Here is a 42,705-nt window from a genome sequence, read left to right as displayed (position 1 = left end):
ACGCCCTCGACCGAGTAGATGCCGTAGTGCACGAATATGCCGAGCTTGGCTTCGGTGAACCAGGATTGCATGGTCATGATGGACCGTCCTCGCAAAATCTCGCCGTAGGGCCGACCCCGTGATTGTCGCCGCGGATCGGTCCCGGCCGGGCTCGACGGCCATCTCCTCGAAGACCTTGAGGCAGATCGGGCCGAGGGCGTCTTGCTGGGGCTGGGCAGCGCACCATGAGAATTCGGTGTTTCGCCTTCGACCTCGGCGCCTCCACCCCCGCCGGCAGCACATCCATGCCGGACAAGGCCGCCGTCTCCTGGTAGGTCAGCGGCCCCTGCCCAAGCCGGCACCGGTCCGCGAGAACCTCCAGGACGCGCCGGCAGTCCACCGACAGCACCGACCTGTCCAGCCCCTGGCGCCACACCGGCACCTGCGACTTCGCCTTCGCCGCATCCGGCACCTGCGCGCTCTTTGCGGTCCGCTCCTCGGCGGCCTGCGTGGCCCGGGCGTGGCCCTGCACGGGTTCGTCCGCCGGGGCCAGCCCCTCGCCGACCCGCGAGCGGGCGATGGCCCACTCCTGCCCGTCCCGCTCGGCCACGGCCGGCTCGGCCTGGATGCGGTCGGCCTCCTCCCGCAGCTCGTCCACGCGACGGCGAGCACCCGGCTCACGCTGTCCCCACAGCCCAGCCACCCGACGGCATCCACGACCTCCAGGGCAGCGACAGCACGATGGGCCACTACTCCCACGGGACCGCCGACCCCAAGCCCGACCAGCGCAAACGCAGTCCCAACTCCCGAAGGACAACAGCTTCTGAGGCAGGCACCTTCCCGAGGGGATGCGGTGCGGCTCATCGCGTGTGCATGGTGGAGTGGTCTGAGGCCGGGAGCGCGTTCGTGAGGGGCCGCATCCCACGCTTCGACGTGGGAGAGGGTGCCACCGAACTTCTCGACGGGACCGGCGATCGTCGGCATGGAGGACGGCTGATCGCGCCTGTCGTGCTTTCCCTGAGCTCAAGCGGGTGATCAATGTGAGGGACACAGTCAAGGATGTGATCATCATTGGCTCCGGCCCGGCCGGATACACCGCCGCGATCTACGCTGCCCGTGCCCTGCTGCGGCCGATGGTGTTCGAGGGGTCGGTCGCTGCGGGCGGCGCGCTGATGAAGACCACCGACGTGGAGAACTATCCCGGGTTTCCTGACGCGTTGCTCGGACCGGACCTCATGGCCAGGATGAGGACTCAGGCGGACCAGTTCGGTGCCGAGCTGATCGCCGACGACATCGTGGAGGCCCGTCTCGAGGACGGGGTCAAGGAGGTCGTCGACAGTGCCGGCGGCACCCACCGCTCCAGGGCGGCGATCCTCGCCATGGGTTCGCACTACCGCGAATTGGGCCTTGCGAACGAGAAGCGGCTGGCGGGGCGAGGTGTGAGCTGGTGCGCCACCTGTGACGGCTTCTTCTTCCGCGATCAGGACGTCGTCGTCGTGGGCGGCGGCGACTCCGCCATGGAGGAGGCCACGTTCCTGACCCGGTTCGCCCGCTCGGTCACCGTGGTGCACCGCCGCGATACCCTGCGCGCCTCGAAGATCATGCAGGAGCGGGCCGACCGCAACGAGAAGATCCTCTTCCTGTGGAACAGGGAGGTGGTCGACGTCCTGGGGGAGGAAAGGGTCGCGGGACTGCGGGTGCGTGACGTGAACAGCGGGGAGGAGTCCGACCTGCCGGCGAGCGGTGTGTTCGTCGCCATCGGACTGGATCCGCGGGTGGACCTGGTCAAGGGCCAAGTCTCCCTGGACCACGCGGGGTACCTCGCAGTCGAGGGCCACTCCAGCCGTACGAATCTGGACGGCGTGTTCGCCTGCGGAGATGTCGTCGACCACGAGTACCGGCAGGCCGTCACCGCCGCCGGTACCGGCTGTGCGGCGGCCCTGGACGCCGAGCGGTACCTGGCGGCCCTGGAGGACTGCTTCACCGGCGAGGAAGCCCGCTTGGAGGCCACCGTCGTGGCCGAACTGGTGCACTGATCCGGACGGCAGAGTGGTCCACGGCACCGTTCGGCCCGGCGCGGGGCCACTGGAGTCGCCATGGCGTACGACAATCTGTTCATTGTTCTGGCGGTGGCCGCGGGCGTTCCCTTCCTTCTCGCCCTGCTGCCGCGGGCCCGCCTTCCGGGCCCCGTCCTCGAGATCGTGGCCGGTGTCGTCCTGGGACCGGCGGTGCTGGATCTGGTTCAGCCGGACGCGACCGTCGAAGCGCTGTCGGTCATCGGACTGAGCTTCCTGCTGTTCCTCGCAGGGCTCGAGATCGACGTCAGACGATGGCAGGGACCGCTGGCGCGGTTCGTGGCCGCCGGTCTGGCGGGCACGGTGGCGCTCGCAGTGCTCGTCGGCTGGGTGCTCGACCTCGGAGGGCTGGCCGAGAGCCCTCTGCTCGTCGGCATCGCGCTGGTGGCGACGTCCTTGGGCCTGCTGGTGCCGATCCTGAAGGATGCCGACGCCGTCGACCGCCCGGTCGGCCAACTGATCATCGGTGGAGCCTCCGCGGGTGAGTTCACCGCCGTGGCCCTGCTGTCGCTGTTCTTCTCCGAGCATGCCTCCGGTCCGGCAGTCCGGCTGCTCCTCCTGCTCGGCCTCGTCTGTCTGACGGGGCTCGTCGTCGTGACGTCCATGCGGGCGGGGCGTTCCCTGTGGTTGTCCCGGACCGTTTTGAAGCTGGCCGACACGAGTGCCCAGATCCGGATCCGGCTGACCATGCTGCTGATCGTCGGCCTGTCGGCGCTCGCCATGCACCTCGGCTTCGAGGCCATTCTGGGCGCGTTCATCGCCGGGGCCGTCCTGCGCATGGTCGACCCGGACGCCGAGCAGACGCATCCGCGGTTCCACGTGAAGCTGGAGGGACTCGGCTACGGATTCCTGGTCCCGGTCTTCTTCGTGACCAGCGGCATCGAGTTCGATCTCGGGACGCTGTTCGCCGATGCCGGCACCGTGCTGCGGGTGCCCATGTTCCTCGCCGCGCTCCTTCTCGTGCGCGGGCTGCCGGTCCTGGCCTACCGCAGGGCGGGACTTTCGCGTGCGGAGCTGGTGGCCGCGGGACTCCTGCAGGCCACGTCACTCCCGTTGATCGTGGCCGCGACGACCATCGGGTTGAAACTCGACGCGATACGGCCGGAGAACGCGGCCGCGCTGGTGGCGGCGGGTCTGCTGTCCGTCGTCGTCTTCCCGTTGATTGCCCTGCCCTTGCTCAACCGCCCGCGCGGATCGGCCAGTGCGGGGTCGGACAGCAAGCAGGCATGACCGGACGACGAGCCGGGCCCCGGCGGCCGCCCCGCCGAGATGCTGAGCCGCGTCATCTCCTGAAAAATGGGAGGTGCCCGCTCTGGAGAATAGGGGCTCGACATGTCCATCGTTTCACGGGGGTTCCACGGCCGAGCGCGAGATACACAGCACAAACTGCCTCCGGGGCAGTACGAGACCACCGGATTTCCCGTTCTGTCCGCAGGGCCCACGCCGACGGTGCTACCCGATGAATGGGAATTCACCATTCGTACGGAGACCGGGGTCGGGCACAGCTGGAACTGGGAACAACTCCTGGCGCTGCCCTCCGAAACACCGACCGTCGACCTGCACTGTGTCACCAAGTGGTCGAAGTTCGACACGGAGTGGCAGGGAGTCCCGCTGGACGTCCTGCTGGAGGACGTGGAATCCAGCGCCGAGTACGCGCTCGTTCACTCCTACGGCGACTACACGACCAACATTCCGCTGGAAGACCTCCTCGATGGCAAGGCCTGGATCGCGTATCGCCACGACGGCGAGGAACTGCCCCCGGAGCACGGCGGGCCGGCGAGGCTGCTGGTTCCGCACCTGTACTTCTGGAAGTCCGCCAAGTGGGTGCGCGGAATTCTGCTGATGCATGAGGAGGAGCGGGGTTTCTGGGAGAGCGTCGGCTACCACAATTATGGGGACCCATGGCGCGAGCAGCGGTATCAAGGAGACTAGGCGAACGGCTGCGCTGGAGGGCGGCCCGCCTGACCGGGCGGCGAGACGAGTCCAGCACCGGACGCACACTCGTTTTCGACGTACCGGGCTGGCCGGGGCACCTGGCGGGACAGCACGTCGACGTGCGGCTCACGGCGGAGGACGGATACAGCACTCAGCGCAGTTACTCCGTGGCCTCCGCGCCCGACGGCGAGAGGGTCGAGCTGACGGTTCAACGGGTCGACGACGGCGAAGTGTCGCCGTATCTCACGGATGAACTCGCTGTGGGTGACCTGGTGGAACTCCGCGGACCGGTCGGCGGCTGGTTCGTGTGGCGGCCGGAGCAGAAGGAGCCGGTCTTCCTCGTGGCAGGGGGGTCGGGTCTCGTGCCGTTGATGGCGATGATCCGTATGCGCCGCGCGGTGGGCAGCCGTACGCCCTTCCGCTTGGTGTACTGCATCCGCAGCCCCGAAACGCAGTTGTTCACGTCCGAGTTGAGGTTGGGCGATCCGGGGCTCGACAAGACCTACGTCTACAGCCAGTCCACGCCGGCGGAATGGCCGCGGCCACCCGGCCGATGCACTGCCTCCGACCTGTCGGGCGGCGGGTGGCCGCCGGAGTTCGAACCCACCTGCTACGTCTGCGGCTCCACCGGTTTCGTCGAGACGGCGGCCGGCCTGTTGGTCGCCCTCGGTCACCACCCGGGCCGCGTACGGACCGAGCGTTTCGGATGACTCGGCAGGTGACACGGCGCGGTCCATGCAGCGTTTCCGCGGCGCCGCACGGCCCGCCGCCGGCGCGGAGGAGCCGGACCACGTGAGAGGAAAGGAAACGGGATCCCGATGACACCGACACCTGGTTTCCTTGACGGCAACGCCGCCGCCGGGGACCTTGAGCTGCTGTTCGGAACCGACATGACCATGGCTTCGGGACGGTGCCACGGCTGTGGGAAGCAGACGATGCTGGCCGAGACGCACGCGTATCTCGGCGGGCCGGGAACGGTGTTGCGCTGCCCCGGCTGCGAGGGCGTACTGCTGCGTCTGGTCCGCTCTCCCCACGACATGTGGCTCGACGCTGCCGGCATGGACTACCTGAGGCTGCCCGCACCCGCGTGACGCAGCGGCCGGCCGGACTCGCACCGTGGGACCGCCGCATCGTCAGCGGCCCGGCAGTCGCTGCATCACCTCTTGGATCACCCAGCCGTTGCCGTCAGGGTCGCTGAACGTGGCGAACGAGCCGTAGGAGGCCCGGTCGGGGTGGAGGCCGCTCAGCCGTTCCTGGCCCTCGCCGTCGTGCACGATGTCGCCGCCCTTGTGACCGTGGTAGAAGATCCCTCCGGCGTTGTGGAAGACCTCGCTCACCTCGATGCCGCGGCCGACGAGTTCCGCGCGGGCCTTCTCGATGTCGGACACGACGAGGTACAGGCCCTGGGCCGAGCCCGGTGCGGTGGAGGTCAGGCCCGTGCCGAAGATGATCGAACACTCCGACCCCGGAGGGGTGAAGTGCACCGCCCGCCATTGCTCACTGACGGCCTTGTCGAGGTCCAGGCGGAAACCCAAGGACTCGTAGAACGCCTTGGCCCGGTCGACGTCGGACACGGGCAGCACGATGAGTTCCAGCTTCACATCCATGATGGGGTCCTTCTTCCGGCTTGTTGCGGATGTCGTCCCCCCTCGCTGCTTGTGGATCATTGACCTTTCGACCGTGCGGGGGCGGCAGGAACGCGACCGGGCCGTGCACCGCTCATGCGACGTCGATGACGGTCTTCCCGGCCGTCCCCTTCTTCGCGCGGAACGCTTCCGGTGCCTGATCGAGCGGACGGACGCTCCCCACCAGGGGACGCAACGTGCCCTGCCGGTATGCGCGGACGACCCGCACGAGATGATCACGGTTGGGTTCGACGATGAAGTACATCGCCCGTCCGTCCTCGGGCCGCACGGTCGGCGGGCGGGCGATTGTCACCAGGGTGCCGCCAGGTCTGAGGACGGCGGCCGAGCGATCGAGCACCTCTCCGCCGATGGCGTCGAAGACCATGTCGACGCGGCCCACCGCTTCCTCCCATGCGGGCTGTTCGACGTCGACGAACTCCTCCGCGCCCAGCTCCAGCACCTCGTCCCTGCTTCTCCCGCGCCCCGACCCGATCACCCGGGCCCCGGCGTCACGGGCGAGCTGGGTGGCTGCCATTCCCACCCCCCCTCTCGCACCGTGCACCAGCACGTTCTGCCCCGCCTCGACCTTGCCGTGGACGAACAGGCCTTGCCAGGCGGTCAGGCCCGGCATCACCAGGGCGGCCGCGTGCGCATGGCCGATCCCCGACGGCAGCGGCGCCAGATTGCGCGCCTCCACTGCCACGTAGTCGGCGAGTGTGCCGTCCCGGTTCCAGTCGGTCAGCCCCAGGACCCGCTGCCCCACCGACAGCCCCGTGGTGCCGACAGCGAGCCGGGCCACTTCCCCCGCCACCTCGTGACCCGGAATGACCGGGGTACGGTCCCTGCCGCCCCGGTCGACCCACGAAGCCGGCCAGTCCAGCTCGTCGGGGGTGAAACAGGCCGCGCGCACCCTGACGATCACGTCGCCCTCGCCGGCGTAGGGATAGGGGCTCTCCTCGGCGACCAGGCCGCCCACGCCTGCCCCGCGAGCGTGAACCCGTACGGCTCTCATTGCGGCTCCCTCCGACCGCGCAAGACTCCTGCTTCCAGCATGACGGCGAGAGGCCCCGGGGGCGAACGGAGGAGCCCGCGCACGAAGCCGCCGCTACCCAGCGTGCTCGTGGGGGACCAGACAGCGCCCGCGACAGTCTGCCTCACGAACGTGACCCCGGCACCGGGGACGGCTCCTCACTCCAACGGCACAACCGCCCGTGGCCCCGCCCCCCGGGGGGGGCACTGCCGTCTCCCGGTATCCAGCAGGCAAGGAGCAGGTGCGGGGCAATGGATCAAAAAGCAGCCATATGCCAGAAATTGGGGTTAATGCTACGTTCTCGGCGCGAAAGGAGAAGCGCGTGAAAATCGCTTCAGCATGATCTAGCGCGGAACCCCGGGCGTTCACGCCCAGGAGGAAGTGCTTCTTAACACTGCTCTGACCCGCGCGGGAGCACGGGTCTGCATTACTGACCTCAGCTGGGACGTTTCTGATTCTCGATGGACTCCTTGATGACGGTGAGGGGTGCGCCGCCGGCGGAGGCGGCGAAGTAGGACGGCGACCAGAAGTGTTCGCCCCACAGGTACGTGCGGATGTGGTCGGGGAATTCCTGCCGCAGGCGGCGGGCGAAGACTCCCTTTGAGGGAGTCGACGAGTCGGGAGATGGCGACCTTGGGCGGGTAGTGCACGAGCAGGTGGACGTGATCGCGTTCGCCGTTGAACTCCCGCAGCTCGGTGCCGAAGTCGGTGCACACGACGCGCATGACCTCTTCACACCGCCGGAGGATCTCGTCGGTGCAGGGCCCGCGCCGGTATTTGGGGGTGAAGACCAAGTGTGCGTGGAGGGTGTAGACGACGCTACGACCCCTGCGAATGTCGGGAGTAGGCTCCCACCGTGGTGACATAGACCAATGCGATGGTCGCGTCTGTGAAGCTCGTGACGCAGGTCAAGCTCGTGCCGGAGGATGCCGCGCAGGCATCCGCGCTCGAGCGCACCCTGACCACGGTCAATGACGCCGCGAACTGGGTGTCGACGGTAGCGTTCGAGCGCGGTCTGCCGCGCGAGTACGAGCTGCGCACACCTACGCCGAACTCAAAGCACGAGGGCTGGGGGCGCAGGCCGCGCAACACGTCATCAAGAAGGTGCGCGACGCCTACACCACGCTCAAGGCCAACATCCGAGCCGGAAACCTCGGCAGGGAAGGCTCCGGGCGTCGCCGCAAGGCCGAGTCCAAGCCGGTCGCCTTTCGCCCCGACGCCGCCCAGCCCTATGACGACCGATGCCTGAGCTGGCAGTACGACCAGCAGACCGTGTCCATCTGGACCGTGGACGGCCGGGTCAGGAACGTCCCGTTCGTGTGCTCCGCCGACGCGCTCAAGCTGCTGAAGGCGCACCGGCAGGGCGAATCCGACCTGATCGCGCGCGCCGGCGTGTTCTATCTCGTCGCCACCTGTGACGTTCCGGCGGCCGAGAGGTACGAGCCGGACGGCTTCATCGGCGTGGACCTCGGCATCGCCAACATCGCCACCGCCTCCACCGGCTACCTCGCCGCCGGGCGCGGCCTCAACCGGTACCGCAAGCTACAGCTCGCCCTGCGGGCCAAGCTCCAGAAGAAGCGCACCAAGAGCGCCAAACGACGACTCAGGGCCCGCGCCCGCAAGGAAGCCCGGCACGCCGCCAACCAGAATCACATCATCTCCAAGACGATCGTGACCGAGGCTGAACGCACCGGGCGCGGCCTGGCCCTGGAAGAACTCAAGGGCATCCGCAACCGGGTACGGCTCCGCAAGCCCCAACGGGTCGTGCTCCACTCCTGGGCGTTCGCCCAGCTCGGAGGCTTCATCGTCTACAAGGCCGAGCGGGCCGGTGTGCCGCTGGTCTTCGTCGATCCCGCGTACACGTCACAGACGTGTGCCGAGTGCGGACACGTCGACAAACGCAACCGTGTCGACCAGGGGCTTTTCATCTGCCGGGGGTGCGGGGTCGTTGCCCACGCCGACCGGAACGCTTCCCACAACATCGCCACCCGTGGCGAGAGTGTGTGGAACGCGGGGCGTGAGTCACGCGTCCCTGCCACCCCATAACGGGGTGTCTGGACGGAGGGGTCCACCTCAGCAGCCAGCTGGGCACTACCTCCAAGCCCGGTCCTTTCAGGGCCGGGTCAAGTTGACCGGTGGGTACTTCTCCGCTCCGATGGCCTCCGCGGCGCGGGCCTCCTCGGCCTCGATCTGTCGCGCGGTGTCGAGGACTCGACTCAGGCTGTCCGCAGGGATGATCACGGCGCCGGACGGGTCTGCGAAGGCGTAATCACCGGGAGTGACGCACACGCCTGCGAACTCGACAGCCACGTCCACCGCGTAGGGCATCACCGTGTCGCCGCCCCACCGTGCCGCCTCCCCCCGGCACCAGGTGGCGAAGGGGTAGCCGCGCAACTGCCCGAAGTCCCGCAGCCGGCCGTCGGCCATGATGCCCGCCAGCCCGTGCCGTGCAGCCCTCAGGAGCTTGGTACCTCCACCGTGGGACGCCTCCGGGTGACCACCGCTCGACAGCACGAGCACCTTCTCCCGAGGGGAGCCGCCCAGAGCCCCGAAGAAGAAGTCCGCGAAGGTCTTCGACGACTCCTCCAGGTCGTCCCGCCAGGGCATGAACGCGATCGTGGCGACCCGCCCGAAGAGGGGCCTGCCCGGATCCGGACTCGTCAGCGGCAGAATGTGCGCACGGTGACCGTGCAGACGCCCCATCGCGTCCACGAGCGCGGCGCAGCCCAGGGCACTGAGTTCGTCCCCGAGAGATGAAAGGTCACTCACCACGCCTCCCGCAGTTCACGACGCGACGAAGCCGAAGCCGGGCGGCAGGCCGGAGCTGGATCGCGCACCCGCCTCGCAACGCCACTGCGCCACAAGGAACGCCGTTGCGGGCCGTCCGTCCGACAGCGGCATCCGAGCCGCGAGCAGGAAACCGCAACGTGATCCAATTGTCGCGCGCGTGAGCCCGGGGTCAAACGGGGCCGCGCCGGGCACGAGCCGCGCGTGCCGGCCCGGTCCGGGATCACCACGCACCACCGGACGACGCGCCTCCGATGCCCTGCCGATCGCTGGTGCGCGCCAGCGTGCGGCGGACCGCATCAGGGAACTCCCGCTCCACAGCCGCATCGAGCAGCGCCAGTTGCCCACGCACCGCGACCCGCCGTTCCTGCGGCACGTCGGCCAGCAGGCCGTCGAGCATGGCGCGTAGGCGCCTGCACACCTGCAGTGAGCCCACTCCGTACTCACGGATCTCGGTGACACCGAGATCCAGGTACTCCTCCCAGCTGCGCCCCGCTACGACGACCCGCGGTGCGCCCCGCTCATCACCGAGCACGTGCCGGCCGTGGAGTTCCGACCGTCCCACGGCGTGGAGGAACGCCTCGATGTGATTGAGGACCTGCACGGCGCTCGTCGGGTCGTTCACGGCCGCGGACAGGGCGCGGACGGCGATGTCGACGAGGATGCGGAGAGCGAACGCGGGGTCCTGCTCGATGGTCCGCTCGGCGCCCAGAGCCACCAAGCCCGCGAGCCGACGCGACTCCTGCGGTGCCCGAGGTGTCCCGTGCACCTCGAGCAGCACGGCACCGGGCGGAACGAAGTCCCCCACGCGGTGGGTCACGACCAGGACGCAGTCGCAACGCACGGCGGTCGTGATCAGTCCGGCCACGTCCAGCCCCTGCACGGCGCCACCGCCGGTGCACGGCACGGTCTGCGTCGGGACGCTGTCGGGCGGATGGGCATGCTCCTGGAGGAGTACGGCACGCCCCGCCCGCTTCAGGGACGTGGCGAGGACGTTCAGCCCTGTGCGGCGGACCTGGTCGGCGATGGCCACGGGGCGCAAGTCGTGGGTGAACCGGTTGAGGTAGACCAGCAGCATCACCAGACTCACGGCCACGGCCAGACCCGCCACGGTGACGCCCAGATCGGGCACCGTCTCGGCTTCGACCCTGCGGAGCAGGGTGAACGCGAACGAGAAGGTACCGGCGAAGGTGGCCAGGACGAGCTTCTGCAGCCGGTTGCGGTACCACAGGCGCATGTAGCGGGGGGACAGGGTGCCCGTGGCCTGCTGGACCACCAAGACACCGATCGTGACGACGAACCCCAGCAGGGCGACCATGGCTCCCACGATGGCGGTCAGGACGCCCGTCGCGGTCATCGCCGTGTACCGCCAGCCGGCCGGTACGCCGTCCACGGTGAGGGCTATCTCGCCCAGGAGCACTCCCACGGCGAGGCCGAGCACCGGCAGGATCCACAGACTGGTTCTGACGTACTGCCCCAGCCGGAAGCGGAAAGCCCAGGTCAGCATGGGTAACCTCCGCAGTGCCCGAGGCCGGGCCGTCGCACCTCACGCTACCGCCGGGGGAGGGGCACCGCAGGGCGGCGGCGCCGGCGCTCCCGGGTTGTCACAGGCGCCGGTCCCGAACGGCAGGAGTGGGCCACCGCCCGCTCACGGGTCGGCGAGGTGCCGGCCCCGGCCTACCGGTCGATGACCCTGCTCATGGCCCGCCGCCCTGCCCGCTCACCCCTGGGACGGACGCGAACCGGCCCGGCGCCGACTCGGCCGGCCGGCCACGTGCGACCAGGCGTCTCGCCTTCGACCTCGGCGCCTCCACCCGCGCCGGCAGCACATCCATGGGAGCAGCAGGCCGAGGGTGTCGACCACGACGTGCCACTTGCGGCCGTTGATGAGCTTGCCGCCGTTGACACCCCGGCTGCCCGTGCCGACAACGGCGCCCGCCTTGACCGTCTGCGAGTCGATCACGCCCGCCGTCGGCTCCGCATCCCGCCTCAGCTCCTCGCGCTGCAGCACCGGGACCTCCTGTCGCTCTATGGATTCGACACCCACGAGCTGTTCGACCGGGAACCCCCGCTCGAGTGCCACCGCTCAAGATCGAAAAGACGACAGCTGCTCATAGCAGCTCAGGCATCGGGATAGCTCGGCAGTAGGCTGCGCTCCAGCTGGGCCGGAGGGCACAAAGACGCACGCACACGCCCGTGGTCGGCGCGACGAGGGCAGGCAGGCGGCCGACCGCAGTGGGCACGCTCACCTCGGCCCTGACCGCGGGCGGACTCCCTTTCCGAGGAAGCAACCGCAGAGCCGCACCGTCAGGGACGTCACGCGTCCTTGCCGGTGCGGTCCCGGTAAGTCTCGAGGATGCGCAGCCACACCTCGCTGATCGTCGGGAAGGCGGGCACGGCGTGCCACAACCGGTCCACCGGCATCTCGCCGGTGATTGCGACGGTGGCCGAGTAAAGCAGCTCCGGGGTTCCCGGGCCGACGAAGGTGACACCGACGACGTTCTTGTGGTCGGCGTCGATCAGTACACGCGCCGTGCCGCGGTAGCCGTCGGCGTACTGAGCCGCACCGGCGACGTGTCCGATGTCGTAGTCAACGACGTCGACGCGGCGTCCGGTGCGCTGCGCCTCCTGCGTCGTCAGCCCGACGGTGGTCACCTCCGGGTCGGAGAAGACCACTTGGGGTACGGCGGCGCCGTCGGCCGTCGGAGCATGCGCTCCCCACCTGCCGTCGTCGAGCGGCTCGCCCTTGGCGCGCGCTCCGATCACGGCGCCCGCGATACGGGCCTGATACTTCCCCTGGTGGGTCATCAGCGCACGGTGGTTCACGTCACCCACGGCGTAGAGCCATCCGTCGGGGACGTCCGTCACCAGAAATGATTCGTCCACGTGCAGCCAGCTGCCGGGGGTCAGGCCGACGGTCTCCAGACCGATGTCCGCCGTATGAGGCGCGCGCCCGGTCGCGAAAAGGATCTCGTCGGCGACCAGTGAGTTCCCGTCGTCCAGGGTGATCCGTACAGGACTTTCAGGACCGTTCTCCCGGACGACCCCGGTCACGGATGTCCCGAAGCGCAGTTCCGCACCCGCTTCGCGCAGGGCGTCCGTCACCATCTCACCGGCGAACGGCTCCATGCGGTTGAGGAGCCCCTTGTTCCCGCGGACCAGCATGGTCACCCGGGACCCCAGCGCCTGATAGGCGGTCGCCATCTCGACGGCCACCACACCGCCTCCGACCACGGCGAGCCGATCCGGCACGTGCCGGGCGGAGGTCGCATCACGGTTCGTCCAGGGACGGATCGCTTCGAGCCCCTGAAGGTCCGGGAAGGCGGTGACGGTCCCCGTGGCGACGCAGACGGCGTGGCGGGCGGTAAGGCGTACGGTCTCGCCGTTCCCGGTCTCGACGACGACCTGTCGCGGGCCGTCCAGCCGGCCGTGGCCGCGCACCAGGTCCACGGAGACGGACTTCAGCCAGTCGACCTGGTCGTCGTCCTTCCAGTAGACAGCCATCTTGTCGCGCTGGGCGAAGACCGCAGGGACGTCCAGTGGCCCCTCGACGGCCCGCCGCAGTCCGGGGACCCTGCGGGCATCGGCGCGCGCCACCACCGGGCGTAGCAGTGCCTTACTGGGTTCACAGGCCCAGAACGAACATTCTCCGCCGAGCAGTTCGTTCTCCACGATCACCGAGGTGAGACCGGCGGCGCTCGTGCGGTCAGCCACGTTCTCTCCGGCGGGACCGGCACCGAGAACCACCACGTCGTAAACGCGTGAAATGTCGTTCATGCCTGCTCCTGTACGCATTCGACTTCAGTCGCTGCACGGCACGCAGAGTGGGAGGGCCGCTACGTGAGGATGCCTTTTTGCGACGTCGCGGCAGCGCTCTCCATCTTCCTCCTCCGGGGAAGCGAGCGCCTGGCGGGCGAGACACCGACTCGGTCCGGAGCCCGGAGCCCGGAGCCCGGAGACGGCCCCGGCGCCGCCGGCTGCGCGAGTGCCACTCCGATTCGCTCGACAGGGAAATTTTCATGTTCGGATTGCTCGCTGGGGCGGATCCGCCGGCCTGGCGGGGGTCGGAAGAAGGCCGTGGACCTTGATCCAGGATTGCGACCGGCTTTGCTTGCGCTGGTCGAGCCCGACGAACGCAGTGACCCGATGTCACCGCTGGGGTGGACGACGAAGTCGACGCGGAAACTGGCAGCGGAGGTGACCCGGCAAGGCCCCGGGTCTTCGCCGACACGGTTGCCGGCCTGCAGCGGGAGGAAGGCTTCAGTCTGCAGGCCAACGCCGAGACCATCGAGGGCGCTCAGCACCCCGACAGGGATGCCCAGTTCCGATACCTCAACCAGCAGGCTCGAGAGCATCGGGGACGCCGATGACCCGGTGAGCAGCGTGGACAGCAAGAAGAAGGAGCCGATCGGCGACTACAGGAGCGCCGGGCAGGAATGGCGGCCCGCAGCACAGCCCGTGAAGGGCAGAGCGCACGACTTCCCCGGCCAGGCCGAGAAGGCGATTCCGTACGGAATCTACGACATGGCCGCGAACGCCGGCTGGGTCAGCATCGGAAACGGTCACGACACCGCGGCGTTCGCCGTCGCCTCGATCCGGCCGCGAGGACCTCGCCGCTCACCAGGTTGAGGATCTGCCGTTGCTGGGACGCGGCGGCTTCCAACGTGGCGTGAGTCTTGGCGCCCTCGTCCCACCTGGCCCTGGTTGACGCCGCCCTCGGCGCGGCCGAATTAGCTGTCCTGAGGAACAGTGCGGGGTCTGCCGAAGCAGTTCTGGGTTCAAGTGTCGCGTTCCAGGAGGATCAGGGGAGTGCCACCTCTTGCTGTGCGGCGAAGGGTCGTGCCGGGCTGCAGTGCTTTCGCAGCGAGTTGGTAGCCGTCGGATCCGTCGTCGCAGGAAGTGAGCCCGTGGCGGGTGGCGAAGACGAGGGGTTCGTTTTGGGCTGCGATGGTATATCCGCGTCTGCGGTACCAGCGCATGATGGGGAAGGCCCCGATGCGGATCTTGGCGAGGGCCAGGTGAGTTCCGTTGGCGTGCGCGGTGTTTTCGGCCTCTTGGAGCAGGGCGGTCCCGACGCCCTGGGTGCGGTGGGGTTCTGCGACGGCGAGGAGTTCGATCTCGATGAGGAAGTGAATCAGGTCGTTGCGGTGGGGCGGCGGTTGTTGCTGAAGCCACCGGATCGGGGGCGTGGCATAGAGCATTCCTGAAACGGCCTCGCCGGTCCGGGCGACCCAGCACTGCCCCTGCCCGTACGGGAGTGGCACGCAGCCGCCGTGTTGGTCGATGGCTGCGGCCAGGGGAGAAAGGGGACCGTCCGCCGGCAGGGGGCTGTGCTGAACGGCGAGTGCGCCCAGGGATGCTGCCGCTTGCCCCTCTCCTCGGGCTGCGAGAGCAGTTGTGGCGCGGCAGGTGCGTGCCTGGTCGGTCATAGAGGCACCCTATGACGGGGCGTGGCGAGGCCGTGTGCCGACTGCTGGTTCATGCGAGTGCCGCCGGGACGAGAGCGGCGGCTCACTCCGGAGCGTCTCCTTCTGACCGTGGGCGCGCCCCGCCCCCCACCGCCTGTCGCCAACATCGGGGCGATGGCGGCCATCTGGCGTCACCGTGCGACCGATTCAAGAGTGACTGATTGCGTTCCTGCGGTCAGGCATACGCGGCACCTGAACATGCGCGCCCATCAACCCCGAGGCTGCGGTCCGAGCTGTGATACGACGTGTGCCGCGGCAACGACATCCGCCGGAGGATGGTCTGCCGAGGAGGGCGAACGCGTCGCCTGGCCACGGCAGGTGTAGGTGTTCTCTCACCAGCAGGCACGGGTGTCAGCCGGTTCCTTCGTCTTCTTGGCGCGTGGTATGCCAGGACCTTTGACCTCGATCCAGGTGCCGAGTTCGACGGCCAGAAGTCGGGGACGTAGAAGGTGCCAGAGTCCAGGGTGATCGTCTCGGGTTCGGACTCCCACACGATGTTGTTGCTGTCCAGGGTGGCGGCGGCCCAGTCGGCTTCACGCCGGGAGCGGAAGATGTTGTCGCCGTAGCGGGTCGGGACGGAGCCCAGGGGCGGGCCGGGGCTGTCGGAAGTGGGGATCAAACCGCACTCCTGCCCTGGAGTGGCGAGCGTGCCGGTTATGCCGGTCACCGGCCCAGCCCAGGTAGCGGGCCCATGCTGGGCGGGCTCTGGTCCCCCGGCAGCCACGGGAGTGAGCGCTGCCCGCTGAGGGCCTGCGGCTTGTTTCAGGGGCCGAGCTGGGCTGTTGCGGCGTCGATCTCTTTCATCGTGATGTTCTCGCTGCCGCTGCGGATCGCGATGACGGCGGTAGTGGAGATGACGTAGGCGAGGGCTTTGAAGTAGCCGCCGGGACGTTGGTGCAGTGTGGCGGCGTGTTCGGAGGGGACGCCACCGGCACCGGCGCGGTCCGGGTGAGCGGGTGCGTCGTGCTCCATTGCGCCCAGCGGAGCCGACGCCGTGACGAGCATCGGTGTCGTTGACCCGTATCTGGTGGACGCGGCGCGTGACCGCCCCGCGACGATCGGCCTGCACCCCATCGTGGAGGCCGTCGACGGGACTGGGCCACGAGGAGGGAGGCGACCTTGCTCCCGCCCGGCTGCATCCGCGGCCCGCGGCCGACCGCCTGGACCAGGGCGGGCATGGATCCGCGTACGTCCGCGACGTACACGGAGCCGCGGTTCTTCGAGGCGACGCCTTCGCCCAGCACCTTCACCGAGTTCAGGCAGCCCTTTCTCCACGACTGTGCCGTCCGCCGCTATCCCGGACGCGAACTCCCCGAGGATCCGGCGTCGGTAGCCCGGCTCGTGCTCGCCGCATAGCCAGTTGGCCCAGATCACGCGCGGGTACAGCTCGTGGGTCTCGGAGTGGAGCTTGGCTGCGGTGGCCCCTCCATCACGCTTTCGTCCGGCCTTGCCTCGGCACCGAGCTGCCACATCCACGTACGGAGAGCTCTTCCGGCGCGGGTCATACTGGTTCTCAACGCCCAGAGGCCCGTTGCGGAGCCGTCAAAACGGTAAATGAGGGTGGCTACAGGTGCCCTCGTAGCTCGCTAATCACGGCCTCCAAGTTGTCGGCAGGCCCAAGGCGAGCGGCGGCGCTCAGGGCGCCAGCCAGCAAGGCAACCAGCGCGTCGGCGAGGCGCTCGGTGGGAGACGTACGTGCGTCCTGGAGCCAGGTCAAAGTCAGTTCGTCGGCGGCTGCGGTGAAGGCGCGCAGGGATGACAAGACAGCGGGCTGCTCAGGGTCTACGTGCAGCAAGCGGCAGAGTTCCCGGATTCCATGCAGGCGGGCGGACTCGAAGGCGTTCCAAGCAGCCTCGGTGGCCCCTGCCCGCCGCAGGATCAGATGGACGGCCATCTGTTCGTTCCGAGCAAGGAACTCAATATGGGCGCGGAAGCGCCGTTGGAGGAGGGCGGATAGGGGGCCGACCGTATCGACGTCCAGGGCGGCTTGGAGCTGAGCGCCTGCCTCACGGATCACTTCGGCATACAACCCGTCCTTGCCGTTGAAATGGTGTGAGAGCAGGCCCTGCGCGACGCCTGCAGATCGGGCGATCTCGCTAACGGTCACTTCGGCGTAGGGGCGGTCGGCGAAGGCATCGAGAGCGGCTGCGAGCAGTTTTCTGCGCGTCTCCTCGGCGGCCAGCTGCCGCCGCGTGGGTGGCTTCCCGCCCGCTGGCTGCGTCACGGCTTCCTCCACATGTCGCGAGCAGATGCCGGCCAGCGTAGCGCAGCGGTGATCACGAACCACTCTCGTTGATCGACATTCATTGAATCTCACTCAATGAATGTTACTGTGTGACCGTATAGCGCTGCATCTGCGAGGGAGGAAAGTAGATGGTTGCCACGTTCACGGTCGGTGACGTAGTCATCACAAAGATCACTGAGCTTGAGTCGGTCGGTGACACTGAGCTGATGTTGCCGGAGGCGACGCCGCACGCCGTCCAGCAGGTCTCGTGGTTGCGACCCGACTACGCCACGGATGACGGCCTGCTCCGGACGAGCATTCATGCGTTCGCTTTAGCGACGCCAACCCGGCGGATCATCGCCGACACAGGTCTGGGCAATGACAAGCAGGGCCGCCCCGTCCCCGCCTGGAACGGCATGGGCGGGACCTTCCTGGAGGATCTTGCTGCCGCGGGATTCCCGCCTGAAACCATCGATACGGTGCTCTGCACCCACCTCCACGTGGATCACGCCGGCTGGGATACTCAGTTGGTGCAAGGGAAGTGGGTTCCAACCTTCCCCAACGCTCGCCATCTCTTCGTTCGGGCTGAGTTCGAGCATGCCGAAGGGGCTGCGGGCCATGGGGCGGCTGAACTCTTCGCCGACTCCGTGGCTCCGATCGTCGAGGCCGGGCTAGTGGATCTGGTGGCAGCCGATGAGCAGGTTTCGCCGGAAGTAAAATTGGTGCCTACGCCGGGTCATACGCCAGGCCACACCAGCATCCTGATCGAGTCACGAGGCGAACGTGCCCTCATTACGGGGGACTTCATCCATCACCCCGTACAGCTGGCACGGCCGGACTGGGTGTCCGGCGGAGACCACGACCCTGCCCGTGCGGTAGCCACCAGACGATCCATGCTCAGCGAGATTGCACGAACTCGAACACTGCTTGTTGGCACACACTTTGCAGGCCCCACCATCGGCCATGTCGTACCTGACGGTGATGGCTCCTACCGCTTGGAGGAGCCTGACGCCGGCACTGACCCCGTTCCCCAACCGGGGCCGTCTTGAGGCTTGACCTGTTGAGGCCAGGCCTGTTGGGAAGAGCGCCGCGGTCTCGGCCAACGTTGCCGTGAGAGGTGGCCCTGGTGGCCGGGCCACGACGACCAGGGCCCAGCAAGCGCTCCGTGGGGCGAAAACGCATGCTTACAGAGCTAACGACCTACCCATCTGCGAGACACGCCAGTACGTTGGCTCGCGCCCGCGGCACGTCATCGCATGTCGATGGATGCAGCAGACTGCGAACTGGCACCCGGATTGCCTGTGAAATGCTCAAAAACCGTAGGTCAGCCATGGGTTGAATGCAAAGAGCTGGCATCCCTGTGATCCTCTAACTGATCCTTTCAGTATGAGTTGAGTTGTAAGCCTCACACTCGGTGATCTTGAGAGCCGAGGGCTCCGGGAATCTACTGGTCTTGTTCCTGCTGGTCTGTTGGAGTAGGCACCCCGCCCCGGTCGCCCGCCCCCGAACAGCACCGACGGCAACCTGGGCGGTTGCGCTTTCCCGACCGGGTGGCTGTTCTCGCCCGGCCTGGCCTCATGTACCTGCTACGGCCCGGTGTCGCGCGACCCGCTGCCCCCAGGGAAACGATGGGCCGTTCTGGGGTGCCGGCCTGGCGTCCGAGGCTGGCATCTGGTCGCGGCTGCACCTGCCACCCCGCTGATCAAAATGCGCCGCGGGCTTTTGTGGGGCGCGATCGCCGTCACCCGGTGTCGACCTATCTCTCAGATGACCGACACCGGGTGGTTAGTCGGGCGCCCGCCCTCGCCGTCTTGCAACCGAGCGTCCGCCTATCCGGCCGGGGATGCAATGCCACGTTGAAGGTGTGCGGCAACCCCTCTGCGCGGTGCTACTTCAGACCGAAAGCCCTGATGATGGTCTGGGACACTGTGTTGCCTCGATCGTCGGAAGCCGTAGTTCGCACGCTGGCATGCGCAGCGTGGCGCGGTGCATCCAGGTTCGTTCGCCAGCCTTCGCGCGTGTGAGTCATCGAAGACCTGAGCCAGGTGATCCCATCGTCGTAGGAGACCTCCACACTGACCTTCCCTATGGCGGAAGTGGGCGGGAGCGGATGCTCGCCGTCGGGGGAAGCGAGGTGGGACGGTGAAACGTTCAGTCGTGCGTGCCGTGTGGCCCTGCCGTCCGGGTCCGTGTCAATGTCGTAGTCGAGCTGGATCAAGGGCAGGGCCAGGACTTCCTCCGGCCCGCCCGCCCCTGAAGTCAGGTTCCAGACGGTCTTCGTGTGCGTAGAGTAGGGATGCTTCCAGGCCCCGCGACGCGTCTCGACCACGTACCGGTAGGGCAGCTTCGAGGGCTTGAGCCCGTCGGCGATGAGGAAGTCGCCCGAGGAGGCCACAAGCTTGTCACCCTGGTACAGCGACGAGGTCTGCTGCGCGTCCGGGGTGCGGGCGAAGCCTTCGCGTGCGGCGCCGGCGTCACTCCAGCCGGGAATGTAGAAGGTCATGGTGTCGATGGTTCGCTGAGCGGCCCGGAAGTCCAGACTGCGCGGGCGCGTCAGAGGAGCGAACCAGCGTTCTCGGGTGATCGAGCCGTGCTGATAGGTCACCGGCGCGCCAACACTCCTGATCTCGGAAGCTACTTGGGCTACCGACTGCCACTGCGTGCGGGTGCCGGAAGTGACCCAGTCGGTGCGCGTGCCCTGGGATGGGCGAGGCAGGCTGAAGCCTGTTGTCAGCCCTGCGTCGCCGGCTTCGAAGTCATAGCGGAACTCGGCTGCGTCGCCGGCCCGGTGATTCTCGAACGCGACATTGACCCGGGTGAGGTCATGTGCCCGCGGCCGGTAGGTGGGGTCCCTCGGCAGGGACTTGTCCCAGGAGGTGACGAGGTCGTACAGGTAGTCAGTTTCACGATCATAGGAGAGGTTGAGCGGAAAGAGGCTTCGCTCGCCGAGAGCCATCAGGCGCAGACCCTCGTCGTGGCCGACAGTGATCACGGTCAGCGGTGGGGTGGATTCGGTGCGAGGGTCGAGCTGGATGGGCCCGGGGTCGGCCACGATCAGCGCTTTGGCTCCGGCAGCTGCGGCGGTGGCCGCTTGATCGTTCCAGGTCAAGTTGGCGTCACGCTGCACCAGGGCGGCCTTGCCCCGGACGTGGACGCCTGCGTAGTCCTCGGGAGTGCCCCTGCCCACGTAGATGGTGTCGAGTCGACTGTTTCCTGTGGGCAGAGGGTGCGCGCCTCGTCGGACGAGGAAGGTCTTGACTGGCCTCCTGTCGTGGCTGAGCGTGAGTGCGGGCTCCTCGTTTCGCCATCGCACGCGAAGTTTCATCGCTCCCTTGGTCACCGGCCGATCGGTCGGCATGACGAAGAAGCTGTCGTACTTGGGCAGCAGATTGACGCTCAAACGCGTGGAATCCTGCTCGGTGAGTGAGCGGGTGAAGTCAATGCGCATGTAGCTGGTGACGGACTCCTTGGGCGTGACTGCCTTCACCGGCTGAGCCTTAGAGGCATCGAGTGTGATCGACATGTCGCGGTTGAGGTTGATCTCCGGCTGAGTGAGCAATGCTCTGCCCCGGGAATTCGGCCCTTGCAGGCCTTCCACATCGACCAGAGCGGTGAAGGACCACAGTCCCGGTTCAAGCCGCAGTCGAGCCGAGGAACCGACGGGAACGTTCGCGACGTCCTGCCCGGTACCACCTGCACGTTGGGCCATGAGCGTGATGGCGCCGGTGGCCGGCTTGCCGGATCGATCCTTCACGGTGAGGTTGACGACTGCCTTCTCGCTCTCCGTGGCGAGACCGATCGAAGTGGTCGCCATGACCGATGACCCCTGCGATGCCTTGATCCGAGCGCTGTACACGTGGTCTGCCACCGTGCTGTCGAGGTGGGCGGCGACAGTGATCGTAGCGCTGCTGCGAGCGGGGACCGTCACTGTAGAGGCGGACAGGGCGAACAGTCCTGCCGGGCTGGCGCCCGCATCAAGCGTGAGGTCCAGAGCGACCGGCGAGGAACTGGTATTCGAGTAGGTGACTTTGCGTTCGACCGTCGTTTCGGGGGCTGCTGGCACCTCGTGCAGGCCCATGGAGACGACTCCGGTCGCGTAGAGGGGTGTTGTGGTGGCTGCGCTGGTGTCAACGCGTCCATTACCGGCCTCGAAGGGAGAGTCGCCGGGTGTGGCCTTGGCTGTGCTGATCAAGACCTCCTTGAGCTGTGCACCTGTCCAGTCGGGGTGCTCAGCAGCCAGGAGCGCGGCCGCGCCCGCGACGTGGGGGGTAGCCATAGACGTGCCGGACATAGAGGTGTAGGCGCCCTCGCCGGGCGCCCACCGGGAACGGGCCGCCAGAACGTCGACACCAGGTGCGGTGATCTCTGGCTTGACCGCGAAGTCTCCCAGGCGGGGCCCGCGAGAGGAGAAGCCGGCGAGCGCGTCCTGGGAGTCGACAGCACCCACGGTCAGCGCTGCGTCAGCCGCACCAGGGGAACCGACGGTGAAGTTGCGGAAGCTGTTGCCGGCCGCGATCGTGAAGAGGGCACCAGTCTCCTTGCTGAGACTGTTGACGGCCAAGCTCAGCGGGTCAGTTCCGTCGGTGGGCCCCCCACCCAGGCTCATGCTGACAATTCTTGCTCTCTGGTCGCGAGCGGCCCACTCCATCGCCGCCAGGACCCAGGAGTCCTGACCCGAGCCTGTGTCGTCCAAGGCCTTGCCGATGTGCAGACGCGCCCCGGGAGCGACACCTTTCTCCTGGCCGCCGGACGCGGCACCGGTGCCGGATATGGTCGATGCAACGTGAGTTCCGTGGCCGTCGGCGTCGTCGATGGCCTGGCCGGGAACGAAGCTTTTCGTGGCCGCGATGCGATCGGCAAGGTCGGGGTGCGAGGAGTCAACGCCGGTATCCAGCACCGCAACGTCGACTCCCTGCCCGGTGTTGCCGTCCTTCCACACCTGAGGTGCACCGATCTGTGCGACGGTGTCGGACAAGGCAGCCTGGACCTTGCCGTCCAGCCAGACGTGCTCGACACCGCCTGCCAGGACGGCTTCCTGGTCGCCGTCCAGCAAATCCGCCGAGTCCACACCGGCGGTGAGAGAGGACCAGAACACGGTGGCCTGGTCGCGAAGCCGCGCCACGGCCGCACCCTGCACACTGCTCAGATGCCGGAACGTCTCGGAGCCCTCGGGCGCTTTCGCCGTACGAGCGCCGTCCGCATCGGCGTACCGGATGATCATCGGCAGCCTGTCGGTACGAGCGTCGTCGTAGCCGTATTCGATCAGGCGTGTGATGTTGAAGAGCTGCCTGTCCAAAGTCCCTGCGGCGAGGTACGGCAAAACCTCGTGCGGATACACGTAGGTCTCCCCGCCGATGACGACGGTGTCGGCGGATACGGGTTGTCCCTGGCTGCCGACGATCTCTATGGCCGGGCCAGTGCCGCTTCCCGTCACGGTCACCTTGTCACCGTTGATCAGGGTGAGGGTGCTGGAGGACTCTGCAGATCCCGGGGAACTGTTGCGTGCTCGTGTGTCGGCGGCAGAGATGTCTGTGGTGCCGGCCGCCGGAGTGCCGCTGAGCGTTGCCAGCAAGGCGATGGCGGTGGCGGCTACAAGTAGCCCTCGGCCAGGTGATGATGGTGGAGGCATGAGTGTCCTTACTGAACGTGAACTCACGTGAAGGGGGAGCCTCGTTGAATGATCTGCATCGCACGTCGTGCGGAACAGAAAAAACGTCGGCGCTTGTGGGTCATGGCGCCACGCCGCCATCGATGTAGAGAGCCGTGGACCGAAGGATCTCCTCGACCTGATCAGCGATGCAGGTCTACGGTTCGTGGCGCTGGCAGACAGCTAGAAGCGGTTGGGAACTGCCGACCGGGGGCGCGGGCCTTCTCCCGAGCCCGTCAGCACCTCCGCACAGGCACCATGAGCCACTGCCGCGACGGGTGACGAGACCGCCCACGCGCACAGACGAGAAGGCAGGCAAGAGCGCACGGGCCAGTGATGCCGTCATGTCCGTGCAGGTCCCCGCCTGTACAGCTAGAAGGCCGCTTACGAAGTATTAGCGCCTAATGGGCGCTTTGTGTGAGTCGGGCAGCAGCGGCAGTGTGGACGGTGCTCACCGCACGGCCTTCTCCTCCCGAGCTCCGCTACATACCTGGACCTTTCCATGGCGACCCTGCTGCACATCGATTCATCCGTGTCCCCGCACGGGGCCTCCGTCTCACGCTTCGTCACAGAGACCTTCCGCAAGGTATGGGAGGAGCAGCACCCCGACGGAACGGTGGTCTACCGAGATCTGGCCGCCTGTCCCGTTCCACACTTCACCGCCGACTCATGTGCCGCAGAGCCCACTCACGGCCGCTCGCACACGCCTGAGCAGAGCTTCGCGGCCACTATCCGTCGGCGCCTGATCGAAGAACTGGAAGACGCCGATGCCATCCTCATCGGGGCCCCTATGCACAACTACACAATCCCCTCGACTCTCAAAGCGTGGATCGACAACGTAGTTCTCTTCGGCCGTACCGTCGGGGAAGGCTCCATGATCACCGGCACACCCACCACCGTCGTCACCAGCCGGGGTCTGTCCTACGCGCCAGGAACACCCGATGAGGGGCACGAGTATGTGCAGAACTATCTCGACGTGATCCTTGGGCACGCGATGCGCCTCGACGTCGGCTTCATCGTCCCGGAGTTCACTTACGCACCTCATGATCCAGCCGTGGCCGCACTCCTCCCACTCTTCGAGTGGTCTCGGGACCGTGCCACGAAGGAAGCCGAAGCCAGAGCCAAGACCGCTGGCGGACGCAGTACCGCCGACGCATAGACGTAACGGGAGCCGCGGAGTCTAGGGCTTGGGTGGCTGCGCTAGCCGGGCTGAGAAGGGCCAACGAAGACTGCGGCTACAAGACTCCCTCTCCTGCCGCGCCTGTCGCCCCTGCAACCCTAGGTACTGCGGCTGGTGTGATCTCGGACAGACTCCTGCGGGGGCCGATTCCTCGAGTGAGCCGCCCTCAGCACACGATGCCTCGCCCAGAGTGAACGTGTGTTAGCTCCGAGTTATGGATATCGGGGATGGGGAATCCTTGCCTTCATTCATTGGTGTCCTCAAGCGGATCGTTCACGTCTTGCTCGGTCCAGATGGTCTTGCCGGCTTCGTTGAACCTGGTGCCCCACCGCTGGGTGAGCTCTGCGATGAGGAACAACCCTCGTCCCCCCTCGTCGCTGTTGCGGGCATAGCGCAGGTGGGGGGCTGTCGTGTTGGTGTCAGAGACCTCGCATATCAGCGCGTGGTGGTCTCTGATGACACGCAGGTGGATGGGGCCGTCGGCGTAACGAATGGCGTTTGTTACCAACTCACTCACCACGAGTTCGGTGACGAATCCCTCTTCCTCAAGTCCCCAGACTGTGAGCTGACGTTGTATCAGGCTGCGGGCGGTGGCGACGATGGCTGGGTCACTGGGCAGGTCCCATGTGTGGACATGGTCCTCGTCCAGGCGGTGGGTGCGCGCCAGCAGGAGTATGGCGCCGCGGGGGGAGGCCCCGGCGCCGGGTGCCGCGGCCAGGACGTCGTTCCGTAGCTCTTCCAGCGACGTTTCCGCCTCCGAGGCAAGGGTGCCCGTGAGCCAGTCTGGAGCCTTGCCCTCGTGCGCCGGGGGACCGTCAGGCGCGAGTGTGGGCGTATAGAAAGCGAGAACGCTACGGTCGGGCAGGTCGAAGTGCTCAGAATCGAACTGCCTTTCAGCTGTGCCTAGTGGTTTTCCCACCGACACTGCGAGCGCTTGCGTAGCTCCGCCTCGTTCGGCGACCACGGGAGGGGTGTGCCCGGCACTGGCCAGGGACAGCCGCCCGCTCGCGGGATCGTACACACCATAGAGGCACCTGATCTCAGCCTTGGCCCTATCAGGTTCATCTCCCGACTCCGAATGATGCCGGCCCACGATGCGGGTGGTGAGGGCGTCCAGGCGCGCCAGTACCTCGTCCGGGGGAAGATCCAGGTCTGCCAGAGTGTGGACTGCTGTTCCCAGCCGGCCGATGGACGCAGCGCCTGACAGACCCGGCTCAGTTGTTGCGCCGAGAACAAAGGCGACACGGGCCCCCGATACCGGTATGACGTCGAACCAGTTGGCGCCCGTTGCCGCGGGAGCGAAGTAGTGGCTGGTCGTCACAGCCGCCTGATCGGTGCGGCGGGACAGGAGTTGGCGCTGCAGTGCCCTCGCGGCGTTGTGTTCTCGTGTGTAGCGGCGGGCGTTGTCGATGCTCAGCGCGGTCCTCGAAGCGAGATCCCGGGCGGTGAGAGTGTCGAAGTCGGAGAATGAGGCCCCCGGACCAAGGCGGTAGAACGTGACGACGCCTACGACGGTGCGCCTGGCTCTCATGGGAACTACGAGTGAAGTGGCAGGTTGTGTGCCGTCCGAACCGCGATACAACGGCTCTCCGTCGTCCCCTGGGAGCAGGACATCAATCCGTTGCGGTTCTTCGCCAAGATCCTCTCGTACGGAGAGCGGGTAGGGGAACCTGGGGAGGCTGCTGTTTCGGCTCTCCGTAGAATCGGCAGTGTCGCCGACGTACTGCAGACCTACTCGCCGTAGGTCGAGCAGATCAGGATCCGGCTCTTCTCCTGAGATGATCGGGGCGAGCACGTCGATCGTCGCGGCGTCGGCGAAGCGGGGCACCGTGACATCTGCGAGCTGCTGGCCGGTTTCTACGACGTCGAGGGAAGTACCAATCACAGCGCTGGCCTCTGCCAGCAGGGCTATGCGTTCCTCTGCGGTTCGCTGAGCCGTGATCTCCACGGCAGTCGTGGCGAGACCCAGCACGCGCCCTTGTGGGTCTTCCAGCCTGAAGATGGAGTTCGCGAAGATGTGCTCGTGGTCAGGGTCGTCTGGTGGACGGCCCCGCTTGTCGAAGCCGAGGACGGGGACTCCGGACTCCAGGACCTCGCGCATCTGCACCTCGAACTCTTTCGAATTCGAGTCCGGCCACACATCGTGCGGTGTGAGTCCGATGGAATGAGAACCGAAGACACCCTGCATGCCTTGCGCTGCTGGGTTGAACTGGCGAAGTCGCAGGTCACTGTCGTAGACACACAGGCTTGAGGGTGACTGCTTGAAGAGGGTCTCGAGCACTGCGTGTCCGACGGCGTCGGTCGGGGGTTGTGCGTCCACTGGTGTGAGTGTCAGCGACCAGTGCTCTGGGGCGTCGGCTGGCCGCACCCGCAGGTGACAGGCCGCAATGTGGCCGTCTCGGCGGCGCAGTATGACAGGGGCGTCGCGCTCGCTTCCGGGCCTGGCGTCGGCTGCTGGCGAGGCTTCCGGCATGGCAAGAAGACGGATAGCGGGTCTTCCGCGTACCTCGGAAGCTGAGAAGCCCAGCAGAGCTTGGGCAGACTCGCCCCACCCGACGACCGTCCCGTGCCGGTCGACCATCAATTCGGCCGATCGGGGCTGCGTCGGCACCGACGGCCGCCTTGGTGCACGTGAGGTGCTCACGGCGATCAGTCCCCTCTTTATCCTCCGTCAGTCAGGATCGCAAAATTCGCTGCGGAGGGCATCTGGGGTGGGAGGCGGGGGACCGGCAGCGGCTGAGGCTCAGGGCGGAGTGCTAGAGCCATCCGCGGTGGGCCGCCTGCCAGGCCAACTGGGTCCGCGTCGTGGCGCCAGCCAATTTCATCATCCCCTGCACGCGGCGCTGCACTGTGCGCCGGCTGAGCCCGGTCTGCGTCACGATTGCCTTGTCGGCCACCCCGGCCACCAGCAGTGACAGCAACTGTCTGTCCGACGCGGAGAGACCCCCTTGTGCGGTATGGGCTTCGGTGACGGTTCCTGACCGGTCGACGGGCAATGGCACCGCGTCCTGCCAGCAGCGCTCGAAGAGTGCGATGAGGGCAGCCACCAGGTGGCCGTCGCGTATCAGAGCAGTGAGAGGAGGCGGCGTGCTCTCTGAGCCTCCTTCTACGGCGAGGGGGCACACCGCGAGCGTGCGGTCCGCGATCGCAAGCCGGAGCGGCAGGTGAGGAACCGCCCTGGCCAGTTCCCCCGCGCGTACGGCTCTCGCTACATGGCCTACTGCGCCTTCGTCGTCGAAGTAGGCCCGCTCATAGAGCACGCGATAGCGCACCCCCCGGGCCAGCGCCTCGAACTCGGCTTCATTGGTTCCTGCCTGCATGGCGACGTACTGCGGCTTGCAAAACCAGAGCATTTCGTCCCGGGCTGCGGACTGGATGTGCCGCAGGTGGTGGCGGAGGGCTTCGGCCCCCGTGACGAACTGGATCAGATGGCTAGTGTCCTGCCGGGCCGCGATGCTGCGATGAACGTCGACCAGGCCAGCCACCGCGGCCCGAGCCGCATCGAGGGCTTCCGCGTGCCGGTTGATGCGGGGCGTAAGGGCCACGTCGGGAGGCGTGGCGTGGTAGACCCCGGGGCTGCTGTCAGGGGAGCCGACCAGGCCTTGAGACATCAGGGCGGCCAACGTGGCCTTGAGAGCCGAGGGACGCAGCTTGGTGCGCTGCGACAGGTCAGCCAGTGAGATCCGTCCTGCGGCAACCAGGGCCCGGTACACGGACTCCTCGGTTGTGGAGAGCCCAGCCAATTCCAGCGTCATGGAACCCCTCGCGGCGTGTCGACTGAAGGAACGGTACTCCATGAAGTGGCAATCAATGTGTTTCGGTGGTCACGGCCCCTGAGTGGACTCTGGGAAGTGTTTTCTCCGCCGTGCACCCCGCGCCGGGCGGACCGCAAGGGCGTACCTCTCGGCAGCGGATGACGGTCAGGGTGCTGTGGTGTCGTGATGGATGCGGCTTCGGGTTCCTGTGAGAGGGGAGCCGTCCCCTCCCCGGCGGGAAGCGACCAGCTCAGCGACGATCGACAGTGCGGTCTCCTCCGGCGTCCGCGCCCCCAGATTCAGCCCGATCGGTGCGTGGAGACGGGCGAGCTCCTCATCCGTTGTGCCCGACTCTCGCAGGCGCTTCACACGGTCCTCGTGGGTGCGGCGTGAGCCCATGGCTCCCACGTAGGCGACCGGCAGTCGCAGAGCCCGTTCGAGTAGCGGCACATCGAATTTTGCGTCGTGTGTCAGAACACACAACACAGTCCGCTGATCCACGTCTGTGCTCTCGAGATAGCGGTGCGGCCACTCGACGATCACTTCGTCGGCTTCCTCGAAGCGCCGGCGGGTGGCGAAGACGGACCGAGCATCGCACACCGTTACGTGGTAGCCGAGGAACTTTCCCAGTCGGACCAGCGCCGCGGCGAAGTCGATGGCGCCAAAGACAATCATGCGCGGCGGTGGGGCACTGACCTCGACGAGCAGACGCAGGGGCTGACCGCAGTAGGAGCCGTCCGCGCCCACCGTGATTGTTGCGGTGTGCCCGACCTCCAGCAGTGCCCGGGCTTCGGCAGCCGCGACCTGGTCCAATTCGACGTTTCCGTCGAGAGTGCCCTCCACTGAACCGTCGTCCCTCATCAGAAGGGTGCGACCGATGTAACGGTCCGGCCCATCGACGACGCGCGCCACTGCCACGGGTTCACCGGCGCACACAGCTGCCAGCGCAGAGGCGAACAGCGGACGATAGGAGTCAGCTCTGCGGACCGGGGTGGTGAGGATGTCGATGACTCCACCGCATGTCAGTCCCACGGCGAATGCATCCTCGTCGCTGTACCCGAAGCGCTGAACCACACTACGCCCTGTGCTCAGCGAATCCTGGCACAGCTCGTACACCGCCCCCTCTACACATCCACCCGACACCGACCCCACCGCCGTTCCCTCGGCGTCGACAGCGAGGGCCGCGCCCGGTTGGCGAGGCGCACTGCCGCTCACAGCAACGACTGTCGCCACAGCGAAGTCTTGATCCGCTTTGATCCAACGAAGCAAATGCTCCGCAACATCCAACATGTCCAGCTCCTGGAGGGGGAGTCTGCCAACACACTGCGGCGCCGAGGCGGTCCGACTGCGGCCGGCTCAACGGGCGGGCTCGGCGGCACGTATGCCCAGACTAAGTGCCGTGGCCCACACGCGCTGGGAACGCAGCATCAGCCTTCGCCGGTGTCTGAGGACGCAGGATCTCGGAGGAGGAGGGCCGGGCCGCCATGACGCGCTCAGCTCCTATGGCGCGCAGCTTCGTCTCCGCTCCGAGGTCCACTGGTGATGAAGTCCAGGTCAAGAAGAAGCGGCCGAGGGATCGGCCTTGGACACCTCGTTGGACACGGTGTCCGATTAGTTTTACCCTCGGGCTCGCGTCTCGCGGAGCGAGCGCGTTCGTTCGAGTGGCACGAAAGTAGAAGCACCTGTGATTCCAGAAGTGATTGCCCCTCCCACACTGCTCCTCGTACATGGGGCATGGCACGGCGGATGGTGCTGGGACCGTCTGCGGGTGGCGCTGGATGGCGAGGCTCTTCGAGCCTGCACGGTGGACCTTCCCAGCGCGGGCGGACGCAGCGGAATCGCGGAAGACGTGCATGTCATCCGCGAAGCCCTTGCAGCAATCGACGGCCCCGTCGTGGTGGTTGCCCATTCCTACGGCGGTATCCCTGTGACTCAGGCTATTGCCGGCGCACACAACGTCGTACACGTCGTGTATCTCGCCGCCTTCCAGCTTGATGTTGGTGAGAGCCTTTTCGGGTTCTACGGCGTCCCCGCTCCGCCCCCATCAGAGGTGACACAGGCGATCCCGGACGACCCCATCACGCAGTTCTACGCGGACGTCCCCTCACCTGAGGCCGAGAGGGCCGTGGAACGGCTGCTGCCTCAGAGCGTGCAGTCGTTCACCGACACTGTCGAACGCTCGGGTTGGCGCGACATTCCCTCCACCTACATCGTCTGCGAGAACGATCAGGCTTTCCCTGCCGAGCGCCAGGAAACGCTCGCCGTCCGATCGGATGAGATCCACCGCTTGGCGAGCAGCCACTCACCTTTCCTGTCCCTGCCGCAGGACCTCGCCATCCTTCTTTCCAAGATCACGCTCGGTGCTTCTTCCTAGACCCACCTCAAGCAGACGAGCCGAGCAAGCACGACCACACCGATGCACGAGGAGAACACCGTGAACAGCAGCGCTCCCCAGATCACGGCAGGGACAACGCCCGCGGAGAGACCTTCCAGCGCAGAGCTTGTCGCGCGGGCCCGCGCGCTGCAGCCCCTCCTGCGGGCCCACGCCGACAGCGCCGAGGCAGAGGGAGCAGTGCCGCCCCCCGTAGTGGACGCACTTGCCCAGGCAGGCGTCTTCCGGCTGTTGACCCCCAAGCGCTTCGGCGGGCATGAGACCGATCTGCGCACCCTGACCGAGGTCTCCGAGGTGCTCGGCGAGGCGGACGGTTCCACCGCCTGGACCGCGATGATCATCGCGGTGACCAACTGGATGGCGAGCCTCTTCCCCGACAAGGCCCAGGAAGAGGTGTTCGGCGCTGATCCCGACGCCCGAGTCACCGGTGTGGCTGCTCCCACTGGCGTCGGCCGCCGAGCCGCGCAGGGATGGGTCGTCAGCGGAAAGTGGTCATACAACTCCGGAGCCCCCCACGCGACGTGGGCTGCTGTGGGAGCGCTGCTGCAAGACGAGGCAGGCGAAGTCATCGACCAGGCGCTGGTACTGATCCCAGCCTCGGACCTCGTCATCGAAGACACCTGGGATACGGCAGGCATGCAGGCGACAGCGAGCAACACGCTGATCGGCCGGGACATCTTCGTGCCCCACCACCGTGTGCTGTCGGTCCGGGAGGCCTCCCAGGGAACATATCCCCGCTCGCTCCGTGAGGACGAACCTCTCTACTCGTCGATGTTCGGCTCAATGCTGCTGCTCTGCCTGGTCGGTCCTCTGCTGGGCCTGGGCAAGGCAGCCTTCGAGACAACGAGGTCTGCAGCATCGCAAAAACCGCTGTCCTTCACCGTGCACGGCAGGCAGGCCGACTCCGTCGGCGTGCAGATACAGATCGCAGAAGCGGCCCTGCACCTGCGGACCGCGAGGCTGCATGCCTTCGACGCAGTGGAACAGGTCGACGCGCACGTGGGCCCTCTGGACTTCACCAGCCGGACCCTGGTCAGGGCACAGGCAGGCCATGCCGCTCAGCGGATTCTCGAGGCCATCGGCATCCTGCTGAACACGCACGGGGCTGGCTCCTTCGCCCGCACCAACACCCTGCAGCGGATCTGGCGGGACGCCAACGTTGCCGCCCGCCACGCCGGCCTCACTCCGGCTGTGGGCTACGAGGCATACGGGAAGGCGCTCCTGGGCATCGAAGTGCCAGTGAGCGTCATGCTCTGACCGCCGGGGGAGCCACGGGAGCCCGGTGGCTCCCGGCAATCCGGCTATCAGCCGGTATACCCGGATTCCCTAAGATGACAGCATGGCTTCTACCACCCGGCGACCCTCCAAAGCATCAGACCGGCGCGCCCTCCTCGAAGCGCGCATCCTCACCGTCATTGAAGAACTCCTCCAGGGTGGCGTCACCTACACCGAACTGAGCGTCGAGCAAATTGCCCAAGCGGCAGGAATCTCCCGCTCTACCTTCTATCTCTATTTTCGGGACAAAGTTGACGTTCTGCTCCGCCTGAGCGGCTGCCTCCGGAGCGAAAGCTATGGCATAGCGGCAGCCTGGCGTCCCACCGGAGCCGAGGGCGGCCTGGAGGGCCTGACACGGACCTACGAAAGGATCATCCGGCACTACCGGAAGTATGCGGCGCTGCTGGCCGCGATCGGCGAGGTCGCCGCCTACGACCCCGTTGTACGCGAGGCGTGGGGCGCGTACCAGCGCCAGTTCGTCGATAACACCATTGCCGTCCTCAAGGAGGAGCAAACCGCAGGGCGAACGCCAGCTGCCATCGACCCCGAGCTCGCCGCAAAGATCATCGTGCAAGGAGGGGGGCAGGTGATCGCCCGGCAGGTCGCCGATGGCGATGGCGCTCACGATCCGGACGTGGCCCGCGAGCTTGCAACCGGGTACTGGTACGGGGTCTACCGCCGCCCGGTACACAGCAGCCCTGACGGCAGCTCGTGAGAAGCGGTAAGAGACTCGAATTCCGGTGCCCGAGGCGACGAAATGGATCCTGCTTGCAATGATCGGCTGCTCAGGGTGACCCCTAGCTGAGGATTCCATTCCCGCAGGCTGCACCATGCCGCAGGGGGTCGTTCTCGGCCCGCGCCCTGGGCAGCATGAGCAGGTTAACTCGCGTCAGATTTTAAGAAGACGTGACTCTTTCCGCAAGCCTCTTGCCCATGCCTGGATCGGCAGCCCGTAATACCCTGATCAGGTACCAGAATCTGGCCGCGAAATTCGAACATCGAAGCGTCGGGTCACAAGCGCTTCGGGATGGGGTCACCCGCGAGGAGGCTGGACTCGTGCACAGAGGTCAAGCTGCACAGACGATGTGCCCCATTGCTCAATCTCTGGAAGAGATCGGTGACCGGTGGTCGTTGCTCATCATCAGAGATGCGCTGGACGGCGCCCGAAGGTTCAGTGAATTCCAGAGAAATCTCGGAGTCGGCAGGAATGTACTGAGCGCTCGCCTCAGTAAACTTGTTTCCCTCAATGTGCTACGTATGCAGGCTGCTTCAGACGGCAGTATGTATCGCGAATATGTGCTGACCGAGAAGGGTGAATCGCTCCGTACGGTCATGTTCGCACTCCGTCGCTGGGGTGAAGAATTTGTACTGGCGCCAACAGATGCGCACCGTACATAGATTCAAGTGGGTGGTCCCGGCAGAGCTCGGGAGTCAATTCTGTGAATGCCTGAATATCGGCTGCGGCTTCGTCGCCTGTTTGGGGCGAAGCGAGTCGGAGGCATGCGGACGCACAAGAGGTGCAGCGTCGGCGGTCATGTGTCCGACGCGGAGTCTCGTTCCACGGCTTCGCCAGCCTGCGTGGTTGCCCAGATGGTGAGGAACGTCAGTGCCTCGGCAGCGCTCGAGCCCGATTCCGCCGTGTATACCAGGAGCGACTGGTCACCCCCGCTTCGCAGGTCAAGCATTTGGAAGTCCAACTCCATCTGTCCTGCGATGCGGTGATGGAACGTCTTCCGCCCCTGCCGCTGAGAGCGCACACGGTGATCGGACCACCAGGTGCCGAAGTCGGCGTTCTTCAGCGACAGGTCGCCCACGAGCTGGGCGAGTTCAGGATCGTCCGGGTACCGTGCGGCATCCATCCGCAGGTATGCGACACACTCTCTGGCTACCTGCGCCCAGTCTTCGTAAAGATCACGTACTTGTGGGTCCTGGAACGTGAGCCAGATGTGGTTTCGATGTGTGAGAGGCACCCTGCTGAAGTCGGTGAAAAGAGCAGCTCCCAGACGGTTCCAGGCGAGGATGTCCATACGACGTCCCAGCAGGAGGGCAGGCACGTTGACCATGCTGTCCAGCAGTACACGGGTGCTCGCGGAAACCTGCTGGCGTCGCGGACGGGCAGAGCGGTTCGCTGTAGAGGGGGACGTCTCTCTTGCTGCGACGCGAAGCAGGTATTCCCTCTCGTCCTGCTGCAGCATGAGTGCTTCCGCAAGGGCGGAGAGGATCGACGGGGACGCGGTCTTCACGCGTCCCTGCTCCAGGCGCACGATGTAGTCCACGCTGATCCCAGCGAGCGATGCCAGCTCTTCACGGCGCAGGCCGGGAACGCGGCGGCGCCCGGCAGTAGGCAGACCGACGTCTTCGGCACTGACCCGGGCTCGGCATGAGCGCAGGTAGTCGCCCAGCTCCGTCATGGGATCCTCCTGTGTACTCACGACCGGTGAATTTGAACGGTGTGCGGCGTCGGGTCTGTGCCGAAGCAAGTGCCGGCTGGACATCATTGGGCGGCGGCCGGCGGTGCCCGGTTCCATCGTGCGTCAGCTGCAGTCGGCCAGCCAGGGACTGCTCCGCATGGGGTCAGCGGCTTCGTGATGTCACCGGACTGGGGCTGGCCTGTGTCCAGGAGTTCGCAGGGCTATGACAGCCGCGGCTATGGCGATAAGGCTGATGAGGAGGCCGAACCAGGCGAAAGCTGACTGCACCCCGAGGTGGGAGGCGGCGATGCCCAAAGCAACGACAGGCAAGCTCACCGCCACGTATGCCGTGACAAAGAAGCCTGGTAGTACGGCAGCGTCCTGCAGGGACCGAGCTGCAGCGGTGACCGTGCTCATCGATCCCATGAAGCAGAGGCCGAATCCTGCTCCGGTGATGGCCGCGCCGCCGAAGAAGAGGGCTGCCTGCGCGCTGTGGTATCCCCACACGGACAGGGCCAATCCCAGTACGAGCAGGATGCATCCAGCCGCAGAGGCCGAGCGGTCGCTCAGACGCCGCAGCAGGGCCGGGGCGAGGCCGCCGCTTCCCTGAACGACGAGGATGACGAGTGCTGAGATGGCGCGGTCGTCTGTGTGAAGCAGCGTGGACGTCATCCCTACTCCCAGCGCCAGATACAGGCCCACGACTGCCCAGCTTGCTGTGACGAGAGGAGCGATCCGCAGGAGCACGGCCCACGAATCGGCCTTTAGCCGGATGACCCGGGGACGCCAGGGCCGCGCGGCTGGCGTCACTGTCGTCTCCCATGCCGGAATGGCAGCCACAGCCAACAGGCCGCCCAGAGAAAGCACCGCCAGGACAAGGAAGGGCGTGAGAAGCGGAGCGGGGGCATGCTCCACCGCCAGGCCGGACAAGACGGCCCCCAGGGCGATACCCATGGATGTGGCGGCGCTGTTGACGGCGGCGGCATCCTTCCGGCTCCCGTCCCGGTGCAGACTTGCCAGTGCTGGCCCTGCGCTGCTGGTGAGCAGCCCTACGCCCACTCCCTGTATGAGCCGGGCCAGACCCAACCACCAGGGTCCGAGGGCGAGGACGAAGATGAGGAAGCTGAGCCCCAGGACGCCCAGTGAGAGGACGATGACCCGCTTCGCCCCGATGCTCTCCGACACGTTACCCGTGAAGAGCAGGGTCAGGACCGCGCCGACCGCATAACAGGCATAGACGGCCGTTGACGCTGCTGCATCGATGTGCCAGCGCTCCTGGTAGAGGCCATAGAGGGCTGACGGTGCGCTGCTGGCCGCCATCACCACGAAGACGACGCCTGCCACGGCCCAAAATCCCCAGCGGGGATAGCGCGGCGGGCCGGCGAGTGGCTGTGGCAGGGGCGGTGCGGTACGAGTACGTGACAACGAGGTGGAGATCACGGCGCCCTTTCACTAGCCACTCGGGACTCAGGGAGGAAATTTGCATTCATGATGCATCGAAAGTCGGCGTAGATGCAGGTAAAGCTTTTCCTGGGGTTGTCAGCCTAGGAAAAATGACCGCAGGCTATGGGGTTCTGGGGGAGTGCTGACCGCTCGGCCGCCGGGGGCAAGGTGCTGCCCACCTTCGCTCTATCTGCCGTGGAGCACGCCCTGAACGGGGTGGCCGCATGCCGTACGCGCTCGGGCAACCGGCAGCCGGCTCGTGCGGGCGCCGTTCGGTGCGTCTCGGTGCGCCGACGTGTGTGGAGGGCATGGATGTGCAAACTGTAAGAGACAGCGGCATGGGGAAGGCGGGCTGCTTCCCTCGCCGACCGGCGCTGACGGGTGTCACGAATGGCGGTCCCGTATATCCAGTTCTAGTATCAAATGGATACCGCTCCGGTTGACAGAGTGCTCTCACCCCCTTGCTCTGGGGCAGGAACAACGAATCGAGGCGCTATGAAGCATGTCGACACCCCGACGCGCCCTGGCGAAGCGACATCACAGATCCCCGACGTAGAAGTCACGCTCAACATCAATGGTGAGCCTTACCGCATGCGGTTCGACTCGCGCGTGACGCTCCTAGATGCCCTGCGTGACCACCTGGGGCTCACCGGTGCGAAGAAGGGCTGCGATCAAGGTGCCTGTGGTGCCTGCACCGTCCTGGTGGATGGCAAGCGAATCGTCTCCTGTCTGGCGCTGGCAGCCCAGTACGAAGGTCGGGAGATCACCACGGTGGAGGGACTCACCGACAACGGTGAACCTCATCCGCTGCAGAAGGCGTTTGCGCGACATGACGCATTCCAGTGTGGCTACTGCACGCCTGGACAGATCATGTCTGCCGTGTCCCTGCAGGCCGAAGGCCGGGCCGACACGGAAGAGGACGTCTGCGAGTTCATGAGCGGGAACATTTGTCGCTGCGGCGCCTACCCGAATATTCGTGCGGCGATCCGCGAAGTCGTATCGGAGGGCAACGATGCGTCCATTTGAGTACGTGCGGCCCGCCGGAGCCGAGCAAGCGGTGGCTGCTGTCTCCGCAGACCCCCGTACCTCCTTCCTGGCCGGCGGAACGACCCAGCTGGACTTGATGAAGGACGGGATCCTTGACCCGGAGCGGCTGGTCGACATCACCCGGCTGCCGCTCAAGGGCATCATGCACGGCGACTCGTCGGTGCATGTGGGCGCGCTTACGACGATGGAGGAGCTTGCCGCGGACTCTGTGCTGCGCGAGCGGCTCCCCTTCGTGCGCGAGGCCCTCCTGCTCGGAGCATCTACGCAGTTGCGCAACATGGCGACGATCGGGGGCAACCTGCTGCAGCGTGCGCGCTGCCGTTACTTCCGGGACCCGACCGTTGCGGCGTGCAACAAACGCAACCCCGGGTCCGGGTGCGCCGCCATCGCAGGAATCCAGCGTATGCACGCGATTCTGGGCACGAGCGACCAGTGCATCGCCTTGCACGCCTCGGACGTTGCCATCCCCTTCGTGGCGCTGGACGTCATCGTCCACGTTCAGGGCGTGGACGGACCGCGATCCATCCCGCTCACCGAGTTCTATCGTGAGCCGGGCACCACGCCCGACATCGAAAACGTGCTGAAGCACGGTGAACTGATCACCGAAGTAGAGATCCCCCTGCTTCCGGAGGGCGTGCGGTCGCACTACATGAAGGTGCGGGACCGCGTGTCCTACGAGTTCGCTCTCACGTCGGCTGGTGTAGCGCTGCAGACGGAGGGCGACACGATCCGCGAGGCGCGGATCGGCCTGGGCGGGGTGGGGACCGTTCCGTGGCGTGCCTGGAGTGCTGAAGAGGTGCTGCGCGGGGCGTCGGTCAGTGGCGAGAACTTCCGCGCGGCAGCGGAAGCGGCACTAGAGGGCGCCCAGACGCTACCGGGTACTGCGTTCAAGGTGGAGTTGGCCAAGCGCACTCTGGTGCGCACGCTTGAGACTGTGGCAGGAGTCCAGTCATGACCACTCTCGAAGATCCGACTCGCACGGTCATCGGTGAAGGGGTGGACCGCGTCGACGCCCCCCTGAAGACCACGGGCGCTGCCCACTACCCCAACGACTACACCTACCCGAGCATGGTGCACGCCGCCCTGGTCGGCAGCACGATCGCTGCAGGGCGGATCCGCAGCATCGACGCCTCGGAAGCCCAGCACGCGCCCGGCGTTCTCACTGTGATTACCCACCTGACCGCCCCTCAGCTGGAACGCGGTCCGATGACATTGCTCGGTCCGTCGCCGCCAGCGCCCATGCAGGACGACCGGATCCTCCACTACGGGCAGCACATCGCGATCGTCGTCGCCGATAGCCCAGAGCAGGCCAGGTACGCTGCGTCGCTGGTCAAGGTGGAGTATGAGCCGGCCGAGGCGCTGCTGGACGTCGAAGATCCTCGAGCTGAGATCGTCGAGAACCCGTGGGGCCTGGATACCGAGCGCGGCGACGTCGAGGCCGGATTCGCCCAGGCCGACGTCGTGATCGACGAGCGCTACACCACTCCGGACAACACCAACAATCCGCTGGGACTGTTCACCACGATCGCCTCATGGCACGGCGCGTCGGTCACACTCCATGACTCCACCCAGTGGCCCCACAACGTGCGCACCTCGTTCGCCCAGATCTTTCAGATCCCTGAAAGCGGCGTTCGCGTACTCGCCCCCTTCGTCGGTGGAGGCTTCGGGGCCGGACTGCGGGTGTGGTCTCACACCATTCTCACAGCGATGGCCGCACGCGAGGTCAAGCGTCCGGTCAAGCTCGTGCTGACGCGGCCGCAAATGTTCACGTCTGTTGGGCACAGGCCCGACAGCGTCCAGCAGATCAAGATCGGCGCCAACTCGAGCGGCGATCTCGTCGCCATCGAACACCGTGCTATCTCCTCGGTGGCGATGGAGGACGATGACTACGAGCCGGTCGCATTCGGCTCAGCGGTCTCCTATGCGTGTCCCAACGCCCTCACGCGCGATCGCCAGGCACGCCTCAACATCCCCTGCCCAGGCTCCATGCGCGCCCCCGCCGAGGGGCAGGGCAACTTTGCCCTGGAATCCGCCATCGACGAGGTGGCCCATGCCATCGGCATGGACCCGCTGGAGCTCCGCCTGCGCAACTACGCCGAGGAGCAGCCGGTACTCGGTCTGCCCTGGTCCAGCAAAGCGCTTCGCGAGTGCTACACACTGGGTGCGGAACGCTTCGGCTGGTCACGCCGCACTCCGGAGATCGGCTCCATGCGCGACGGCAACTGGTTGGTCGGATACGGCATGGCCGGAGTGTCCTACCCGTTCTTCCAGGTGCCGTGCCAGGCACGAGCCTCCCTGCGCCGCGACGGCTCCGCCTACGTGACCAGCGCCGCCACCGACATCGGTACAGGCACCTACACGGTCATGACCCAGCTGGCCGCCGAGTTCCTCGGTCTGGACCTCGGCAAGGTCCGCTTCGATCTCGGTGACTCCGACATGCCCTACTCTCCCCAGGCCGGAGGGTCGGGCCTGACCGGCGCACTGGCCAACGCCGTCCACATGGCCTGCGGCAATCTCGTCAAGGAGTTCCTCGACGTCGTACGCGATGACGAGGAATCCCCGCTGCGAGGCGCTGCGCCAGAGGAAGTCACGGTCAGCGAGGGCCGTCTGCACCGCATCGATGCACCGGACCAGGGAGAGGCGTACACCGACATCCTCACCCGCCACGGGATCGAGGAGCTCAGCGCGGACGGCCGCAGCACGCCGCCCGACCCCCAGAAGATCGGAATGGCCACGGCGGGAGCCTTCGGGGCGAAGTTCGTCGAGGTCCGTATTGACCCACAGCTGGGTCTGCTGCGGGTGGCGCGCGTGGTCACCGCGGTCGACGGTGGGCGCATCCTGAACGAGAAGACGGCCTCCAGCCAGATCATCGGAGGCACCGTCGGCGGCATCAGCCAGGCCATGTTCGAGGCGACGGCCACCGATGCCGGCACCGGCCGCATCGCCAATGCAACCTTCGGCGACTACCTGATGCCGGTCAATGCTGACATCCCAGACATGGAGGTCATCTTCTGTGGTGGCCCCGACCGTGCCACCAAGGTCGGCACCAAGGGTGTCGGAGAGGTCGGCCTGGTCGGCGTGGCGGCAGCTATCGGCAACGCCATCCACCACGCCACCGGTCGCCGGCTGCGCGCTCTCCCCTTCACCATCGACCAACTGCTCTGACCCAGAGCACACCGGTGCGGTGAGAAGACATCCGTCATCTCATCGCACCGATGCATTGTGGGCAAGAGGAAGGGGGCGGCCGGCGAGCTACTCTCGTTCGCTGCGTTGCTGTTCAAAGGTGCGGATGTCATCGATCGTGCGAGAGGGCACGGTTTCCTCGGTTGCTCCCAGCTGGCGTGAGATGAGTGCCGCTGCCGCCGACATGGCCGTAACCACGAAGGGCAAACGGTCGGGGGAGAGGCGGCCCCTGGGGGCAGACACGTGCACAGCGGCGCTGACGGAGCCGGCGGCGTCGACGATGGGGGCCGCCAGGCCGAGGATGCCCTCGACGCTTTCTCCGTCGCTGACGCTGTAGGACCGTGCACGGATGGCCGCGAACTCCTCACGCAGTTGAGCCCGGTCCACGAGCGTGTGCGGTGTGAACTGCTCCAGCCGCGCCGCCTTCAGGACCCGCTGCTCCAGCTCCGGGTTATAGGCGGCCATGAGCTTGCCGACGCTGGATCCGTGCAGGGGCCGCTGGCCACCCAGCTTCATCACGACGGAAAGGGTCTGGCCGGCCTCGTGGCGGTCGGCATAGACCACGCCGGCACCGCTGCGCACGGCCAGGTAGGTGTTTTCGTTGATCTCCTCACACAGCTCGGCCAGGTAGGGCTGGCTGACATGGCGCAGGTCGACGCTGTCGACGATCGACAGAGCGAGGACGACGGCCCGGGGGCCCAGGGCGTAGGTGCGCTGCCCCAGCAACTTGACCACGTCGAGGCCGACCAGTGTCTGTAGCAGATCGTGGGCGCTGCTCATGGGCAACCCAAGATCCTCGCTCAGGCGTTTGAGTGTGCTGCCCTCCTGGTGCTCGGCCAAGTAGCCCAGGATGGCCAAAGCCCGGTCGATGCGTGCCGGGTTCATCGACGGCTCCTTCCGGTCAGCGTTGTCCGTCGTGACGCGCTCATGCGTGCCCCCGTGGCGGAAACCCTATTCGAGTCTGCTGCCCGCGGGACGCGGCACCTGGGCGTCGACACGTGGTGCCGGGTGCGCTGCTCATCAAGAGGGCGCAGGTGGTGCGGGCGGCGGCTCCGTTTTCAAGCTCCCCCTTGACGGCGCACGGGAGGCTACCTAGCATCGCCGTTACGTAAATACGGAGTTAACTTCGAGATCTCGAAGCTCCTTCACTGGCGCCGCGTCTGGCTCACACCCCAGCGGACGACTGGCCAGACAGCAGCAAATCCGGTTCAAGGAGACACGCTTGTCTGAGCAGCTCACATCGATCGCCGTCCTGTTGGCGATCTTCCTGATAGGCACACTTCGCTCGATCAACCTCGGCGCCCTGGCGCTGGTCGCATCGTTCGCCGTCGGATCGGGCGTCATGGGCTGGGAGACGCCCGAGGTGCTGGCCGGCTTTCCGGCTGAGTTGTTCGTGATCCTCGTGGGTGTCACTTACCTGTTCGCTATCGCCCGGAACAACGGCACGGTGGAGTGGCTCGTTCAGGCGGCCGTTCGAGCGGTGGGCGGCAGGGTTGCCGCCATCCCCTGGGTGATGTTCACCATCAGTTGCGTGCTCGTCTCCCTGGGAGCGGTCAGCCCGGCGGCTGTAGCGATCATCGCGCCGGTCGGGATGACGTTCGCCGTCCGCTACGGCATCAATCCCCTGCTGATGGGGTTGATGGTGGTCCACGGCTCGGCCGCCGGGAACTTCTCGCCCATCGGAGTGCTGGGCGTAGTGACCAACGGAGTCGTCGACACCAGCGGACTTGCCGCAGATCCCATCGTCCTCTTTCTGGCGAACCTGGTCTTCAACGTGCTGCTCGGTGCGGGCATCTACTTCGGGCTGGGCGGCCGACAACTCCTGGGCGCCGGACGAAACGGTGCTCGCGCCAGCAGCGGTGGCACCCACAGCACCGGAGGGCCACGGCTTCCGGGAACCACCGGCCCCACCGCAGCCACCGCTGTCGCCACCCAGCCGGCCCTGGACCACGATGATGCTCTGCCACTGGACCGGCACCGCATCGTCACGCTCGCCAGCATGGCTGCACTGGTCGTGGGCGCCCTGATCTTCGACCTCGACGTCGGACTCACGTCCCTGAGCGCCGCGGTCCTCCTCACCCTCCTGGCGCCCGCCACCGCCAAGGAAGCCGTGGGGCAGATCAATTGGGGCGTCGTCCTGCTGGTCTGCGGCATCGTGACCTATGTCGGACTCATGCAGGAGATCGGAACCGTCGACTACCTCGGCGACGCCATCTCACAAGTCGACGCCCCCCTGCTGGCCGCACTCCTGATCTGCTACATCGGCGCCATCGTCTCGGCCTTCGCCTCCACCACCGGCATCCTGGGCGCCCTCATCCCCCTCGCGGTCCCCCTCCTCGCAACCGGCCAGGTCAGTGCCATCGGCCTGGTAGCCGCGCTGTCCATCTCGTCGTCGGTTGTCGACAGCAGCCCCTTCTCCACCAACGGCGCAATGGTGGTCGCCAACGCTCCCAAGGAACAACAGCCCATGGTCTACAAGCAGCTCATGAAGTGGGGCTTCGGCCTCGTCCTGGTCGCGCCCATCGTCAGCTGGGCCTCCCTCACCGTCGCGGCGGGGTGACGATCATGACTACGACCGATTCCTCAGCGCCGCTCACCGGCATCCGGGTCATCGACCTCACCGGTCCTCTCGGCACTTACACGGGCCGGCTGTTCGCCGATCTCGGAGCCGAGGTCATCAAGATCGAACCGGACGGTGGTGTACCCGAGCGCACCACCCCGCCGCTCACCCCACAGGGCACCAGCATCTCTTTCGCCTTCACCGAAGCGGGGAAGCGCAGCGTCATCCTCAGTGCCCCTGAGCAGACCGAACAACTGGACCGACTCCTTGGGACCGCCCACGTCCTACTCACCAGTGAAGGACCCGGCCGTCTGCGTGAACGCGACCTTCACCCCGATGACGTCACGCGCCGGCATCCCCGGCTGATCCACGTCGCCATCAGCCCTTACGGCCTGACAGGCCCCTGGGCCGACCGGCCTGCCTCCGATCTCACCCTCCTGGCCGCCGGAGGACTCCTCACTCTGGCTGGCGAAACTGACCTGCCGCCCGTCCGGGCCTGGGGCAACCAGACGTCGGTCATCACCGGACTGCACGCCGCCACGGCCGCACTCATGTCAGTCCTGGTCCTGGAGGAGACTGGCCAGGGGCAGATCGTCGACGTATCGGCCCAAGAGGCGGTCGCCCACTCCCTGGAAAACGCCGTTCAGTACGTCGATCTGGAGAAGACGGTCCGGCGCCGTGCCGGGTCC

34 protein-coding genes and 4 pseudogenes (1 of these 38 cut by a window edge) are annotated in these 42,705 nt (G+C 66.6%); 19 read left to right on the top strand and 19 right to left on the bottom strand.

Annotation, left to right across the window (positions count from 1 at the left end):
* Both ACGF3J_RS36900 and ACGF3J_RS36895 read right to left on the bottom strand, forming a co-directional pair.
* On the bottom strand, positions 1-71 hold a 71-nt coding region (locus tag ACGF3J_RS36900), incomplete at its 3' end, for an alpha-L-fucosidase (RefSeq protein ID WP_393855884.1).
* A gap of 2 nt (positions 72-73) precedes the next feature.
* On the bottom strand, positions 74-637 hold the full coding sequence (locus ACGF3J_RS36895; RefSeq protein ID WP_393855882.1) for a hypothetical protein: 564 nt from the start codon (positions 635-637) through the stop codon (positions 74-76).
* A 403-nt stretch (positions 638-1,040) separates the two neighbouring features.
* Here ACGF3J_RS36895 and trxB point away from each other — a divergent pair, with 403 nt between their 5' ends.
* From trxB to ACGF3J_RS36870, 5 genes are all read left to right on the top strand, one after another.
* Positions 1,041-2,015, top strand: coding sequence for a thioredoxin-disulfide reductase (gene trxB, locus ACGF3J_RS36890; protein WP_393855881.1), 975 nt, complete (start codon positions 1,041-1,043; stop codon positions 2,013-2,015).
* A 60-nt stretch (positions 2,016-2,075) separates the two neighbouring features.
* Entirely contained in the window at positions 2,076-3,284 is a 1,209-nt protein-coding gene (locus ACGF3J_RS36885) for a cation:proton antiporter (RefSeq protein ID WP_393855880.1), read from the top strand.
* A 102-nt stretch (positions 3,285-3,386) separates the two neighbouring features.
* Complete coding sequence (locus tag ACGF3J_RS36880) at positions 3,387-3,986, top strand: sulfite oxidase-like oxidoreductase (RefSeq protein ID WP_393855879.1); 600 nt, start codon at positions 3,387-3,389, stop codon at positions 3,984-3,986.
* On the top strand, positions 3,956-4,699 hold the full coding sequence (locus ACGF3J_RS36875; RefSeq protein WP_393855878.1) for a ferredoxin reductase: 744 nt from the start codon (positions 3,956-3,958) through the stop codon (positions 4,697-4,699). The genes ACGF3J_RS36880 and ACGF3J_RS36875 overlap by 31 nt, the downstream gene beginning before the upstream one ends.
* A 108-nt stretch (positions 4,700-4,807) precedes the next feature.
* The gene (locus ACGF3J_RS36870; protein ID WP_393855877.1) at positions 4,808-5,080 is read left to right on the top strand and encodes a DUF6510 family protein; all 273 of its coding nucleotides are present in this window, start codon (positions 4,808-4,810) and stop codon (positions 5,078-5,080) included.
* Positions 5,081-5,122: 42 nt separating this feature from the next.
* Here ACGF3J_RS36870 and ACGF3J_RS36865 read toward each other — a convergent pair whose 3' ends face one another.
* From ACGF3J_RS36865 to tnpA, 3 genes and pseudogenes are all read right to left on the bottom strand, one after another.
* Positions 5,123-5,596, bottom strand: coding sequence for a VOC family protein (locus tag ACGF3J_RS36865; protein WP_393855876.1), 474 nt, complete (start codon positions 5,594-5,596; stop codon positions 5,123-5,125).
* 112 nt (positions 5,597-5,708) lie between these two features.
* A complete protein-coding gene (locus tag ACGF3J_RS36860) occupies positions 5,709-6,626 on the bottom strand; it encodes an NADP-dependent oxidoreductase (RefSeq protein ID WP_393855875.1) in 918 nt (305 codons plus the stop codon).
* A 454-nt stretch (positions 6,627-7,080) separates the two neighbouring features.
* Positions 7,081-7,510, bottom strand: a pseudogene (tnpA, locus tag ACGF3J_RS36855) (IS200/IS605 family transposase).
* Positions 7,511-7,521: 11 nt separating this feature from the next.
* Between tnpA and ACGF3J_RS36850 the strand changes: the two are divergent.
* Positions 7,522-8,690: pseudogene (locus ACGF3J_RS36850) on the top strand (RNA-guided endonuclease InsQ/TnpB family protein).
* 66 nt (positions 8,691-8,756) lie between these two features.
* On the opposite strand, the gene ACGF3J_RS36845 reads toward ACGF3J_RS36850, so the two are convergent.
* The 4 genes and pseudogenes from ACGF3J_RS36845 to ACGF3J_RS36830 form a co-directional block, all read right to left on the bottom strand.
* A complete protein-coding gene (locus ACGF3J_RS36845) occupies positions 8,757-9,413 on the bottom strand; it encodes an RraA family protein (protein ID WP_393855874.1) in 657 nt (218 codons plus the stop codon).
* 241 nt (positions 9,414-9,654) lie between these two features.
* The gene (locus ACGF3J_RS36840; RefSeq protein ID WP_393855873.1) at positions 9,655-10,938 is read right to left on the bottom strand and encodes a DUF2254 domain-containing protein; all 1,284 of its coding nucleotides are present in this window, start codon (positions 10,936-10,938) and stop codon (positions 9,655-9,657) included.
* A 330-nt stretch (positions 10,939-11,268) separates the two neighbouring features.
* Positions 11,269-11,400 (bottom strand): annotated as a pseudogene (locus ACGF3J_RS36835) (IS5/IS1182 family transposase); the annotation flags it as partial.
* 347 nt (positions 11,401-11,747) lie between these two features.
* Positions 11,748-13,208, bottom strand: a complete 1,461-nt coding sequence (locus ACGF3J_RS36830; RefSeq protein WP_393855872.1) for a dihydrolipoyl dehydrogenase family protein — start codon at positions 13,206-13,208, stop codon at positions 11,748-11,750.
* Between the two features lie 258 nt (positions 13,209-13,466).
* Between ACGF3J_RS36830 and ACGF3J_RS36825 the strand changes: the two are divergent.
* A pseudogene (locus ACGF3J_RS36825) lies at positions 13,467-14,030 on the top strand (ISAzo13 family transposase); the annotation flags it as partial.
* Between the two features lie 179 nt (positions 14,031-14,209).
* Here ACGF3J_RS36825 and ACGF3J_RS36820 read toward each other — a convergent pair.
* A complete protein-coding gene (locus ACGF3J_RS36820) occupies positions 14,210-14,860 on the bottom strand; it encodes a GNAT family N-acetyltransferase (RefSeq protein ID WP_393855871.1) in 651 nt (216 codons plus the stop codon).
* Positions 14,861-15,661: 801 nt separating this feature from the next.
* Positions 15,662-15,871, bottom strand: a complete 210-nt coding sequence (locus ACGF3J_RS36815) for a hypothetical protein (RefSeq protein WP_393855870.1) — start codon at positions 15,869-15,871, stop codon at positions 15,662-15,664.
* 204 nt (positions 15,872-16,075) lie between these two features.
* Between ACGF3J_RS36815 and ACGF3J_RS36810 the strand changes: the two genes are divergently transcribed.
* Entirely contained in the window at positions 16,076-16,255 is a 180-nt protein-coding gene (locus tag ACGF3J_RS36810) for a hypothetical protein (protein WP_393855869.1), read from the top strand.
* A gap of 208 nt (positions 16,256-16,463) precedes the next feature.
* Here the strand turns inward: ACGF3J_RS36810 and ACGF3J_RS36805 are convergent, their stop codons facing one another.
* A complete protein-coding gene (locus tag ACGF3J_RS36805) occupies positions 16,464-17,123 on the bottom strand; it encodes a TetR/AcrR family transcriptional regulator (protein WP_393855868.1) in 660 nt (219 codons plus the stop codon).
* A gap of 149 nt (positions 17,124-17,272) precedes the next feature.
* Here ACGF3J_RS36805 and ACGF3J_RS36800 point away from each other — a divergent pair, with 149 nt between their 5' ends.
* Complete coding sequence (locus ACGF3J_RS36800; RefSeq protein ID WP_393855867.1) at positions 17,273-18,172, top strand: MBL fold metallo-hydrolase; 900 nt, start codon at positions 17,273-17,275, stop codon at positions 18,170-18,172.
* 839 nt (positions 18,173-19,011) lie between these two features.
* On the opposite strand, the gene ACGF3J_RS36795 is transcribed toward ACGF3J_RS36800, so the two are convergent.
* Positions 19,012-22,695, bottom strand: coding sequence for a S8 family serine peptidase (locus ACGF3J_RS36795; RefSeq protein ID WP_393855866.1), 3,684 nt, complete (start codon positions 22,693-22,695; stop codon positions 19,012-19,014).
* Positions 22,696-23,272: 577 nt separating this feature from the next.
* On the opposite strand from ACGF3J_RS36795, the gene ACGF3J_RS36790 reads away from it, so the two are divergent.
* Entirely contained in the window at positions 23,273-23,929 is a 657-nt protein-coding gene (locus ACGF3J_RS36790) for an FMN-dependent NADH-azoreductase (RefSeq protein ID WP_393855865.1), read from the top strand.
* Between the two features lie 265 nt (positions 23,930-24,194).
* Here ACGF3J_RS36790 and ACGF3J_RS36785 read toward each other — a convergent pair whose 3' ends face one another.
* The 3 genes from ACGF3J_RS36785 to ACGF3J_RS36775 all read right to left on the bottom strand — a co-directional run bounded on the left by ACGF3J_RS36785 (position 24,195) and on the right by ACGF3J_RS36775 (position 28,995).
* Positions 24,195-26,270, bottom strand: a complete 2,076-nt coding sequence (locus tag ACGF3J_RS36785; RefSeq protein WP_393855864.1) for a SpoIIE family protein phosphatase — start codon at positions 26,268-26,270, stop codon at positions 24,195-24,197.
* Between the two features lie 436 nt (positions 26,271-26,706).
* A complete protein-coding gene (locus ACGF3J_RS36780) occupies positions 26,707-27,705 on the bottom strand; it encodes a helix-turn-helix domain-containing protein (RefSeq protein ID WP_393855863.1) in 999 nt (332 codons plus the stop codon).
* Positions 27,706-27,870: 165 nt separating this feature from the next.
* Positions 27,871-28,995, bottom strand: a complete 1,125-nt coding sequence (locus ACGF3J_RS36775; protein ID WP_393855862.1) for an XdhC family protein — start codon at positions 28,993-28,995, stop codon at positions 27,871-27,873.
* Positions 28,996-29,389: 394 nt separating this feature from the next.
* On the opposite strand from ACGF3J_RS36775, the gene ACGF3J_RS36770 reads away from it, so the two are divergent.
* The 4 genes from ACGF3J_RS36770 (at position 29,390) to ACGF3J_RS36755 (ending at position 32,770) form a co-directional block, all read left to right on the top strand.
* Positions 29,390-30,079, top strand: a complete 690-nt coding sequence (locus ACGF3J_RS36770) for an alpha/beta fold hydrolase (RefSeq protein ID WP_393855861.1) — start codon at positions 29,390-29,392, stop codon at positions 30,077-30,079.
* Positions 30,080-30,139: 60 nt separating this feature from the next.
* Positions 30,140-31,354 carry an acyl-CoA dehydrogenase family protein gene (locus ACGF3J_RS36765; RefSeq protein WP_393855860.1) on the top strand — a complete coding sequence of 405 codons (1,215 nt, stop codon included), beginning with the start codon at positions 30,140-30,142 and terminating at the stop codon, positions 31,352-31,354.
* Between the two features lie 82 nt (positions 31,355-31,436).
* Entirely contained in the window at positions 31,437-32,087 is a 651-nt protein-coding gene (locus ACGF3J_RS36760) for a TetR/AcrR family transcriptional regulator (protein ID WP_393855859.1), read from the top strand.
* 191 nt (positions 32,088-32,278) lie between these two features.
* Complete coding sequence (locus ACGF3J_RS36755; protein WP_393855858.1) at positions 32,279-32,770, top strand: winged helix-turn-helix transcriptional regulator; 492 nt, start codon at positions 32,279-32,281, stop codon at positions 32,768-32,770.
* Between the two features lie 134 nt (positions 32,771-32,904).
* Here the strand turns inward: ACGF3J_RS36755 and ACGF3J_RS36750 are convergent, their stop codons facing one another.
* Both ACGF3J_RS36750 and ACGF3J_RS36745 read right to left on the bottom strand, forming a co-directional pair.
* Positions 32,905-33,783 carry a helix-turn-helix transcriptional regulator gene (locus ACGF3J_RS36750; protein ID WP_393855857.1) on the bottom strand — a complete coding sequence of 293 codons (879 nt, stop codon included), beginning with the start codon at positions 33,781-33,783 and terminating at the stop codon, positions 32,905-32,907.
* Between the two features lie 180 nt (positions 33,784-33,963).
* Positions 33,964-35,127 (bottom strand): MFS transporter, encoded by a 1,164-nt coding sequence (locus ACGF3J_RS36745; protein ID WP_393855856.1) that lies wholly within the window; start codon positions 35,125-35,127, stop codon positions 33,964-33,966.
* 594 nt (positions 35,128-35,721) lie between these two features.
* Between ACGF3J_RS36745 and ACGF3J_RS36740 the strand changes: the two genes are divergently transcribed.
* The 3 genes from ACGF3J_RS36740 to ACGF3J_RS36730 are packed head-to-tail and all read left to right on the top strand — an operon-like array spanning position 35,722 to position 39,438.
* The gene (locus ACGF3J_RS36740) at positions 35,722-36,252 is read left to right on the top strand and encodes a (2Fe-2S)-binding protein (RefSeq protein WP_385802402.1); all 531 of its coding nucleotides are present in this window, start codon (positions 35,722-35,724) and stop codon (positions 36,250-36,252) included.
* Positions 36,239-37,228 carry an FAD binding domain-containing protein gene (locus ACGF3J_RS36735; protein WP_393855855.1) on the top strand — a complete coding sequence of 330 codons (990 nt, stop codon included), beginning with the start codon at positions 36,239-36,241 and terminating at the stop codon, positions 37,226-37,228. The genes ACGF3J_RS36740 and ACGF3J_RS36735 overlap by 14 nt, the downstream gene beginning before the upstream one ends.
* Entirely contained in the window at positions 37,225-39,438 is a 2,214-nt protein-coding gene (locus ACGF3J_RS36730; protein ID WP_393855854.1) for a xanthine dehydrogenase family protein molybdopterin-binding subunit, read from the top strand. Before ACGF3J_RS36735 ends, ACGF3J_RS36730 begins: the two co-directional genes overlap by 4 nt.
* Positions 39,439-39,525: 87 nt before the next feature.
* Here the strand turns inward: ACGF3J_RS36730 and ACGF3J_RS36725 are convergent, their stop codons facing one another.
* Positions 39,526-40,341: an IclR family transcriptional regulator gene (locus ACGF3J_RS36725; protein ID WP_393855853.1), complete on the bottom strand. Its 816-nt coding sequence runs from the start codon at positions 40,339-40,341 to the stop codon at positions 39,526-39,528.
* Positions 40,342-40,678: 337 nt separating this feature from the next.
* Here ACGF3J_RS36725 and ACGF3J_RS36720 point away from each other — a divergent pair, with 337 nt between their 5' ends.
* Positions 40,679-42,016 carry an SLC13 family permease gene (locus ACGF3J_RS36720; RefSeq protein ID WP_393855852.1) on the top strand — a complete coding sequence of 446 codons (1,338 nt, stop codon included), beginning with the start codon at positions 40,679-40,681 and terminating at the stop codon, positions 42,014-42,016.
* 5 nt (positions 42,017-42,021) lie between these two features.
* A protein-coding gene (locus ACGF3J_RS36715; protein ID WP_393855851.1) for a CoA transferase crosses the window boundary here: on the top strand, positions 42,022-42,705 show its 5' portion. It continues 513 nt past the right edge of the window; the window shows 684 of its 1,197 coding nt (coding positions 1-684); its start codon is at positions 42,022-42,024; its stop codon lies beyond the right edge, outside the window.

Source organism: Streptomyces sp. NPDC048171 (genome assembly GCF_043202655.1).
Taxonomy (GTDB): Bacteria; Actinomycetota; Actinomycetes; order Streptomycetales; family Streptomycetaceae; genus Streptomyces.
This window is presented reverse-complemented; position numbering and strand designations above follow the sequence as displayed.

What these genes read in the sequence shown, in the direction of transcription:
- ACGF3J_RS36810 (WP_393855869.1), top strand. Translation starts at nt 16,076, where the DNA reads ATGGATCCGCGTACGTCCGCGACGTACACGGAGCCGCGGTTCTTCGAG.
- ACGF3J_RS36865 (WP_393855876.1), bottom strand. Translation starts at nt 5,596, where the DNA reads ATGGATGTGAAGCTGGAACTCATCGTGCTGCCCGTGTCCGACGTCGAC.
- ACGF3J_RS36820 (WP_393855871.1), bottom strand. Translation starts at nt 14,860, where the DNA reads ATGACCGACCAGGCACGCACCTGCCGCGCCACAACTGCTCTCGCAGCC.
- ACGF3J_RS36735 (WP_393855855.1), top strand. Translation starts at nt 36,239, where the DNA reads ATGCGTCCATTTGAGTACGTGCGGCCCGCCGGAGCCGAGCAAGCGGTG.
- ACGF3J_RS36800 (WP_393855867.1), top strand. Translation starts at nt 17,273, where the DNA reads ATGGTTGCCACGTTCACGGTCGGTGACGTAGTCATCACAAAGATCACT.
- ACGF3J_RS36790 (WP_393855865.1), top strand. Translation starts at nt 23,273, where the DNA reads ATGGCGACCCTGCTGCACATCGATTCATCCGTGTCCCCGCACGGGGCC.
- ACGF3J_RS36740 (WP_385802402.1), top strand. Translation starts at nt 35,722, where the DNA reads ATGAAGCATGTCGACACCCCGACGCGCCCTGGCGAAGCGACATCACAG.
- ACGF3J_RS36875 (WP_393855878.1), top strand. Translation starts at nt 3,956, where the DNA reads ATGGCGCGAGCAGCGGTATCAAGGAGACTAGGCGAACGGCTGCGCTGG.
- ACGF3J_RS36860 (WP_393855875.1), bottom strand. Translation starts at nt 6,626, where the DNA reads ATGAGAGCCGTACGGGTTCACGCTCGCGGGGCAGGCGTGGGCGGCCTG.
- ACGF3J_RS36870 (WP_393855877.1), top strand. Translation starts at nt 4,808, where the DNA reads ATGACACCGACACCTGGTTTCCTTGACGGCAACGCCGCCGCCGGGGAC.
- ACGF3J_RS36750 (WP_393855857.1), bottom strand. Translation starts at nt 33,783, where the DNA reads ATGACGGAGCTGGGCGACTACCTGCGCTCATGCCGAGCCCGGGTCAGT.
- ACGF3J_RS36725 (WP_393855853.1), bottom strand. Translation starts at nt 40,341, where the DNA reads ATGAACCCGGCACGCATCGACCGGGCTTTGGCCATCCTGGGCTACTTG.
- ACGF3J_RS36730 (WP_393855854.1), top strand. Translation starts at nt 37,225, where the DNA reads ATGACCACTCTCGAAGATCCGACTCGCACGGTCATCGGTGAAGGGGTG.
- ACGF3J_RS36760 (WP_393855859.1), top strand. Translation starts at nt 31,437, where the DNA reads ATGGCTTCTACCACCCGGCGACCCTCCAAAGCATCAGACCGGCGCGCC.
- ACGF3J_RS36780 (WP_393855863.1), bottom strand. Translation starts at nt 27,705, where the DNA reads ATGACGCTGGAATTGGCTGGGCTCTCCACAACCGAGGAGTCCGTGTAC.
- ACGF3J_RS36815 (WP_393855870.1), bottom strand. Translation starts at nt 15,871, where the DNA reads ATGGAGCACGACGCACCCGCTCACCCGGACCGCGCCGGTGCCGGTGGC.
- ACGF3J_RS36880 (WP_393855879.1), top strand. Translation starts at nt 3,387, where the DNA reads ATGTCCATCGTTTCACGGGGGTTCCACGGCCGAGCGCGAGATACACAG.
- ACGF3J_RS36775 (WP_393855862.1), bottom strand. Translation starts at nt 28,995, where the DNA reads ATGTTGGATGTTGCGGAGCATTTGCTTCGTTGGATCAAAGCGGATCAA.
- ACGF3J_RS36830 (WP_393855872.1), bottom strand. Translation starts at nt 13,208, where the DNA reads ATGAACGACATTTCACGCGTTTACGACGTGGTGGTTCTCGGTGCCGGT.
- ACGF3J_RS36885 (WP_393855880.1), top strand. Translation starts at nt 2,076, where the DNA reads ATGGCGTACGACAATCTGTTCATTGTTCTGGCGGTGGCCGCGGGCGTT.
- ACGF3J_RS36840 (WP_393855873.1), bottom strand. Translation starts at nt 10,938, where the DNA reads ATGCTGACCTGGGCTTTCCGCTTCCGGCTGGGGCAGTACGTCAGAACC.